Genomic DNA, 55,983 nt, shown 5'->3' with positions numbered 1-55,983 from the left:
GGGCTCATTGGCAAGCAAAAGGACCCTCGGATTGCTGAATCCTTGCAGCAGGTTGCTGATTTCCTAGTAGCGAAGGGGCTGGAGCTTGTTATTGATCAAGATACGGCCGCTCTCTTTCCCAGTCAGCATTGGCAAGCCGTGCCACGCCATGAGTTAGGCCAGCACTGTGATTTGGCCATTGTGGTAGGGGGTGACGGTACTTTACTCCATGCCGCGCGGAATCTGGCGGATTCGGGGATTCCCTTGCTGGGTATCAAGTTAGGCCGGCTTGGATTTCTTGCTGATGTGCTGCCGGAAACCCTGGATACGGATCTGGCCCAGGTCTTGGAAGGGAAATTCCGCGAAGAAGAACGGTTTTTGATCCAGGCGGAACTAGAGCGTGAGGGAAAATCTTATCTTATCGGTACGGCCCTAAATGATGTCACCATGCACATTCGAGAAGTGGTCCGCTTGATTGAGTTTGAGACTTATATCAACGGCCGCTTTCTCAATAGCCAGCGCTCTGATGGTCTGGTAGTCGCCACGCCGACCGGTTCTACCGCCTATGCCCTCTCTGCGGGGGGGCCTATACTGGATGTCAACCTCAACGCTATGGTGCTGGTTTCCATTTGCTCACATGCCCTGAGTAATCGACCCCTCGTGATTGATGCCGATAGTGTGGTTGAAATCGTGGTTAGTGAGCACAATACCACACCGGGCCAGGCTAGTTGCGATGGTCAACCAGGCATAGCGTTGGAAATGGGGGATAAGGTAAAGATATATAAGCGGCCCGGCAGGGTTCGGCTGATTCATCCTGCGGCCCATGACCACTATTCTATTTTGCGTGCCAAGCTGCATTGGGGGCGAAAGCTTGAGTGATTAGGGAGCTGTTTGTCCGGGATCTTGCCATTATCACGGAGTTGGTGCTGCCACTAGAATCCGGGATGACGGCCTTAACCGGGGAAACCGGTGCAGGCAAATCTATCCTGGTGGATGCACTGGGGCTGGTGCTAGGGGACCGAGGCGATGTGACGTTAATACGCCATGGTCAGGAGCGAGCCGAAGTCGGAGCCGTTTTTGAGATTAGGGCTCACGAACCTCTTTTTGCCTGGTTGCGGGCCCGGGATTTAGAGCAAGGAGAGGAATGTGTATTGCGGCGTATCTTAAACCGTGAGGGACGATCCCGAGCGTACATTAACGGCCGTCCCGTGCCTATCCAAGTTTTGCGAGAAGTGGGTAGGTACCTGGTTGAGATTTATGGTCAACACGCCCATCAATCCTTGCTCCATTCTGGGGGCCAGCGGGCACTCCTGGATGCCTACGGCGCGCACAACCTGCTTCTCAAAGAATGGGACAACGCTTACCAGCGTTGGCAGCAACTTAGTCAAGAGTTGGAGACCCTCACCCAGGCGGCCAGTGAACAGACTGCCCGCTTGGAATTGCTCCGCTACCAAGTTGAAGAGCTTGAGGTCTTTCGGCCCGAGCCCGGGGAATTAGAACAACTAGAGCAGGAACAACAGCAATTGGCCCATGGGACGGAGCTGGTTCAAGGGGTTGAGTCAGCATTGGATTTGCTTTACCAGAATGAGCAGGGGGCAATCTATGTCCTGCTCGGTCAGGTAGCTCGCCAATTGGCCCAGCTGCGTGTCATCGATCCTAATTTAAACGCCCCGCTAGAATTAGTGGAGAGCGCTGCTATTCAAGTAGAAGAGGCTGCCAGCGGGTTGCGCCATTACTTGGAGGCGGTGGAGATAGACCCAGAGCAGCTGAAGTGGGTCGAGGACCGTCTATCTGGCTTCTATGAATTGGCCCGCAAGCATCGAATGGAACCCGAGGAACTCCCCGCCTTGGCAGAACGCTTGGCTTCGGAATTGAGAGATTTGGAGACCCTGGATGTGCGCCTTGGCAAGCGACAGGAAGAGTTTGCCACCGCTTCCAAAGAATGCCGCACTTTAGCCGCTAACCTCAGCGAGGCCCGCCGCAAGGCGGCCACAAAGCTGGAGCAAGGGGTGACCGAGGCAATGCAGTCTTTGGCCATGCCAGGAGGATGCTTTAAGGTGGTCCTTTCTCCCTTAAAAGAGGGGGAGTTTTCTGCCCATGGTGCGGAGCAGGTCCAATTTCAGGTCAGCGCCAATCCTGGTCAACCTCCAGGCCCTTTAAGTAAAGTCGCGTCGGGGGGAGAACTATCCCGTATCGGGTTGGCTATTCAGGTTCTGACTTTCCAATATGGAGGGGTCTCGACTCTGGTGTTTGATGAGGTGGATGTGGGTATTGGAGGGGCGGTGGCAGAAACTGTAGGGGCGCGGCTGCGAGAATTGGGTGAGTATCGGCAAGTGCTTTGCGTTACTCATTTACCCCAAGTCGCTGCCCAGGCCCATGCTCAGATCCAAGTCAGTAAGTCTCACCATGAGAAAGTATCCGCTGTTGAACTCACCCTCCTTGACAAGGAAAAGCGAGTGGAGGAGATTGCTCGGATGTTGGGAGGGAAAAAGATCACCGAGAGGTCTCGCGCCCATGCCCGGGAAATGTTAGAAATGGCTCGGCGAAAAAGTAAGGGCAATTCTCCGCATCGCTTGTCTTAAGGAGGGTAATGAACTATATCTCCGAATAAGCCTAATTCTATTTTTGCTTCGGTACGGCCTCTCGATAGCGGGGAAGAATTTCTTTTTGGGGACAGACCTAATATATTGGCGGCCTTCTTGTAGTGAGTGCCTTTGTGCTGAGGGGGCCTGCAGATATGGGTTTCCCAGTAGGTAGTAAAGAAGACTTTCGTATGGAGATGAGCGCATGAACTGGGAATTGCTAGGAAATTTCTTTGCTGCTTTAATAGGTGTGCTCAACCCTATTGGCAAAATTGCGGTCTGGTCTGAATTGACTAGGGCGTTGCCTGGGTCGGTTCGTTTGCGGTTAGCTTTCTGGAACTGTATGATTGCCGGTGGATTACTGCTCTTTTTTCTATGGGCAGGAAAGTCCATTTTGAGTTTTTTCGGGATTCAACTTCCAGCTTTTCAACTAGGTGGAGGTATCCTCCTATTCATGACAGCGATCTCTCTCTTTCACGGAAAAGTGACGGAGGAGCTTCATACTAAGCAGGCAGAGGAACCCGAGCTATCTTCTTCTTCATCTAAGACACCCACTTTCTTTCAGCGTATGTTTTTTTGGATGGCTTCTTCCTTGAGAGGAAACAAGATCCATGCCGAAAAAAAAGAGAGGGTGAGACGATCCCCTGAACTCGAGGCACGGCGCCAGCTTCCGCGCATCGTAGTGCCGATGGCTGTTCCCCTGCTGGCGGGTCCTGGCACCTTGACGACAGTCCTTCTTTTTGGCCTCATGGCACAGGATAGGGATGAATCCTTGCAGCTTTCAGGAATGTTGCTATTGAGCCTTTTCTTTGTTTTGGGCCTGCTTAGCGCAGGTCCTTGGCTTGAAAGGTACATAGGGCAGCCTTTGCTAATCGCTTTCACGCGTATTTTCGCTTTGTTACTCGCAGGGATTGCCGCTCAGCTTATTCTTGAAGGTTTGGCTCCGATCCTGCAAGGGCAGGATTAGGGATGCCGGTGTGCTTGTTCTAATCGGAATGTTCGGACCACCACTAGGAAAGCGAAAAGGTCATAAAGGGTGTGTACCATCATGGGAGTAAGTAAGTTTCGTTGCTCACCGGCATCAAGAAGTAGGCCAAGATAGACACCCATCAAACCTGCTAGCAGAGCGTAGGTTCGGGTAATGAAATGGGCTAAAGCAAATATTAGGTTACTGCCTATTAAACCAAGAAAGGTTCCTCCAATGGATTCTATCCAGGATTGCAAAACCCCACGAAAAAATAATTCCTCACACACGCCCGCGAGCAGAGCGATTAATAGCAGATCGTAGTAGCGGCAGTTATCCAGATAAGGGCCTAAGGTCTCAATTAAAAGCCGCTTGATAGGCCCTAACGGTCCAATAGGAAAGCGGTAAGAGACCCAAAAGAGTAGCATCAAGGGCAATGTTCCTACTACAGTCCAGCCAAGCGCAGACCAGTTGAAGGTAAGATAAGCGAATGGCTTAATCCCCACAAACCATCCCAAGATTAGGCCGACTAATGCTAGCCCGCCCTCGAACACGAAGGCAAGGGTGAGAAAGGCGGTGCGACTGAGAAAAGGGTGAGGGAAAGGAGTCAATACTTTGGCAATAATTTAGCGGGATCTATAGGGATTTCAACCTTGCTTGATTTTGCTCCCTTTACCAAGCTCTGCCTGCTGGCAATCAGCGCAGATACCATAAATATAGAGGCAGTGATCCGTCATATCGAAGCCGGCTTTACGGGCTAGTTCTTCTTGACGTTTTTCAATGACTTCATCTACAAATTCTTCAATTTTGCCACAGCGGACGCATAATAGGTGGTCATGGTGCTCGCCACTATCCATTTCGAATACGGAATGGCCGGTGCCGCTTTGACCGCCCTCAAAGTGATGGCGAGAGACAAGGCCAGCGGCTTCGAACTGGGTGAGTACGCGGTAAACAGTGGCAAGTCCGATTTCCTCTCCCTGCTCGAGTAGGGCCTTATAGACATCCTCCGCGCTCATATGACGTTGAGAACTGTTTTCCAGGATCTCCAGTACCTTAAGGCGCGGCAGGGTTACCTTAAGGCCAGCTTTGCGTAGGTCTTGGCTTTCCAAGGTATTTACCCTCGTCAAAGAATGTTATTTAGCGCGACTATCAGGTATCATCACCCTCCGGTACTTGAACGAGGATAGCCGCTTGCGAATCTCACTTTAAATTATACGATAAATATCAATAATGCCTAAGCTTCTCATTTTTATCATTGGATGTGCAAGTGTTGCGCTGGTTGCGTGCAGTATTGAGCGCGTGCCTGGAGTTTATCGAATCGATATCCAGCAAGGCAATGTCATTACCCAAGAGATGTTGGGGAAACTAAATCCAGGGATGAGTAAACAGCAAGTGCGTTTTGTCTTGGGTAATCCGCTGCTGGTGGATACCTTCCGCCCTGACCAGTGGCACTATATTTATAGCTTTAAACCGGGCAATGGACGCCGGGAGCAGCGTACCATTACGGTGTGGTTCGAGGACGATGAGCTTTCCCATGTGAGCGGCAATGTTAAGGTCAGCTCGCAGCAGGAATCGCAGCGCGAAGAGGAATATCGCACGACCACGATCCTGGTGCCGACACGCCAGGAGGAAGGGGGCCTGCTAAGCGGTTTGATGAATGCGCTCGGTTTCGGCAATGTTTCTTCCGAGGAGACACCACCAGAATCGGACTTGCTAGAAAAAGGTGAAGATACCGCCTTGCCCTCTTCCAAAGGGGATGACAGTATCGAGGCCCCGGTTCCCTCCCGTAATTTTCCCTAGAGGGAGGGGGTATCCGCCGACTTCGTTTGCCGCGTTTGGGTGGCCCGCTCCCGGCGGGCTTGTTTAGGATCGGCTAATAAGGGGCGGTAGATTTCTACCCGATCACCGGAGCGGAGCGGGCCATCCCGCTTGGCCAGCTTGCCAAAGATACCCACTTTGTTTTGGTTGAGATCAATCTCGGGGAACTGTTCCAAAATACCCGAGGCCCGCATGGCGGTTTCCAAAGTGGCGTTTTCAGGCACTGAGACCTTAAGGATGACCTGCTTGTCAGGGCGGGCATAGGCCACCTCAACGGTGATCATTTTAGCGTCGGCCATAACACTCTTTAGCCTGCTCACAAAAAGCATCCACCAGTGTCGCCGTGATTTCACTAAATATGGGACCTAGGGCCATGCTAATAAGCCGACTCGAAAATTCAAACTCCATGGCGAGTGAAATCCGGCAGCCTTCTGATTCACCAATGGAATCAAAACGCCAAAAGCCTTCAAGGTGATGGAAAGGTCCCTTCACCAGGCGCATTTCAATGATTTTGTTTTTTTGCAACCGATTATGTGTGGTAAAGGATTTATGGATAGCACCCCGGGCCAGTTCGATAGTGGCGTAGACCTCATCCTGATCCCGGCTGTGGACTTGGGTGCTGCGACACCAGGGAAGAAACTTCGGGTAGGATTCGATGTCATCTACCAGAGAGAACATCTCAGCCGGGGTATAAGGGACTAAAGCGCTGCGATTTAATGTAGTCATGAGAACATACGGTTTAGCCAGTTAAGAGCACCAATAGCATGAAGAAATATAATAATTACCGCGAAGGGGGCAACAAAACGAACCAGAGTAAGCCATAGTCGATACCATAATCCATCACCCATATCAAATTCCTCAACACTGGAACTGCGCCATAGGACCCAGCCGGCAAATATGGCAATAAATAGGCCGCCCAAGGGCAACATGATATTAGAAGTCAGGTAATCGACCAAGCCAAAAAAGGTCATGCCGAAGAGGGTGGCGTCCGACCAATGATTGAAGGAAAGAAGGCTGCCCATGCCAAGCAACCAAATCATAGTGCCTATCCACGCGGAGGCTTTGACCCGGCTCATGCCGAGATTTTCCACCAGGTAGGCGACCGCGGGTTCAACCAATGAAATCGCGGAAGTCCAGGCAGCAAAGGCGAGCAAGAGAAAGAAAAGAGCCCCAAAGAAAGAGCCGCCCGGCATGTGCCCAAAGGCCAAGGGTAAGGTTTTGAACACTAACCCCACGCTTTGATCCGGGGCGAGACCATTGGCGAAGACCAGGGGAAAAATCGCCAATCCTGCCAGCATGGCGACTAAGGTATCGGCAAAAGAGATGGAAAGGGCGGCCCAGGCGATTGAAGTCTGACGGTTGAGATATGAACCGTACACCATGATAGCCCCCATGCCCAGGCTCAAGCTAAAAAAGGCCTGCCCCATGGCAGCCAATACTCCCTTGGCAGTGAGCTGATCGAAATTAGGTTCGAACATGAACTGAAGCCCTTGGTAAAAATGCTCTCCGGTGTTGATAGCATAACCCACGAGCACCAAAAGCAGGATGAAAAGCGCCGGCATTAAGAAGCGGACCGCTTGTTCAAGACCGCTTTTAACGCCTCGGGAAACCACTACGGTGGTCATGACCATAAAGAGGGTATGCCAAGCCAACAGCCGCTCTGGATCGCTCACCAGTTGATTGAATAGGCCCTCAACATTTTCTGCTGTGGCCTGCGCAAACATCCCAGCGCCGGTGCGAAAGATGTAAGCCAGGGTCCAACCAGCGATAACACTGTAGTAGGACATGATTAAAAACCCGGCAATGACGCCGAGCCAACCCAAATATTGCCAGCTTGGACTTTTATTTTCCTCTATGGCGATAGTACGCATGGTATTAATGGGGCTTTGGCGACCTCGGCGGCCCAACATAATCTCGCCCATCATGATGGGAACGCCCATCAGAACAATACAGATAATATAAATGAGCACAAAGGCCCCGCCGCCATTTTCACCGGCCACATAGGGAAATTTCCAGATATTGCCCAGGCCCACGGCAGAACCGGTCGCGGCAAGTAGAAAAATCCAGCGGGAAGACCACTGGCCGTGAATAGAGGTACGCTGGCTTGTCATCCTTTATCCTTTCGGAGAATTCATCGGAGGCCAGATTGTGGGCGAATTTTTCTTCAGGCTCAAGGTCACAGGGGCAAGGGTTCTCATGGTTAACCTGTTATACTGATAACATGGCTAAAAGCAAAAAGAAACAGTCGGGTACTCCAAGCAATACTATTGCCCTAAACCGCAAGGCCCGCCATGACTATTTCATTGAGGAGCGTTACGAGGCGGGTCTTGTCCTGGAAGGTTGGGAGGTCAAAAGCCTACGGGCGGGGCGGGTGCAGTTGAGCGAGAGTTACTGCCTTCTCAAAGGGGGGGAGGCGTGGCTGTTCGGCGCTCACATCACCCCTTTAAACACGGTCTCGACCCATATCCGCCCTGATCCCCTTAGAACCCGAAAGTTGCTCCTCCATAGCGAAGAACTGCGTAAACTCATTGGGGCGGTGGAACGCAAGGGCTACGCTTTGGTGCCTCTGGCTTTATATTGGAAGCGGGGGCGGGTGAAATTGGAGATTGCTTTGGCCAAGGGTAAGCATAAATACGACAAGCGTGCGGTTGAAAGGGAGAAAGAGTGGTCTCGACAAAAAGAGCGGCTGCTAAAGATTCGCTAAGATAAATTCTAAGCCCCTTGGCGGGGAACTTCTGTTTTGGTTACACTGTCTCATTAAGTAAATTTCGGAAGGACCGGTTTCTGACGCAAGATAGCAGAAAGTGGGTTCTAAAAAGAATTCCTAAGGGGGCGACTTGGCTTCGACGCGGGTAGCAAAACCTGAGGAGCATGCCGAGGTGCAGTGACCTCGCTAATCACGCTGCAAAATTATAGTTGCCAACGACGACAACTACGCACTCGCTGCTTAAAACCCAGTAGGGTGCCGTCTGACTGAAGCCGTGCTTGTGCGTTCAGATTTCAGGCGTCGACTCTCACAAGATCGCGGTGAAGCTCTCCCAGGGCGGACCCGTTAAAACCTCACTGGGATCGCCGTTTGTCTTCCCTGCCCGTCGGGTAGCAGGCGGTTAAATTAATGACCGGGCTAAGCATGTAGAACCAAAGGCGGAGTGCTTGCGGACGCGGGTTCAATTCCCGCCGCCTCCACCAATTCACCATCCAGCACCATCCAAGACAGTCCATAATCCCGTGTAAATACGGGATTTTTTCGTTTATAAAGGCCGTAGTGATCCAGGACTGTCCATTGACATCCGGGGGCAAGTGGGGGCAACATTCGGGGCAAGTGAGTTGCCCCACTAAGGAGTTGCCCCCATGCCGTTGACGGATACCGCCATTCGTAATGCTAAGCCTAGCGACAAGCCCAAAAAGCTATTTGACGGCGGGGGGCTCTATCTGGAAGTGGCCCCCAGTGGGGGCAAGTGGTGGCGATTGAAATACCGTTTTGGGGGCAAGGAGAAACGGCTGTCCCTGGGCGTGTATCCCGAGGTGTCTTTAAAGGAGGCCCGCGAACGGCGCGACGAGGCACGTAAGCTGCTGGCTAATGAGATCGACCCCAGCGAGCACCGTAAGGCGAAGAAGGCCGCGAGGGAAGACCGGGCGGCAAACAGCTTTGAGGTGGTGGCGCGGGAATGGTTGGCCAAACATGCTCCCCACTGGTCGGCAAGTCATGGCGACCGGATCATCCGCCGACTGGAACGCGATATCTTCCCCTGGATCGGTGGCCGGCCCGTGGCCGATATTGCCGCCCCTGAACTCCTCGAGGTCATCCGCCGAATTGAACAGCGGGGGGCCCTGGAAACCGCCCACCGGGCACTGAGTAGTTGTGGCCAGGTATTCCGCTACGCGGTGGCCACGGGACGCGCTGAACGGGATCCTTCTGGCGATCTGCGGGGTGCCTTACCCCCGGTCAAGAGCCAACATTTCGCCGCCGCCACCGAACCGAAAGAGATTGCCGAGATACTCCGGGCCATCGACGGCTATGAAGGCACCCTCACCGTGCGTTGTGCCCTGCGCCTCGCGCCGCTGGTCTTCGTTCGCCCCGGTGAACTGCGCAAGGCCGAATGGGCTGACATCGACCTGGAGGCCGCCGAGTGGCGCTATCTCGTGACCAAGACGAATATGCCCCATATCGTGCCCCTTTCCCACCAGGCAGTGGCCCTCCTACAGGAGCTGCATCCTCTGACCGGACGCGGGCGCTACGTCTTCCCCAGCGCACGGAGCACGGCCCGACCCATGAGTGACAATGCCATTCTGGCCGCGATGCGGCGCATGGGGATTGCCAAGGAAGAGATGACGGGCCACGGTTTCCGGGCCATGGCGCGAACCATTCTTGATGAAGTCTTGGGCTTTCGGCCCGACTTCATCGAACATCAGCTTGCCCATGCCGTACGGGACCCCAATGGCCGCGCCTACAACCGGACGGCACACCTGCCGGAGCGGCGGAAGATGATGCAGGCATGGGCGGATTACCTTGACAAGCTCAAGGCGGGGGCGGAAGTGGTCCCGATTCACCAAAGCGCCTGATATGGTCTAGTCACCAATACGGCTTGTGGAGAGGCGGTAAAAGAATAGATCCGTGTTCATCTATCCCTGACTCCCCCCTGCCGTCAGCCCGGCGAGCACTTCCCGGAAGCTGTTCAGGCCCGCTTCCAGGTTCTCGATAATCTCCTCCGCCAATTCCTCGGGCTCGGGGAGGTTGTCGAGATCGGTAAGGCTTTTATCCTTGAGCCAGAACACATCCAGGCTCGTCTTGTCTCGGGCGACCAGTGCCTCATAGCTGAATTTGCGCCAGCGTCCTTCCGGATTTTTCTCCGGATGCCAGGTCTCCTTGCGTTTATGCCGGTTCGTTGGATGGTAGCAGGCAATGAATTCAGCCAGGTCCTCGTACCGCATGGGCTTCTTTTTCAGGGTATGGTAGATATTGGTCCGGTAATCGTAGACCCACACGGCCTTAGTCCAGGGATTCGGCGAGGCTTCACGGTTATCGAAGAAGATGACATTCGCCTTCACACCAGGGCGATAAAAGATGCCCGTGGGCAGCCGAAGAATGGTGTGAAAATCGGTGTTCTTTAGCAGCTTGCGGCGGATGGTCTCGCCGGCTCCCCCCTCGAACAGCACGTTGTCCGGCACCACCACGGCCGCCTTGCCGGTAGTCTTGAGCAGGGTGCGGATGTGCTGGACGAAATTGAGCTGCTTATTGGAAGTAGTGGCCCAGAAATCCTGACGATTGTAGGTCAGATCGTCGCTTTCCTGTGCCCCCTCCTCGTTGGTAAAGCTCATGGCGCTCTTTTTGCCGAAGGGGGGATTGGCGAGCACATAATCGTAAGTTCGGTGACTCGGGGCCACCAGGGCATCGTTAGGGGAGACGGTGCTCTCACCGTCGATTTCCCCGATGTTGTGGAGGAACATGTTCATCAAGCAGAGGCGGCGGGTATTGGCGACGATCTCGTTGCCATGGAAGGTCTCATGCTTGAGAAAGGTCTTCTGGGTCTTGTCGAGTGAATAGTGTTTCGGATCGGTCAGGAAATCGTAGGCGGCGAGGAAAAACCCGCCCGTGCCGCAAGCCGGATCGGCGATAGTCTTGCCCGGCTCGGGACGCACGCACTCCACCATCGCCTTAATCAAGGCGCGGGGGGTGAAATATTGGCCCGCGCCGGATTTGGTGTCCTCGGCGTTTTTCTCTAGCAAGCCTTCATAGATATCGCCCTTGATATCGGCGCCCATCATCACCCATTGGGTGCTGTCCACCATGTCGATGAGACGATAGAGCTTGGCCGGGTCTTGGATCTTGTTCTGGGCCTTGGTGAAGATTTGACCGAGCATCCCTGGTCGGGTGCCTAGCGCCCGCAGCAACTCGATATAGTGACCTTCCAGCTCCGCTCCCCGCTTGGCTTTGAGGCTCTGCCAGCTATATTCCGACGGAATACCCACCTGGCGACGATAGGGCGGCTTGCTGTATTCGTCCGCCATCTTGAGGAAGATGAGGTAAGTAAGCTGTTCCAGATAATCCCCATAACCCACGCCGTCGTCGCGCAGGGTGGTGCAAAAGCTCCAGACCTTGGAGATGATGGGGGCGGTATTCATCGATCCGTTTCACCCGCGTTGATGAGCAGGGTTCGGACGCAGGCTTCGAGTGGTGGTAAGTGCTGGGTAATGACTGTCTTCACGGTAAGCGGGTCGATCTCACCCAGGTAGTGGTGTACCAGGATGTTGCGAAAACCGCTGATCTCCCGCCAAGGGATCTCGGGGCAACTTGCTTTCTTCTCTTCCGGCAACAGCTGGGTGGCCTCGGACAAGGTTTGCAGGTTGCGTAAGGCCGCATCGTAAAGTATCTCATCTTGGGTGAGTTCACCGCGTGCCTCGATGCGGCGGATTTTGGCAATGGCATCGAGGATAGGCTTGGCATAAGGTTGCCATGACTTGGTCATAGCTCCACGGCCTCCTTCAATATCTGGTCACGAAGATGCCTGTTGAGTTCATGCTCCGGGATCACTTCCACTCGCCGCTGGAGCAACGCTTCCAGTCGCTCCGTCAAGGGCAGGCGTTGCGCGAATAGGTCATAGCCCCGGGGAAACTCCACCAGAAAGTCCACATCGCTATCGGGCTGCTCCTCGCCCCTGGCGACGGAGCCAAAAACCCGAATGTGGCGGGCGCCATACTGATCCCCCAACGTGGCGATGACCTCTTTTTTAGCACGCAGCTCATCCAATAACATGGCGGTCCCTCATTACTTCATCACCCTTTCTTTTATACCAGTTTTGATCATGATTGCCTCGTCTGAGGTACTCTCCCCGATCCCAGTTTCCCTCCTGAGGCGTCGACTTGCCGTCGGCTTGCGGGCACGCCGAGTTGGGCTTGGCATTTTTTCCTTCTCGGTGCGAATACGTTCCAGCAGCCTGGAGGCGGGTTCATCTTTGGGGTTCTGGGGAACGAGCTGGCCAGAGAAGGCTTTTTGGAGGATGGATTGGCGAAGAGTTTTTGACCTAAGTACCTAAGCAAAAGTTATGTGGTATTCTTTTCCGAAGTTGGCGAGTCTATTTTCAAGAGCTTCTTTAAGAGTGGCATAGGACTGATAAACGGAAAAAGGAAGCCAGCGATATTTGATAAAGCGCCATAGGATTTCGATCAGGTTGAGTTCAGGGCAATAGGGAGGCAGGTAGTAGAGGAAAAGCCCGGCTTTTTCCCACTCGGGGAGACGGGCTTTGAAAGCCTGGCTGGTGTGCTGAGGGGCATTATCCAGCACCACCCAAGTGGGTCGGGTGAGGGTTTGGCAAAGGGCATCGAAAGCGGCAATGACCACCTCGGTATCCACGCTGCCTTCAAAGACAAAGGGGTGCAGAAGCCCTTGGGGATGGAGAAATCCCAGGACGTTGACCCGTCGACTTTTGGCCATAGGCACTTCGATCCATTCGCCGAGCGGCTGCCAAGCATAAGGCACACACGGGGTGAGAGAAAAACCGCTGGCATCGAAAAAATACAGGTCAATGTCTCCTTGGGCGCACTGGGTCCTCAGGACTTCAATCACTTGCTTCCCCTGCTCAAAAGCGTGCGGGTCTCTTTTGTCCTTTAAAGACCGGCGAATGCGTTTCCACCGCAGCCGTGTTTTTTTTCCCCAGCCGTCGGATAGTGTCCACACTGACTTGCTTTCCCGTCTGTTTAAAAATCTCTCCGGCAATCCGTTTCGGTGCACGGGCATGGACTTTAAATAGTTGTTGCACCCATCCTTGCTCTTGGGGGGGTCAACTTCTCCGGTCGTCCGCTACGCACTTGGTCTTGTAAACCGACAATTCCCCACTGCTCCCAACGGTTAAACCAGCGCACCACCGTCTCCCGGTCCACCGCATAGGCCTGCGCAATCTCATCGATTTTAAAACCCCGATGGCTTAACAATAGCCCGTGGGCGCGCATCCGCTGCCGGGCATGGTGATGGTTTTTCACAACCTCTTCCAGCGTCCTCGTTTCTACTTCAGATAACGCGATAGCCCTCAATGCTCTCTCCTCGCCCAATCACCATCGCAATGACTAAAATTATACCCCATAATTTATGCAGTGGTACTTATCCAATTCTGCGTCGATATCCTGCATCAAGCGATCTGTCATAGAGAGCTTTTCTTCAAGGACTCGCACAACCTCGACCTGCTCGGTCAGTGAGCAATAAGGAAACGGATAGCTTTGAAGCTTTTCTCCATTGATGTTCGACTGATTCACGCCATCAGTCTTGACTGTATTCCCATACTGCTTCGCCACGTAAGAATTGAGGAAAAAATTTAGATACTGGCTGTCTACGATCGAAGCAATATGGTTCACTCGAATAAGATATCCAGCAAATAAAGCAGAGCGTTCATCACGATAGATTGCTGTCTTACCTACAAGCTCTGGGCTGTTGGTTCGGTTAAACAAAACATCACCTGACTTAAGTGAATATTTTTCGATCTCAGCTTCATCTGAAGTAAAGACCAGATCTTGCCAGTCAATCATTCCATTCTGGATATTCCCCATTCGGATCACCGGTACTGAACCGGACTCTGATGATTTTGCAGCCGTCCCGTACTCAACGCCGCATGTCATCCATCCAAGTTTCTCCCACACCCAGCATGTAGGAATACTAGGTAAAACGGACTGAACCTCATCAGGCAATTTGGCCCATTGCTTTAGGGCACGTGGCTTCCCCAACTTCTTCCCCTTTTTCCCTCCATCCTCCCACGCCTTAACAGCAGCCTTCCATTCCTCCAGCTGCTGCTGGTAGCGGGCTTCCCGCTCCTGCTGGATACGGGCAAGGAGTTGCTCGGGCGACTCTAGCTTATCCTTGTTCTCTTCACGCCATTTCGCGGTGAGCTTGCCCTCAAAGGCGTGCTTGAGCACGGCCTGGCGATAGACTTTCAGTTGCTCGCGGGCGGTTTTGAGGCTTTCGATGCCCTTGTCCAGTTCGGAGAAGAGTTCTTCGAGCTTGGCGACGATGCGGCGTTGTTCGTTGAGTGGGGGAACTGGCAGAGAAATTCTTTTCAGTTTGCTGGCATTTACGTTTGGAACGGCTATGCCAAGTCTATTTTCCGAGATAGCATTCCAATAGAGTGGCCCGTCAAGAAAATACTTAAAGAACTTTCGATCAATAAATGGCTTAAATCTGATTAGGTATGATGCAAAGACTGATCTCTCGGGCTTTTGTATTAGGTAGCTAACACCGACTGATCCAGCCCGAGAGATAACTATGTCTCCGTCTTCCAGAAGATATTTCTCTGGATCGTCAGGATTGTCAGAACAAAAAGGCACAGTTTCCCAAGTTATCTTTCTTGACGTAATGTCGGTTGTTCGTAGAAGATGTAGATTTCCTTTGTTCGAAGCCTTTGTTGTATAGCCATATTGGGGTTGGCTACAAACATCACCAAGTGTTGAATTTACCCAGTTATCAGGGATGCCACTGTCGTTGCTACCCATCACGCCACCAACTCCCGATTCAACTCCTCAATCACCTCATCCATTCTCTCCCCAAATAACTGATACATCCGCCCCATGCCACCCTGGCCATCAAAGGGCGCCCTCTCTAGATCGTCCCGTTCGAAATGAAAAGAACTGATCACATGGTCCCGGATCATCCGTAGCCAGGCCATCTGCGCCTCGTTAAATTTCTCCCCCGCGCCGCTATGGTGGTGCATGATCCAGTGCTGGAAATTGCGACGTACGGTGGCGGCGTAGGTGGAGAGAGTGGGGTCCAGTTCACAGACCCGGCGAATGAGGGCCACCAGGGCAGTGAGTTCGCTAAGGGGGTTATCGCCCTTGTAGTCATCCAGGTGGGCGTAGGCTTGCCAGATCCGTAGCGGGGCAAGCTTGGGGCGATCTTGCTTCAGCCGCTCTGCTAGAGCTTGAATCATGGCGTAGGTCACCTCGGCACGGCGAGCGGGCTGGCTGAAATAAATCGCCAGGGCCTCAATGTCGTCACGGTGTTCATGGAGGTACTGCCCAAACTCCTGAACCAACGTCTTGGCATTCTCGGCGCTGTCGCCGGCCCATTCGGCCCGAAGCAGGGTATCCAGATTGTCATGGTCGATGGTCTGCTCCTTGTCCCGGCGGATCCCCTCAATGAGCTCAATCAACGGGCCGGTGAAGACCTGGGCGGCTTGTCCCACCAATTGGTCCCGGGCCTGTTCACGCTCGCTGTCTCCCGGCTCACCGGCACCGGTCATGTCCCGGGCCTTTTCCTCGATCCGGTCCGGGTCGATGGCCTGAACGAGAGCGCTGACGATGTCGGTGAGGGTCCTGCCACCGGCAGCTTCCCGGATGCGGGCCTTATCCTTGTCATCGAGCTGTTTGTCGAGACGAGCTAGCCGGCCGGCCAGGGAGGACACCGTATCCTCATCGCGGGCCCCCATCATCACCCCCATGGCCAACTCTTTGAGGGGCACCGAAGGTTGAGTAATAAGGGGCTGGCTGGCGGTTTTCAGTGATTTCGTGACCCCGATGGCATCCACGATGACATAGTGGGTCTTGGCGCTGGGGGCCGAAGGGGTCACTTTCCTGAGGCCATCGGCGTCCAGGGTACGGGTGCCGCGTCCTTTCATCTGCTCGAAGTAGTTGCGGCTTTTCACATCGCGCATGAACAGCAAGCATTCCAGAGGCCGGACATCGGTGCCGGTGGCGATCATATCCACCGTGACCGCAATTCGAGGAGAGTAGTCGTTACGGAATTCATTGAGCACGGACTTGGGGTTTTCGCGGGCATTGTAGGTCACCTTCTTGCAGAACGGGTTGCCCTCGCCGAACTCCTCCCGAACGATCTGGATGATGTCATCGGCGTGGCTGTCGGTCTTAGCAAAAATGAGGGTCTTGGGCACCTCTTTGCGGCCGGGGAAGATTTCGGGCAGCTTTTCCTTGAAAGTGCGAATCACCGTGCGGATTTGGTCCGGGTTGACGATGTCCCGGTCCAGCTGTTGGGCCGAATAAGCCTTGTCTTCGTCCTGGATCTCCCAGCGCCGCTTGCGGGTAAGGCGCTCGCGTTTCTCCACCTGCTGATGGGCCTTGAGGGTGCCTCCCTGCCGGGTCCGCTGGGTCTCAATCACATAGATCTCATTGCCCACATTGACCCCATCGGCCACGGCCTGTTCATGGCCATATTCACTCACCACGTTCTTATGGAAGAAGCCATAGGTGCGGTGATCCGGGGTGGCAGTGAGGCCAATCAGATAGGCGTCGAAATACTCGATGACCTGCCGCCATAGGTTGTAGATGGAGCGGTGGCACTCGTCGATGATAATAAAATCGAAGAATTCCGGCGGGATTTTCCGATTACAGCATTTCCCGTTTAGGTCGACACTTTAGTCTGGAGAATAAAGAAGCCCATCGCGCCTTTGCGTATGAGGTTAGTCCCGGATGCCCACATGCCCCAAATAGGCTTTGGCCTGCTCTGGCGTAAGGGTGTGGAGGGCCTGAGCGAGGGCCTCATATAAGGCTTTTTTGGTTCGCGCTTGGGCTTTTCGGAGCCGGTGTTTCACCTGGGACCAGGCCATTTCAATGGGGTTAAGATCAGGGGAGTAGGGAGGTAAATAAAGGAGTTCAGCACCGGTTTGCTCAATGAGTTCAGCGACCCCCTCGACGTGATGGGCGGCGGCATTATCCAAAATCACACACTGGCCTGGTTTGAGTTGGGGGCACAAGAAATGCTCTAAGAAATAGAGAAAGACGGCCCCGTTTAAAGTGCCCTCAAAGCACATGGCCGTGACCAGCCCCGGGGAGGAAAGCGCCCCGAGGGTGCTAATGCGTTGCCCCCGAGAAGTGGGTTTTTCCCCATAGGCCCGCTGACCTTTGGGAGCCCAACCGTATTCTAAAGTCAGGTTTAACACCGCCCCCATTTCATCGAGAAAAATCAGCTCTTCGGGGGCATACGCGCAGAGGCGTTCTTGATGGGCGGCCCGCTGTCGTTGGACCGGCTCGCTCTCGCGCGTGGGCTCATAGAACGTCTTTTTTTTCGCGTGAGGTTCAGCCGCTTCAACGCGCGGTCCATAGCACTTCGGCTCATCGATACCCCAAAGTGGCGCTCATAGCGTTCACACAGCTGCACCAGCGTTAACTCCGGCCGCGCCTTGAGCCACGCTCGGATTTGAGCCCCCCCGGCTTCATCGACCTTCGGCTCCACCCAGCCCCCCATCGGCTCCGGAGCAATGCGCTCACGTTCCTGGTAGCGCTTCCACCACCGCTTGAAGGTCCTCACCGAAACCAAAAACCGTTTCGCCACCGCCTCCTGGCTCAGTTCTCCCTGCTCATAGCAGGTGATCAGTTTTTGACGTAAATCATTCGAGTAAGGGGCGGGCATTTTCACTTCCTCCTAGCTCACTGGGTATTCAATAGATAAAAAGCTAACCTCTCCCCCTTGTCGTGTCAACTTAAACGCGCATAGCAATAGCGGGCTAGAGCGTCGGCGGGTCACGGTGCCCTTTGAGCGGGTGGTCGCCCATACCCTCACTGAGGAAGAAAAAGAGGAATGGGAAAAGCGCGGAGGTGAAGCGCAACTCCACGTTGAGATTCCGGGGCTCATTGGCTGGTTGTTGGATATGCCGATAGAGGAAATGGAGCACGCCATCGCCCACCCACCCTCAAGCGTGATAGGCGCGAATATTGAGGCCATGCGCGACAGTAACCCGGTCGCGGATTGGGTGATGGAAAACTGTATTCCGAGCCGAGGCGAATGGACTCGAGTGGGGATAAAGCAAGAGGTTAAAGACATGGGCGGTGTTCACTACCGTATGGAAGGGAGCTACCTCTACCCGAACTACCTTCAATGGTGTCGCCAGAATGGAAGGGAGCCTTTATCCATACGGCGATTTAGAGCAAAAGTCGAGGATATGCTCAAAAATTGCTTGAGGGTTGATGTAATAAGCCTTCGTAGAGAGGAAGGTATAGGCATCCAGGGAATAAGGTTAAGGAAGCCCGAAGAGCCGGTCTATGACTGGCTCAATTTTAGTCAGATGTAGGAGGGGATGTCGGTTTAGTCGCTAATACTGCATGATGTAAATTGCTGATTATAAATATCCTATGTGGGAAATGTAGGAAATGATGGATAGTCTGACTATTTTTATTTTCGCGCTATTCCTGAGAGTGAATGCGTGGCTTTCTCGACATGTAAAGCAGCATAGTATATTTTTGATGAAATGAAAGGCCTGGCCTCTTCCTGACGTGACCCCCTTTCCCGAAGTTGAAAAATAATCCTGTGTCGATAGTCGGATTATGCTAAGGTGTATTTTAAGTGTGTACATTAATGCAGAGGTCTATCATGCTGACTCGGGTTTTTAAAAACGGCAATTCCCTGGCGGTTCGTTTGCCGGCGGAGTTCGCTTTACCAGAAGGCGAAGTCGAAATCGTTCGCCATGGCAATGAATTAATTATCCGTCCCGTCGAAAAGAATTTACTCGGCGCGTGGGAAGCCTTGTGCAGTTTCTCGGACGATTTCATGAGCGAGGGCCGGGAACAACCACCGTTACAAGAGCGGGAGACTGTCTTTGACTGAGTTGCGCTATTTGTTGGACACAGATATCTGCATTTACATCATCAATCGACAGCCTGCCGAGGTGCGTGATCGGTTTGCGCATCTCGCGCCAGGCAGCGTCGGCATCTCGGTCGTTACTTACCACGAACTCTATTTTGGCGCTCTCCAAAGCCGTCATACTGAGAAAAACCTTCAAGCATTACAGCAACTTACCCAGCGAGTGCCGGCTTTGCCCTGGTCTACTGAAGCGGCGATACAAACGGCACGGCTGCGCTTGGCGCTCAAACGCCGCGGTCAACCCATCGGCTCCTGGGATATGCAAATTGCCGGCCATGCACTGGCGCTGAACCTTGAGTTGGTCACTAACAACATACGCGAATTCGGTCGTATCGAGCATTTACGGGTAGAAACCTGGGTGAAACCCAACGCAAAAACCTCTTAGGTTCTGTTGGTAGTTGCCATAATTTGTTGATGTTATTAGCGATGAAACTTACGTGTTGATCCGAAACCGCACCGAAGCCTGACCCGGTTCTGCTTTCAGAAAACCGCAATACCGAAGCCCGACCCGTTCCAACGACCATTGATAAACCGAAACCATGGTCTGTCCCCTATGGTCCACTGACCTTGACCCCTTTATCTCTTCATTTGATGAAATGAAAGGCCTGACCCCTTCTCGCATAATTCGCAAAAACCCCCTGAACCGGACCCTTCTGCGGATTATGCGAATTCTGCGTCTAGGAATAGAGATTCCGAGGAAGCAGAGTCCCAACTGCTGGAGGCCTTGGCCGAGGCTTGCCATGGATTGCCCCTCACCCCCAGGGAAGTACGGAAGGCCTTCACTCCGGAGGACCTTGAGGATTGGCTTAACGGCAGCCTCCCCCAGGACACGTTGGTGACCTTTTCCCAAGCGCTGGTGCAACGGCGGATGATGGATGAGGGAAAACGACCGCCCTCCTATACCGAGCCTGCCATCTGTCAGAATTGCGGGCCCATCTGGCTGTGGTTCTCTGGCGAGGTGCAGGGCTGCCCCTGGTGTTGGAATCGGATTGCCCATCGACCGATACCGCGCCCTCAGCCGGTTTGCTGTGGGGACTGTGCCCATTTTCAACGGATCGACCACCCGCACATGGGGCATTGCGTCCAAGGGGAACCGGAGGGCATCGCGGGCTTGTGGGATACCGACCGGCGCCATTGCGAGCGGTATCTGCCACGGCCGGAAACCACATGACCCTCGGTAAGGAATCAGCGGTGTGGTAATCCATTATGAAATTTATTGATGTTTTTTTGGCTTGTTAATGTTTTTCCTCGATCGCGGGTCGTCCGCAGAAGCTGCTCGATAGGGCGCAATGGGGTGAGTTGGAAAGAGGTCATTTTTGTTGCCATGAAGAAAGGACCGTAATCACTATCGGCTGGGTCGGGGAGAGGCGGGATGTAAACCCCTGGAGACCTTGAGTGCTCTAGAGCGATTTTCTTACCCTTAAAAACTGCACCATCACGGCAACAAAACGATAAGGCTACAACAATACGATTTAACCCAACTGGCCGCCAGCATAATAAAGCGGCTACCGGGCTTGAGCCATCGCCAGCTAGGGAAGCAGCGAGGGGTTAGCGAGACCACCTTACGGCGGGCTAAGCGGAACATGGATAATCCAGAACATTGGGCCCTATTCTCCCCGCCAGAGGCGAAAGGTAAGGCCAGGCATTGGCCATACGTGCCCCCAGACCCAAGAATAAGCACCCCACAGGGAGCCCTCATCTGGACCTTGCTCTTTGGATGGCAGACTGTGCTAGCACCGGGGATATAGCTATGAAGGGAACGGGCAACAAGTTTATGGCAGCTTTCAGCACCTCTGGAGCCTTTGACTTGGATAGCCTATGCCAGGATGCCGTCGAGAGAACCGCTATTTACAAAGAACTCATCGACTGATTTGGATCTTTGGAGGCAGTATTCAAGGACAAGCCCCCCGAGCCCGAGCAATGTCTATTCGGCAATGATAGGGAAGCCTCAGAAGAGGCCTGTCATGAGTTTATCTGGGGCGAGGATAGGCCCGCGGTATCAAGGTACTGGGTATTGTTAAGCGGCTACCGGAGCCCTATACCCTTGAGGACATGATGTGGGAGTTCGAGTCCTGGCATGCTTTGTGGCGGTTTAGGAAGGTTGCCCGCAAGCACGCGGGAGCCCCTGGAGCGTCATCCAGGCACGCGAGGAGTACTGCCGGACGCTGGTGTTTAGCTAAAGATTATAAGGATTAAGCCGAAGGACAAGACAGAGGCAACCTGGTGCTTTCGGTGGTTGGTGGCGGAACAAAGCTTAGATGGGATGGGGATGAGGTGCTGATTACCCATGTTGAATGGCTACTTGCGTCATAACTGCGACCAAACTTTGGGATACCATGAAAAAAAGTTAAATACTTAGATATTAGGCACACGGCAGTCTGATGCAGGAGATCCAGATTAAGTCATTGGTGGAACTACAGCGAGCGGTAACTCGTTTCGATGGAACACACCTTTTTCGCGGCCAAACTAGGCATTACCTTAACGCATATGGTCAATTGAACATTCCGAGTTCGTTCGACCGGCATGGATGCATGCCGCCCCTAATGTTCAAGTGGACACACTACTCTAAGGCACTGATCCGAGCGTTTACCGGGCTGGACTACCATTCCCTGTCAATGGGAATGTCCCAAGCAGTTCTCCAGCACTATGGATGGAGATCGTTCTTTATCGACCTCACCAAATCACCACATGTTGCTTGCTGGTTTGCGGCAAATGCGTATCAAGAAAATCGGTCCGTACAATTGTGCGAGGATTTCGAGGAGAACCCTGCTCAGCTGATCCACAGGGCGGCTTCTTTCTCGGTATCGAGCGAACCTGGGCATCTATATGTCGTAGACCCAAATTATCTAATACCATTCCTAATAATTAGGGCTCCAAAGTCGCCCACGAGCGCGTGCCCAATCGTTGGAGCGTACCGGGGAGAGCCGTGAACGCATTCCATGCCTCGCAACAGGCCTGCACAAGGTCCTCATTATCCTTAAAGCACCGGTTAGCGAGGTCACGCTGGCGAAGTGGTTGCCACAGCAACTCCACGGGGTTGAGTTCCGGCGAAGCGGGCGGAAGTTTTAGCAGCGAAAGGTTGTTCCTCCCCTCGGCCGCCCGCTCACCATGCCAGCCCGCCCCATCGACCACAACGACCGCATGACGACCTTCAGCTACCCGCTCCGAAATCGCCTGCAAGGGGAGGGCCATCGCCTCGGTGTTTGCCACCGGCAACACGAGCCCCACGGCTTCATCACGGGCCGGGCACATCGCGCCAAAGACATAGGTGTAAGCGGACTGCTGTTGACGGACCACCCGCGGGCGGGTGCCACGGGGCGCCCAAAGGCGGGTGAGCGTGCCTTGCTGGCCTACCCGCATCTCATCCTGAAACCCAATATCGACCTGGGTCCGTTCCACACCCTCGGGCAGCACCGCGGCTACCTGCTCAGCGAAGTTTTTTTAAACCTCTCTTGTGCCTGGGGATTTCGCTGGGGGTGCTTGGAGCGGGCGCTGATCCAGGACAACCCGGCCCGATGCAGTACCACATACACCCCGCTAAGCGAGTACTCCACTCCAAAGTGTTCAGCAAGTAAGGCCCGGATCTCCTCTCCCCTCAGCCGTCCGCCTGAGCGCTTCGCCTGCGCTTGGGCAAGAAGCGCCTTCAATTGGGGCTCCTGCTCGGCTTTCAACCGCCGTTTTGCTCCACCACCCGGCTGCTCGGCCATTCCTTCTACACCCCCGGCCCTAAAACGCCTGAGCCATTTTAGCACCGTCTTCTCATGGACCTTGAGCATCATCCCCACTTCCCGAGGGCTTCGCCCCTCCTGAAGATGCGCCAAGGCCAACCATCGTACCCGGACCCGACCGTCCAACTCCCCTCGAGCCAATTCAGCAAAATCGTGCGCATATAATCTCTCAGGCAACTCTATCAAAGCAGGCATCGTTCTAGGTCTCCAGTTCCTCCTCCCTTTGTCCTACCACAATACCTTGTCACCACCCTCCTTGGAACTACAAAATTTAGAATTGGTATAACACCACCTGCCCTTCTTTATTGCGTGCCAGCCTTTCATCAGCAATCGCGGGCCGGGTGGTATAGCGGCGCAGGCGTTCCAGTTTACTCCGCTGGTTCATGGTGCAACGTACCCCGGCATGCAGGCTGAAACCGTGTGCGTTGACACAGCATGCAGCAACAGACTGCGGCAGCGCACTTTGTGCAGGCGCAGTTCTTAACACGACTTGGAAAGTTAACGTCATGAAAGGCATGATCGGGGGAAAATAGCTCAAGGAAATGCTCAGAGATGTGGCTACCCTTAGTAAGTGTTCCCTGCTTCATTAAAGAGGGTCTAGGCCTTACCGGGATCTGTTTTGCCGGGAGGCGGGTTTTGAACATGTGAGCCGGTATGTGACCGGTGTGTTGCTCAGTGCAAACAAAACGCTGCAAGGGATTTACACTCAGCAGGTATGGCTGGAATCTCAAGGGGTGAGTCGGCGGGCGATGCACGCGGGGGTATTTGAGGCGGGCTGGGACAGTGAAGGGTTAATGCCCCGGCATCGAGCGGTGGTGTCGGGAGCCCATCGGGGACGGGGCTTGGAAGTGATGAGCCTGGATTGGACCTATGTCCATCATGAGCGGGGACCAAAGATTTATGCTACCAAGCGTGCGTATGACTATGTGGAAGGGCGGATGAGCCGCCACCAGACGCTGGTCACCGCAGTGGTGGCCAATGCCCAGCGGGTCGATGGTGTGGCGGTCGAGGTGCAGTTTCCCCCCTATCAGGCAGAAGAGTTAGGTTATTTGAACATGACGGCTCAAGAGGACTACCCCGATTTAGAGCAGGCACGGCAGCGATTTATCGACTTGCTCCATTATCAGAAAAACCGCTTGTCCTACCGCAAGCGCACGGAAATGGCCGTAGAGATTGTGCACCAACTCGAAGGCGAAGGGCATTTTCCGCAAGCCCACTACGCGTTTGATAACGGGGTGTTATCATTCCCATTAACCCAATTCATTGAACAGCAGGGGAAGCATTGGGTGTCTGAGCTAGAAAGCTCGCGGCTCATTCAATGGCAGGGGCAGTGGCGCCGGGTCGATGAGATCGCCGCCGAGTTGCGCCAGCACCATCCCGAAAGCTTTCGTCCCTGCAAGGTGACCTCCAGGATCAACCCCGTTTTTTACTCACTGACGCCCTGCACTGGGAAGGGGGACGGGTCATTCGGGTGTGGAGCTACCGCTGGCCGGTGGAAATCTTTCATGAGTTCTGCAAACAAGCTGTGGGACTGGAAGCGGCTCAGGTGCGCAAGGAGGAAGCGGTCAAACGCCACTTCCGCTTGAGTTGCGTAGCGCAGTCGCTGCTTCAGCGCACCCCGGCAGGAGGCAGAAAATCTGAACGATTCGCCTTTGTTGAAAACCAACAGCACACCCTCGGTCAGAAGCGCTATACCCTCACCCGCCAGGCCCTCGGCCAAATGTTGCACTTCGTGCGCAGGGACTCTTTACACAAGGGCAATCTCAGGAGCAGATTCTGGAGCGACTAATGCCTGCTTAACTCTATACCTATCCCCGCATTTTGAGGTTAACCTTCCAAGTCGTGTCTTAACATCAACACCTTCTGTCCTGCCCGGGGACCGAGCGCAATCCGATAGGTACAGGCCGCCGATTGCAGCGGAGCTAAAGCAACATCCGATTCCATGTCGGCAAGGTAGGTCATGCCCTCCTCCTCAATAAGCGCGCCATGTCGAGTTAATGCTTTCATGATGCGTTGGATGATCTGGCTGAGCAACCCCTGCAGTTGTTCAGTCGTCGGTGTGTGTACAGGGCAGAATTTCGGTACGCCGTTTTGCATGCGATAGACGCCATCGAGTACCAGGCAATGCAGATGGATATTGAGATTGGCGGCCGAACCAAAGCGCTGAATAAGCGTAATCGCACCAGTTTGTGCATCACGCCGTTTTAATCCGGCCTGTTTGATCAGAAAAGTAGAGATGGCGCGCGAAATGACCTGCAATACGGGTGAGATCAGATGCGGATGGGCGGCGAATAGATAGCGCAGTGGAATTGGCAGTGAAAGCACCCATTGGCGCACGGGTACATTGGGGATGACGTGATCGACCAGGTGAGCCGCCGTTTGCGCCATGCGCCGTCCACCACACGAAGGACGGAATCCGCGCCGTTTGCAAGAAAAAGCCACCAGCTTCTTATGGGTGCAGTCGGTACAGCGCAGGCGCAGGAAGCCATACGCTAAAATGCCACACTCAAGAAATGCATCAAATTCCTCTTTGACAAAATCGGGCAGCCCCGACCCGGTCTCTGTCTCAACTTGAGCAAAGAAGGTTTCCACGTTTTCTTGCACCAACTTGTACAAAACGGTTTCTTCCGGTCGGTGCCGCTCATAGTGAATATGGTTTATTGCAGCATGCTGGACTGGCCGGCGCAGATTCTTTTCGCAAGATGAGCCGAGAGATGAAACTGTTGACATGGCCTGGCGCTTAGTAATTGCAGCCACCGTACTTCTACCGTGACCCGAAAACGCAAAAGCCCATATTCGCTGAAAATGGGGCGCAGGGCATCGACTCTATCGGCATAGCGGCCGTCGATGGGAGAAAGGGCGGTGAGTGGAGAATAATCCATATTTAACAAGTATACTGCCCTTCCTCCCCCGACTAAAGCCGGAGGAGGGGGCTCTTACGCAAGTTTCTGGGGAAAAGAGATAAAGTACGCTAGGTTTGTGCCTCCTTTTCCCGGGACGCGGCAAGTTTGCTCTCCAGGGCTAGGGCCTCGACGTGAGTAAATTCCTCTGCGTCCTCGTATGCTAAGCGGGTTGTTCCCGTAAGCCTGATCAACGCCCCGGCAATGAGGCCGCCTCCAAGACCCAGAGCGACAGTGGCGGCAATGCCCATAAGTTGAGCCATGGCTATATTGGGTACGACCATGATGGCAATCAACCCGCCCGCTAGTCCTGGCATTCCGTGTAAATTATGGACGCCGCAGGTATCGACGGTTTCAAAGCGCGATTCCAACATCGGTTGAATGAATACATAGCCGATAACACTAATCGCCCCAGCCAGCAGACCAATTCCGAAAGCCCCTGCCGGTGCCACGATATTGCATGTCGAGCCGATGGCCACACCACCCGCGAGGGCGGCGTTTGCCATATCGACCATCGACGTTTTACCCTTGTGGAACAACGTGCTTAAAAAGTAAGTACTGAGAGTGGCCCCGCATAAGGAAAGAATGGTGTTGATCACCGTCTGCGGCATTTGTTCTAAAGGGACAATCGCGGTGGCGAAACTAGGCCAGAAAAGCCACAGCACCATAGAGCCGAGCATGGTAAAACGATCTGAGGTGGCATCCGAGTTGATCGGTTGGCTGCGCTGATGAGCTGTAGTCAGGGCAATGGAGACCCCCAAGCCAAAATAAGCGCCAAAGGCGTGAATGATGATTGAACCGGCGGTATCCACGAACCCTCGGGTGATCCCCAAAGCGCCATCGAGTACCAGCCATTCATTTAACAGATACACGGGAACGAGAAGCAGCGCCAATAAAGCGTATTGAAAGACTCGCAGACGGCCGAGTACGGCACCCATGGCAATTAGTCCCGCCGCTCCTGAAAATTCAGCAAACAGCAAAACTTCAATCGAATGGGCATCGAGTGGATGGCCAAAGATGCCATAAGCACGAAACAGGATGTAGAGGGGTAGGCTGACCGCCACCACCAAGTAGGTGCCGGTGGTGGCGCCGAAGCCGTATCTTCGGACGAACACCATAAGAAAACCGAAGCCTACCAGTAACATCGCCAAGATGTGGATCGCAAAATTATACTGGGCGACTTCCTGGAGTTCCCGGAGTCCTGGAGCAAATGCAGCCTCGCTTGCCCGCGCGCTAGAAAAAAACAGAGAAAAAGCGATTACCCCAAGCAGTGCAAAGCAAAAACGTTTTTTCATTGGTTTTTCTCCTTTTGAGTTATTTACCTAGCCCAACCGCCCAGGTTGAGATGCCTGTCGGTATTTATAGCCATTTCTCGGTTAGTGGCCTGCAGCCTGCGTGGATGGACCAGCCAAGGTGCGCTGCGAATACTTCCTCTGGACACTCAGCGGTGACCTCCTGTCGCCACCGGTGGCTTTGGTCCGATTTCCCTCAGGTCTTATAGGCCACTAGGTGAGGATGGCTGTAAAACAAAGGCGACCAGGTATGCGTTTTCTATTTTCCTTTAAGGATCAAAATGTTAAAGAGCAGGGAATTTCCTCCTGAGCGGTAAAGTGTGAACCTCAATGCCCTGCAATACAATAGGCGGTAGTGCTGCAGAATGAGTGAGAATAGGGTATGGTGATACTCTTTTTGGCAAAGGTGATTTATCATGAAATGTCAGGCGTGCGGTTCTGCTCATACTGTGAAGAATGGAAGTAATGCGGTAGGTACACCGAAATTCATGTGCCGGTCTTGTGGTAGGCAATTTGTTGAGCACCCGAAGAAGGGCCCCATACCTCAAGAGACGAAAGAATTGATTGATAAATTGTTGCTAGAGCGGATTTCACTGGCGGGTATTGCTCGTGTAACGGGTGTTTCAGAGCGTTGGTTGCAGGATTATGTAAATGATAAATACCCACACGTGCCCCGAGAGGTGGCTGTAAAAAAAGTCCAAAAGGTCGCTTAACCATCGAATGTGATGAGCTTTGGTCGTTTGTCGGAAAAAAGGGTAACAAACACTGGGTTTGGCTAGCGATAGAGACTGACAGTAAGGCAATCGTCGGCCTCTACATAGGGGATCGGAGTCGTGAGAGTGCGGAAGGTTTATGGAATTCTTTACCTGCCGTTTATCGGCAGTGTGCGGTCAGTTATACGGATTTTTGGGAAGCTTATGAAGCCATTTTTCCTGCAAAGCGTCATTTCCCAGTAGGTAAAGAAACGGGAAAAACCAGTCACATTGAACGGTTTAATTGCACCTTGAGACAACGCGTTTCTCGCCTGGTAAGAAAGGCACTTTCCTTCTCCAAAAAACTGGAAAATCATATCGGTGCCATTTGGTATTTTGTTCATTACTATAATGCCGTTATTCAGGTTGAAGCGGCATTATGATGGCTCACTCACATTTCTGGACTACCAAAAATTCCAACTCCTCCGACTTTGGCGGCATCTCCAGTCTATATCCAGCCTGCACCCGCCTACCCTCTCTTCTTGGTAGAGTGGCGAAAGCGGCGAAGAGGGAAAAACCTTCAAAATAACCCCAGAAGCCCTCCTCACAGGCCCCGAGAGGTTACTGCTGAGGATGAATCAGGTGTTCAAGCGGCCATTGCCGAGGCAAAAGCTGAGCGGGCCGCCATTATGGAATTCGAGGGGGGACTCCCCCTCTATGAGGTAGAACAACAGGCTCGGATGCAGGCCTACGACTACCTGTTGGACGAGGGTGAAGGGGGATGCGTGACGGTGGCTGGCTTATAATGACCTCGCACAAGCCAGACGAGCCATAGAGCAAACCTATGGCCGGGACCGGGTACTGGCTGTGGAGTTTCACAAGCCCAGGGGCCGCCAACCAGGAGAGAGACTCTCCATGCGGACTGAATCCACAGAGAGAGGTACCGAGGAGGGATCGCCTCCCCCGGGAGATCTACCTAGGCATGGTACCCAGGGGGAATAGGAAGATTCCCGCTTCTGGTTGTGCCCACCCGAGGTGAATTACTGCCACCCGATAGAAGAGGCAGGCACCGATACTGCTCCTCTAAGAGGATTCCTCACTTGTAGAGGTGCAACTATTTTACTTGATTGAGTTCGTATGTCCGGAATAGTCTAGCTATTTCAATCTTAATTCTCACTGTCAGTGGCAACCATCACCACTCTTTCAAAAAAGTATGGGTTTCTTTCCAATTTCGTTCAAATCCTTACGGACAAATACCTAAAGCAAAGAATCAATGCAGAAGAAAGGGACATTAACCGTCCCCCACTTCTTTTTTTGTTTAATCGGATAGGACAAAAAGCATTCTGCACCTCGTGCCCATCCCTACCTATTAACTGGTATTGAAATGATAGTGGTACCAAAACGTACCTGCTTTTTTCGCTTTCCAGCGGTAAGTAAAACCCTTGCCTGCTTTGATATTTTTATGTACAGACAAGAGCCTTTTTGCCGTTCCTGATAGGGCCTCATTGGGCCCATTATCCGTTTGATGGATACCATGCCACCGGATGGCATAGTTAAAAGGGCTGTTGTTTTTTATATGAACAATGACTTTATCGCCTTTACTAACCTGGATAAACGAGCTCTGAAACTGCCGCTCGGAAGAAGACTTGCTTACTTCAGTGATGGGAAGATCAAACTCCCACTCTTTCGCTAAAATTGGCTGGGAAAGCAGGAGCATTCCTAGCAAAAACAAGACAGACCTATCCAGGAATCGGCGTCTAGGCTGCAGGATATTATTTATAAAATTCATAGGATTACCTCTTCTTTATGTTTCGTCACAATTACTCAAACCCTATTTCATAAACATGGAAACTAGGTCAAAAACTCACCGATCTGAAGCCCCGTTTAGGTGGCTTAATGACTGGTGCAAATAAGTGTTTGATTGATGGCAAGCAAGAGATGCGCTTACAGCGCACGCAATCAGCTAGTCAATCACGGTGAGGCCTCTTCACACAGAGGGGTAAGCTTCAGATCACTATTTTGCATTTTTAGGCGTTAGCCCTGGGGATGCGGGCTAAGAAAATGCAGGTGGACTTTTTATTTTATTCTTTTACTCATTGGGATCCTATACAGGAATACCCTGGGTCCAGCCGCATTCGCATAGGCGGCACCTGGGAATAGGGGCGAATACGAAACGGGGACGTTCACGTGCGTGGGGAGGGGGCATTACAGATATCCGAAAGATCCCTCTCTAAGACAATTCTGTACACTTCTTAAAGAAGCTGTCCTCTATTTTTCCGGATCCAGGGGAATAGCCAGTTCCATTCCTGCTCTTAGCCGGTCAGGATCATTAATTATGTCCCGGTTGGCCTCATAAAATGATTCGCCTTGGAGTGTGATCGCCATAAGCGCGCTCTGCAATCCGGGACAGGGTATCGCCGGGCTGGATGGCCACGATCCATGGGGGCCATAAACAAGAAACTTTTCGGCCATCGTACAACACATATCTTAGCAGAGGGGCGAAAGGGGCGAATTAGGCGAAAACCCTTAGGGGGCGCGGGGCTTTCCGCAGGGCGAACATCGGGCGAACGGGGGCGAATTTTAGTGGCTTTCGTAGCGTCTCCTGCCGAATAGGGTACAGATAGGGCTGGTTTCGACCTCACCGACCGCGTTTTGGCCCTTCCCATCCTGCAGCCCGTCATCGAAGCGCTGAAAATCACCCCGGAAGAATGGCAAGCGCTCGCGTCATTAAAGTTACCTGGGAACGTGACGAAAGAAGGCTATATGCAGTTTTTGATTACCTTGAGAAATGTCGTGTCCACCGCACAACTTTCTACTTAAGCGTCCTCTCAACTCCTGAATTCAAGCGGATGATGAAACAAGCCTTTGGAAACGCTCACGTTTATAAATTCAGCGCTAAATACATTCAGCATTATCGCCATCGCCGGGCGGCCCTGCACCTTTTACAACTGTTCGGGCAAATTCGGCGTGCTGGAGCGCAAGGTGAGCATCGTTGTCAATCTACCGGCTCAGTACGGCAAGAATGCCCCCAAGCCGGGCATCGGTGCAGTCCTAAAAAAACCACAAAGGAAACATCGTCACCAAATACGCCTTATGCTTCTAAAGCTGTTGAAAAAGCGCTGCTCGTTCTTCGCTCTGCTTTTTGCGTCCGGTGATGTGAAGCGTTAGAGCTAGAGACGCATGGACTATCTGACACTATTTAGAATGCCGACGCCGATGAAAATCACCGGTCGGTCATCAAGCATTACCAATTCATTCGTTAATGCCATTATCCCGGTTGTCCAGCCTACAGCCGCGGAAGTGAAGGAAGCCCTTGATGTCCTTGGAATGGCACACGACACCTATGGATGTGCGTTCTGCGGAGACACAGCAACGGAATGGGATCACTTACGCCCACTTGTTAAAGGCAAAAAGCCCACTGGTTACATTTCAGAAATCCACAATTTGGTGCCCGCCTGCGGCAAATGCAACCAATCCAAGGGGAATAAAGAATGGGAATCTTGGATGCGAAGCTCAGCTAGGCTTTCGCCGAAAACGCGTGGGGTTGCCGATCTTGAGGAAAGGATCGAGAAGTTGCGGGCCTATGAACTCTGGGGCTCACCAACCCAATTGGACTTCGTGCAAATCGTTGGGTCGGATGTTTGGGCTGAACATTGGAAAAACTGGCAAGCGATCATAGAGCTTATGAAGGAAGCACAAGTTCTGGCTCAGAAAATCAACCGTACTGTCGCAAAGGCCCATTACAGGCGCTCTAATACGTCGATCCAGCCGACGTTCTCGGCTGAGCTCAGAGGTCATATTGCCAAAGGCAAATGTCATGGCAAAGAAATATAATTTAAGCAATTACAACCCAGAAGACCTGTTGCAATCTGGTCATCATCATTTGTGGTCTGCTTCACTACTATTTAGCTCCCACCCATTTCTTTTTGATTCTGCCGGCTATTTAGCACATATGGCGTTAGAGCTTGTATTGAAATCATGGTTACTTCACGAGAACTCTCAATTTGTAGCCATCCATTCGTTACCTAGTTTAATTAAAGAAATTCAAAAAACCGACACTGACTTCTCATTAAGCGAGAGAGAACAGCAAACTCTGGAGTATTTATCTAATTTCGTTGAGCTAAGGTATCCCAGCAAAAACTATCCAATTGAAATTGGTAGCGAAGATATTGAGCAAATTTATGAGTTAGCTGACAAAATTTGGCAACATCTTCCTGAAACTCTAGTTCGGTCATACGAAAACATTTCTGAAGGCAAAAAAGGCAATAGAATCTTAATGAAACGTCCCTCAGATATCCCGAGAGACCTCGAGTTAGAAACAGGAATTAAAGAATAATGAAAACGCAATATAATGCAATTCACCGGACGAGTTTTCCGCGGCGCCGCCCCGCTCTGCCGCTCCAAATTTGCCGGTGATTGTGAGCGTTATGTGGCATTGGCTCGCAGGAGCAAGACCTGAGCAAAGAAAAACCATGGACCCAAAATCAATTCTGACCCTGCCTAAGGAACATAGACGAACTTTTGTCGTTCTGTTGATCGTATTATTTCTGCTTGCTCTGGTTCTAGATTGGAAGCTTAGTAGTTTATCGCTCCTTGACGCGGCTCTTAGTTACGTTCGAGCAATCGCTGCGGCAATTCTTACGTCCTTGTTCCTGCTATGGGTTATTACGTCATTCATTCCGCGCTACAGAACTAGCGGCGGATTGACAGAAATTGAAGCTGGAAAGATCACTAGGGAATTTGACGAACTTTTACAATCCGCCAATAGATGGCGTTACAAGGGGAATTTCGGTCGGTACATGCGTGGCAAGGTTCTGCCAACCCTTGCGGGGCGACAGAATTGCTGAGGTATCCTGAGAAAAATGGACACTCCTGATCGGTTAAACTGAGCTGATTGAGGAGGAAGGAAATGGAACCTAAACAGAGCTATACCCCCGAGTTTCGGGCTGAGGCAGTGAAGTTAATTTTGGAGCAGGAGTTATCCTTGACAGAAGCGGCCCATCGGTGAGCGATTCCCAAGGGGACGTTGGCCACCTGGGTCAACAAAGCCAAAGGAGGAAAGGTGCCGAGGGGGCCAGGAGTTCGGAGTGTGGCGGAGTTAGAGGCGGAAATCCGGCGACTGCGTCAGGAATTGGCGGAGACTCAGCGGGAGCGGGAGAGAGTAAAAAAAGCGGCGGCGTACTTTGCCAAGGAGTCGCTGCAAGGTACGCGTTCATGAAGCGGTGGCGGCTCGAGTATCCAGTGCAAGTCATGGCGCGGGTTCTGGAGGTTTCCTGCAGTGGATTTTATGCATGGCTGAGCCGCCCGCCCGCTAAGCGAGCCTGTGAGGACGAGCGACTGAAGGTCGCTCTGCGCGCGGGCGATTGCAAAACCCGAGGGACCTATGGGGCGAAGCGCTGACAACGGGAGCTCAAGGCCGAAGGGTTCGAGGTCGGTCGTGACCGGATTGCTCGGCTGCGTCGAGCGATGGGGAGGGTCTGCAAACAAAAGCGCAAATTCAAGGCAACCACGCCGTCGAATCACGACTTGCCGGTGGCGGAAAATCGGTTGGATCAACCGTTCGAGGCCCAGGCGCCCAATGAAGTCTGGCATGCCGACATCACTTATATTCCCACCGGAGAAGGTGGGCTCTATTTAGCGGGGGTCAAGGATCAATTCACCTGCGAGATCGTCGGTTATGCCTTGGGAGAACGCATGCCCCAAGCGCTTGTGGGACAAGCCCTATGGCAGGCGATCGGCTACCAGCGCCCCAAACCCGGTCTGATTCACCACTCCGATCGCGGCAGCCAATACTGTGCTCAGGACTACCAGCGCCTATTGGAACAACACGGCCTCATCGCTTCTATGTCCCGGAGAGGAAACTGTGACGACAACGCACCAGTAGAAAGCTTCTGGGGCAGTTTAAAAAATGAGTGGGTCTATCACCACCGTTATGACACCCGGGCTGAGGCGCAGGCCTCCATTCGGGAGACCATTGAAATCTTTTATAATCGCCAACGGCGCCACTCGCGCCTTGGCTACCTGGCCCCAGCGGTGTTTGCTCAAAACTTCCGCAAACTACAGGGGGTTGTTTGAAAAAAAGAGTGTCCACTATTGCCAGGACACCTCAGTAAGCACAGCAGATTGTCTAGTTTGGCATAAGGATAAAGAGTCAGCTTTTGAATTATCAAAAAAATTGGTAATCCCCACCTTCCTTAAGAAAATTCATCAGGTAGTTGGGAAGGGAAGGGGAAAAACCCGCTGCTTCCAAAATCAGCCCAGAGAATTAGGAACACTCAGGATAGTCTCCTGTTCTAATAACCATTGATGATACTAACGTACTTCGTTAGTATCATTACCCATGATTAGGACGTTCGCCAATAAAGAAACGGCTGCTGTCTTCGCTAACCAGCGAGTACGCCGGTTACCGCCAGAGATACTGCAATCGGCGCGGCGCAAATTGGCGCAACTCAACCGAGTAAAAGACGTTAGCGAGCTGCGGATTCCAAGCGGCAATCGGCTGGAAAAACTCTCCGGCGACCGTGCAGGGGCTTGGAGTATTCGTATTAACGATCAATGGCGGATATGTTTTCGGTTTGAGAGTGGCGACGCCTATGAGGTCGAAATTGTGGATTATCATTGATGGAGAGAAGCGATGAGCATTCGTACTGAAGATCTCGCCACCATGGATTTCTCTGATGTGGCTACCGGCGAGAAGCTACCTCCTATCCATCCAGGTGAAATCCTTCTGGAAGAGTTTTTAAAGCCGATGGGCATTACTCAGTATCGATTAGCCAAGGAAATCGGCGTACCGCAGCGCCGTATTGGCGAAATCGTTGCCGGCAAACGTGCCATCACTGCAGACACGGGGCTGCGCTTGTCCCGGTTTTTCGGCCTGAACGATAGCTTTTGGGTAGGACTTCAAACCGATTATGATGTGGAAATGGCCCGTGACAAGCTCGCGGACACGTTGGTAGCCATCCAGCCGTGGAAAGAAAATCATCAGACCTTCTCATAGAGAAGGTACCCGCTGCTGTCTGGCTGGAACTACCCTATGCCGGCAACGCAAACCTCACCTCTCGGTATCAGTCCCTGCAGGTTCTTGGAAAAGAAGTCCCATTCCATGGCTCGGGCAAGGCCTGCGCCCGTGCGGCTAGCGACCAGTATTAAGAGAATTATTCGCTAAGTATCTATGTATGTATCCTGAGAGTAAATACCTCATTCCTCCAACTTAGCCTAAGCAATTAAATAGCGGAACGCGGAATTGAACTGATAACGCTACTTGGAAGGGGGTATTTTTGGGGGTATATGAAGAAATATTTAATTATTTATATTTATTTTTCATATCTATAAATAGTTATTGCGGTAGACGCCGCCTCCACCAATTCACCATCCAGCACCATCCAAGACCGTCCATAATCCCGTGTCAATACGGGATTTTTTCGTTTGTTCCTCGCCTCCGCCGCCAGCGGAAGCTCGTTGAGTTCGGCCCGTGCCCCGTCGAAAACGAATCAGGTAGTTGGGAAGGGAAGGGGAAAAACCCGCTGCTTCCAAAATCAGCCCAGAGAATTAGGAACACTCAGGATAGTCTCCTGTTCTAATAACCATTGATGATACTAACGTCCTTCGTTAGTCTCATTACCCATGATTCAATACTTCGGACAGTTTTGGGCGAGCTTGCTACCAATAATCAGAGACTTACCGAATTAAATGTAACTTAAGGAGAGTCCTAACTTGCATTTTATTCGTCTGGGAATGGCAACTCATTGATCATTCTGAGTAAAAACTGTCCGAACCCTTGATGATTAGGACGTTCGCCAATAAAGAAACGGCGGTTGTCTTCGCTAACCAGCGAGTACGCCGGTTAGCGCCAGAGATACCGCAATCGGCGCGGCGCAAATTGGCGCAACTCAACCGACATGTCATCGAGATAGAAGCGCCATTCCCGCATCGGTGCATCAGACATAGACCCGTTCCTTTTCGATATAGGGGCGCAGGGCCTTTTCAGTGACCAGATCCACTGGACAGCCCAGCAGGTCTTCCGGATAGAACTGTACCCCGAAATAGCGCTTTGAGGTAGCTGGGCCGTCGAAGGCGACCAGAATATCCACATCGCTGTCGGCCTCCGCCGTATCCCGCGCCGTCGAGCCGAACAAGGGCAGGTGGGTGACGCCAAAGCGGGCCTGCAGCTCCGGCTTGCTTTGGGCCAGCAATTCAAGGGCGCGTTGTCGTTTCATGGCAGCCTCTGTGTCCCACTATCAATTACGACTCTACTTGATAGTAGCTGTTCCTGCTGTCGCTTGTGCTTTGCATTATGAGAAGCGAGTTTATCGGGAGGAGTGAGGATCATGAGCCGATGGCTGGAGCTAGAGATTAAGGAGAGCGCCGAGAAATTAAAAGCACTACTTCTCAAGTATAAGACCGTGCATCAAATGGTACGTTACCGGCTCAAAGCCAAGCTCAAAGTGGCGCGTCCGAGTCACCTTACTATGGGGCTACAACTGCTTAAAACTGTCTAAAGTATTGTTTAACTATGCGCTGCCCTAAATCGAGGCAGTACAGCGGGTTAAATAGTTGGAGAGGGAAGGGGGCGTTGAAGGGCGCATAGCGCCCTCCACGCTTCCAAATCAGTACAGATAGATAATAAACTTCCCAGCCTTTTCTAGCTTTCAACAAAGCCTTCTTCCCTTTCCCAGAAACGCAAATTTCTACATGTTTTAACGAAACTACTAACGGATTCTTCATCTTTAAGCAGCAAACATCCCGGGTCAAGTTTCTGAGCAACACCGGTAGCTTCTAAAAGTGGTTCTGCCCCTTTGACAAAGCCGATAAATTTGCAATGGGCAAAGGCATCATTGACAAAGTCTTTTGCAGGGGGTAATTTAACGAGGTTTTTTGCACCCTCCTCAGAAGTCAAAATAACCACCGCATCATAGAGTACAGAGGGACCGCCATCAACTTTTTGGGCGGCGCTGATTTTGGTATTGCGATTGTCCGTCACGCCACCCACCTGAGGGGCAATAACTTCAATTAGAGCGCCTTCTGATTTTGCTATATTTTCCAAGGCAGAGTAGATATCTGCATCAGCACCGTCCGTCATTAGAATGCCGATTTTACGTCCTTTGAAGGTGTCCGGACCATTTTTAAGAATACTAAGCTTCTCCGATGCCTTTAAGTCCCTGCGGGTGGGTTTGGCAGCTTGGGCCGGCTGGGGAAGCGCCTCGAGACCTAGGCCCCGGGCGACTGCCTTGGCTAAATCATCATCAATATTAAGCAAGTGAGATACTATGCGTTCACGAATATCTTTTCGCTCCACCTTGCTGAGTTCAAATATGAGTGCGTTACTCATGTGTTTTTGCTCTATGGGTGTTTGGCTGATATAAAACTGCCGCGCTTGGCTGTAATGATCGGCAAAAGTTTCTGAGCGGATTCTTGCTTTCTGGCCGCTTAGGGGGGCGGCATAGCTGGTGAAGCCTTTAGCTGGGTTTTCTCTCGGCCCGCCTTTTTCTCCCCAACTATTGGGTTCGTAGTTGGCCCTACCCTTGGGGTTGTGCATCGCCATGTGACCATCTTGTTGGAAATGATGCATCGGGCATTTGGGGGCGTTGATGGGAATGTGAGTAAAATTGGGACTGCCTAAGCGTTTGAGTTGCGTGTCCAAGTAGGAAAAATTGCGCCCTTGAAGTAACGGATCATCTGAGTGATCAATACCGGGAACAATATTCTGTGTGCAAAACGCAACCTGTTCGGTTTCGGCAAAAAAATTATCCACTACCCGGTCTAACACCAACCGTCCCACAATCTTTACCGGAATTTCCTCTTCTGGAATAATTTTGGTGGCATCAAGCACATCAAAATCAAATTTTTCAGCAAATTCTTCATCAAAAACTTGCAGTCCCAATTCCCACTCCGGGTAGTCGCCCATAGTAATTGCGTCCCATAAGTCGCGGCGATGGAAATCTGGATCAGCACCATTAATCTTTAAAGCCTCATTCCACATGACCGACTGCAGGCCTTGCTTGGGTTTCCAATGAAATTTAACGAAGGTCGATTTGCCCTCGCTATTGATAAGCCGGAAGGTGTGAACGCCAAAGCCCTCCATAAAGCGGAAAGAACGCGGAATGGCCCGATCGGACATGATCCACATAATCATGTGCATGCTCTCGGGCGTGAGTGAGACAAAATCCCAAAAGTTGTCATGGGCGGTTTGTGCTTGAGGGAAACCGCGGTCAGGCTCTTGTTTGGCGGCATGGATTAAGTCCGGGAATTTAATGGCATCCTGAATGAAAAAGACTGGAATATTGTTGGCTACAAGATCCCAGTTACCCTCCTTAGTGTAGAATTTAACGGCAAAACCCCGTACATCACGGGGCAAATCTGCCGAACCTTTGTTGCCTGCGACGGTAGAAAAGCGCGCAAAAACAGGCGTTTTTTCTCCTGCTCTTTGGAAAATATCGGCGCGAGTTAAATCGTTTAGATTTTCATAAGTTTCAAAATAACCATGGGCGCCATAGCCTCGGGCATGGACTACCCGCTCCGGAATACGTTCATGATCAAAATGAAAGATTTTTTCACGCATGATATGGTCTTCGAGTAAAGTCGGACCACGAGTCCCCACGCGCAAAGAATTTTGGTCATCTGCAACAGGAAGCCCCTGTTGGGTAGTTAAGGTTTCACTGTCACTGCTGGTGTGTTGATGAAGTTCGCCGCCTTGGCCAATCGCGGCATCTTTTTTGGAAGAGTGGGTCATGATTGTTCCCTCATAAGCCGGAGGTTGAATGTTTGTACGGCGTACAACGCAGCAGGTCGCAGTTTTTCTTGATAGAAAAATAACGACTTAAAAGCATCATTGAAACTCAAACCTAATCTTTGTGGCTAAGGCCCGGATAAAATAAAGATAAGTTCTGGTTTTGTGAGAGATGTTGGATGAAATCAGATGATTATGGTTGAACTGCCATAGCTTTAATAGCTTTATTGGAGCCGTCTGATAGAGGAGTATAGTTGAGCAATAGGAAATATAAATATTCTTTTAAATTCTTGCTCGCTTGTCAGCATGTTTGACACGATATTCACTTTCTTCTACTTTTCTCTTGTAAGAGTAAAGAGTGTTTCCTTTTCCTATACTCCAAGGAGTAGCGTCATGGCTCCGACCCTAGACGATATCGAACCGCCTCGGCCGAACTTCCTGCGTCTGCTGCTGTCGGCGGCAACCACTGGCACCGTGGCCAACCTCGCTGTTACCGGCACTCTCGGACTGCTCGCGCGGCAGGAGGGCCAGGACCCGCTCCAGCCAGTCAATGCAACGAGTCACTGGCTCCATGGGCCGCAGGCGGGTTGGAGTGGGCGGGTTGATCTCAAGCACACTGGCGTTGGCTATGCGACCAACCATGCTGCGGCGGTGTTCTGGGCTCTGCCTTTCACCTGGTGGCTTGCCCGCCGCCCGCGCCGCAGTGGTACAGAGATTGCCGCTGGCGCCGCTACAACCGCCGCCATCGCCGCTGCCGTTGACTATGGCCTCATCCCCCGCCGCCTCACTCCAGGCTGGGAGCACGCAGTCTCACCCCGCTCGGTTGCTACTGCCTTCGGCGCCCTCGCCCTTGGTCTTGCCGCCGGCGCCCTCGTCGACCGCGCCCTCCGCAGGGACTGACGTCGGTCTCAATGCGGCTAGAGCGCCGCCGCCACTGGCCCGGAAAAGGGAACTGATCCCTTTTCTTAACTAGCAGTTTTCAGCCAATCAAACATCGTTTCTCTTGATCGTCTGGCAGCTGCTTCTATCTGTTAGATAAAGCCCCTAGAGTTTTACAGCAGGCAATGGGTCTGGAGCTGTTGGTGTTGGCCCCTATAGTTGGATAGGCAACGGTTGGGTGACTTGAATGCCTTGGGGGGAGACCTGGCAGGCGTAGGCGAGCATTTCCACTCCTTGTTCGGCTGCAGACCGAAGTTTGGCGCCATAGGTGGGATCGATGTCATCGGCGGGGGTAAAGTATTGGCAATCCTCCCGCTGTACGAGATAAAACATGACCGCGCGCTGGTTGGGAAGGCGAACGGTAGCGATTAGGTCATCCAAGTGTTTAGCGCCACGGGTGGTGACGGCATCGGGGAAGCAGGCCGCCGGTCCTTCTCTGAGGGTGACGCTTTTGACTTCCACATAGCAGCATCGCTGGGTAGCCGGGTCTTCCAAGAGGAGGTCGATCCGGGAATTTTGGCTATAGCGGATTTCCTGTCGGACTTTCCCATAGCCTAAGAGTTGGGCTATGGATCCTGCGGTAATGGCTTCTTTTGCCAAGGTATTGGCGCGGCCGGTATGTACCCCCACCAAACTGGTGTGAGCATTCACCAACTCCAAAGTGTAGGCTAGTTTGCGCCGGGGATTGGTCGACTGAGAAACATAGACGCCAAGCCCCGGTTCGACTAATCCCCGCATGGAGCCCGTATTGGGGCAGTGGGCGGTGATCTGTTCGCCGCTCTTAAGCTCCACTTCAGCGAAAAATCGCTGATAGCGCCGGCGCAATATACCGGGAAGTAACTTTTGGTCGAAATTCATGGGGCAAGGCTAAGGGGTGCCGCGAGTAGGGTCAAGGGGAAAATTAAAGCTTCAGCGATGAACTTGGACAGCTTCTATTAATAACTATTTTGAAGGAAATAAACAGGATCCGGTTCCCATCTCATGGGCGAGCCGTGATAACGCCGGTATAATCATTTAATAATTGTCTCCAGTAGAAAATGAATGGTTAGAGATTAAACGTGGCGAAATATAAAGAGACTCTCAATCTCCCCAAGACCGCTTTTCCCATGAAAGCCAACTTAGCCAAGCGCGAACCCGAGCTTCTTAAGCGCTGGCAAGAAATGGATCTTTACGGGAAGCTGCGGGAAGCAGCACGGGGCCGGCCCCGCTTCATCCTCCATGACGGTCCTCCCTATGCCAATGGCGCTATTCATATTGGCCATGCCGTCAACAAAATATTGAAAGATATTATAGTAAAATCAAAGACCTTGAGTGGATTTGAGGCCCCCTATGTGCCCGGTTGGGATTGCCATGGCCTGCCTATTGAATTGAACGTGGAGAAAAAGGTCGGTAAACCTGGACTGAAAATTGATGCGGCAGGTTTCCGCCAAGCCTGTCGGGATTATGCCCGGGAGCAGGTCAATACGCAGCGTCAGGATTTCGAGCGCCTGGGGGGGTTGGGTGATTGGCGCCATCCCTATCTCACTATGAATTACCGATTTGAGGCCGATATTATCCGCGCTTTAGGAAAGATCATTGAGAAAGGGCATCTCCATAAGGGCGTGAAACCGGTCCACTGGTGCGTGGATTGTGGCTCCGCCCTGGCAGAGGCGGAAGTCGAGTATCAAGAGAAAACTTCGCCGGCGATTGATGTCCGTTTCCCGGTGGCGGATGAGGCGGAGTTGCTTTCCCGCTGCGAAGTAGAAAATCCAGGCGCCGGGCCTATGAGTGTGGTGATTTGGACCACCACCCCTTGGACACTACCGGCCAATCAGGCCGTCGCCTTACATCCCGCTTTGAAATATGTTTTGGTGGAGTGCGATACCGGTCAGGGCCAGGAACGTTTGCTTCTGGCTGAAGGGTTATACCGGGAGGTATTGGCCCGTTATGGCGTAGAGTCCTCGGTAATTTTAGCCACTTGCCAGGGGGATGATCTGGAAGGGTTGAAATTGCAACATCCGTTTTATGAGCGGACGGTACCGGTTATTCTGGGGGAACATGTCAATTTGGAAGCCGGTACGGGGGCTGTTCATACGGCGCCCGGCCATGGTCAGGACGACTACGTAGTAGGCAGCCGTTACCGCTTGCCCATAGACAATCCAGTGGGAGGGGATGGCCGCTTTTTGCCCGAGACTCCCTTGTTTGCGGGTGAACCGGTACTTAAGGCTAACGATCATATCATTCAAGTGCTCAAGGAAGGAGGGGCCCTGCTCTGTGAGCAGCGTCTTCAGCATAGCTATCCCCATTGCTGGCGCCACAAAACCCCTATCATTTTTCGGGCAACGCCCCAGTGGTTCATCAGTATGGATCGGCAAGGTTTGCGTAGCGCGGCCCTTGAGGAAATCAAAAAAACCCGCTGGCTTCCTGGTTGGGGGCAGCAACGGATTGAGGGTATGGTGGAAAATCGGCCAGACTGGTGTATTTCCCGCCAGCGGGCTTGGGGAACTCCTATCCCTTTGTTTGTCCACTGCCAAAGCGGTGAGTTGCACCCCGAGACCCCCCGTCTTATAGAAGAAGTGGCTCGGCGGGTAGAAGAGAAGGGAGTGGATGCCTGGTTTGAGCTGGAGCCGAGCGAGCTGCTGGGCAGCAAGGCCTCGGAGTATGAGAAGGTCGGCGACACCCTGGATGTTTGGTTTGATTCCGGAGTGACTCATGCCTGCGTCCTGGCGGCAAGAGCGGAGCTAGGTCTGCCGGCGGATCTCTATCTGGAGGGCTCGGATCAGCACCGGGGCTGGTTCCAGTCGTCCCTGTTGACCGCGGTGGCGATGCGGGGTGCAGCGCCCTACCGGACGGTGTTGACCCACGGTTTTACCGTGGATGCCGAGGGCAGGAAGATGTCTAAGTCCCGGGGCAATGTGGTGGTTCCGCAGCAAGTAATGGGGAGTCTGGGCGCGGACATCCTCCGCCTGTGGGTGGCGGCTACCGACTATCGGGGCGAGATGAGCGTCTCGGATGAAATCTTAAAGCGCATTGCCGATTCTTATCGCCGCATGCGTAATACTGCCCGTTATCTATTGGCTAACTTGAATGGCTTTGATCCTGCCACCCATAGGGTGCCAGTGGAAAATATGCTGGCCCTGGACCGCTGGGCTATGGATCGAGCCTTCCTGCTCCAGGAGGAGATTCTCCAGGCTTACGAAGATTATAATTTCCATCTTATCTATCAACGGGTGCACAATTTCTGTGCCATGGATTTGGGGGCAATTTATCTCGATATCATCAAAGATCGCCAATATACGACCCCCGCGGACAGCCGTGCCCGACGCTCGGCCCAGACCGCCATGTACCATATTGCCGAAGCCCTGGTGCGCTGGATTGCTCCAGTGTTGAGTTTTACTGCTGATGAAATTTGGCATCATCTTCCAGGTGAGCGGGGCGAATCGGTGTTTCTGACTACCTGGTATCCAGGGTTGCCCCCCCTGGAAGAGGAGGCGCCCTTAGGTCGTACTTTTTGGGATGTGGTGTTGGCAGTGCGGGAAGCTATTGCCAAGGAGTTGGAACGGGTCCGGGTGGAAGGGCGGATTGGCTCTTCCCTGGATGCAGAGGTGGACCTTTATGCCGAGGAAGCCTTGTACCACACCCTTATGCAAGTTGTCGATGAACTTCGTTTTGTATTAATTACTTCCTATGCCCGTGTGCATCCGGCCCAAAAGCGCCCCTCTGATGCCCTAGAGACCGAAATGCCGGGCTTGTGGACAGTCGCGACCCCATCTAGTTATCCCAAGTGCGTGCGTTGCTGGCATCACCGGCAAGATGTGGGAAGCCACTCGGCCCATCCCGAGCTGTGTGGCCGTTGTGTGGAGAACATCGACGGTGAGGGGGAACAGCGGGCTTTCGCTTAGCGCCGCTTTCTCCTGAGGAAGCGGGGTAGATTTAACCGGAGGATCAGACAATGCGGTGGTCGGAGGTACTACAGGACAAGTCCCTGCGGGAGCTGCCCTATAAAATTGAATTGAATGAATACGGGAAAATTGTGATGACTCCGGCTTCCAATAGGCACGGCTATTTACAGAGTAAAATCAGTTATGTGCTCCGGCAAAATGTGCCAGAGGGGGAAGTGATTAGCGAGTGTGCTATTGATACGGAGAAAGGGGTTAAAGTGGCAGATGTGGCTTGGTGTTCGGATGAGTTTATGAGTGTTCATGGGTTTGAAACGCCTTATAGTGAGGCCCCTGAAGTGTGTGTGGAAATATTATCCCCCAGCAATAGTCATCAGGAGATGAAAGATAAAATGGCTCTCTACTTTCAACAAGGGGCGAAGGAAGTCTGGTTGGTCAGTGAAAAAGGAGAAGTCCGCTATTTCGATTCACAGGGTGAGCTCGATCGCTCATTTTTGGGTTTCCGAATAATCTTATAGGAATTTTTTTATAACGGGTAAGTTGATGCTGAAATGGTTGTGGCTTTCTACGCTGGTGATCCTGCTGGATCAAGGGACCAAGTATCTGGCGGAACATCAGTTGCAGCTCTATGAGCCGGTTCCGGTATTACCCTTTTTTAATTTTACTTTGGCTTACAATACCGGCGCAGCTTTTAGCTTCCTTGCCGATGCGGGTGGCTGGCAGCGCTGGTTCTTTGTGGGGCTGGCGCTCACCGTGAGCATAGCACTGATTTTTTGGCTGTACCGGTTAGGGGCGAGTGCTCTGTGGGAAGCGGTGGCGGTGGCGCTGATTCTTGGCGGAGCTTTGGGTAATGTGATTGACCGGCTCTGGCATGGTCATGTTATCGATTTTATCGATTTGTATTATCAAGGTTGGCACTGGCCCGCCTTTAATATTGCCGATTCTGCCATTACCGTGGGTGCAGCGGTTCTTATTTTACAAAGCGTATTTGGCAAGCCAGCCCACTGAGGTAAAGCAGGCTGGCCAATCTCGTGAGTGATGTGGGTGGATTAAGAGTTAGACCTTTTGATTTCTCTGTGCTTTTCATGCCTTTGTGGTGACCTCATGGATTAAGTGGGCTAAATCCTAGCCTTGTTTCCAATCAGTTTCGCCAGCATCAATTGCGCCATTATTGTTTTCATCCCATCTCCGGACGCCGGTGCTGGTCAGTTCCAGATAGCCATCGCCTGCCTGGGCGTTTTTGGGAGTTGCCCGTAAGGTGTAAGTCGTCGCATTAGTAGGATTTACAATAGTCAAGTCGTAGAACTTGTCCGCCCCATCGAGAGGTGCCTCGGTGGCGAAGATGGCGGGAGTCCCCGTATCGTTTCCTCCGGTAGCGGCCCCCTCATAGGTATTGTTTTCTGTGAAATGGCGCTCCATGGCGGCGGCAAAAGCGGTCAATGCTCCTTGGGCATCGCCACGTCGGCTTTTCTGAATGCTTTCCTGGTAGCTAGGAAAGGCAACACTGGCGAGGATAGCGACAATAGCCACTACAATCATAATTTCTATTAAAGTAAAACCTTTTTGTTTCCTTCGCGGCTCAATGGTCTTCTCTTGACTATCTGTTTTCATGTGGCTTCCCATGTCTTATAGAATTGCTAGCGCAGTTGGATCCAGGATATGCGGCCTGCATAGCCGGGGCCGGCATTTTCGCGGGTGGCCTCAATGTTGCCGGTCGAGCCGCTGGTATATTTGAATTCCACTCTCGGGTCCGTTGCTGGGCCAGTAATAATGCCTGGGGTGGGGATAATGCCCACTTTTGATTTCTTGCCGCTGGCTGGGACGTGGTTATCCTCGCTATCACCATCAGTGTCGCCCACGTTGATGTAATCGGCGTTATCAAAAATTCCGTCATTATTGAGATCAAAGGGAGTAAAGGCTAAGTGCCCACCGCTAATTGCGTTTAGCTCCATGAGCCAGCCGGTGCCCCCAAAGTCACAGAGCTTATCGGAAGGGATGAGGGTGGTGAAAATAATGCGCCCATTGCGCAGCACCGGATCGCTGACTTGTTTTTCACCATAATTGTTAGTGTTGTCGTTCTCGGTGTTTACTAAATCCAGATACCATCCCTGATGGGTCGACCAATCAATAGTATTTCCCGTGCTAACCCGGAACTCAAAGGTGGTATCACTGGAGCCATCGCCGTCAGTATCAAAAGCTTGGGCAATTTCCTTGACGATCTCTTGCTGGAGTAGACTAGATCGGGTAAATGAAATAAATTTTGTATTATCGTTAAATTTATCCCAAATCCCATAGAAAGTTTGAGTGGCTTGTCCGGTTTGGCTGTCGTCGTTGGTTTCAAGATATTTCCCGGTACCAAAGTACACCATAAAGGTATCGATTTCTTTGGGATGTCGGTCAACTTGAGGACGGGTAGTGATGGGTTGGTAACTGTTATCGGCCGCTTGAGCGGTGAAAAGCGGTTTGGGATTGTTGGAATTTCCATAGGCCACTTCCCACCCGCTTATGTTGGAACTTCTGACATCGAATTTCCACAAATTGCCAAAAAGATCGCCGCCATAAATGTAGTCAACGATAAAATCGCCGTTCGCATCAATTGGGGCTACCGTGGCCAAACCGTTGGGCCGGTTGCTGGCTATGGGATCGTCGGCTGAACCTGTCTGAGTATCGATTTTTTTAATCAGCGTACCGGTTTCCGCATCCACGATAAAAAGCACCGCATTGCCCGTGGTGCTCGCACTGCCGTCATTTTTAGTGTTGTTGTAGCCATTGCCAAAAACGACCGCCCACTTTCCATTGTGCATGCGGATGATGTTCGGCTCACTAAAGGTGTAGCCGAGGTCGGGATCATCGGTGTCGGTGAATTCCCAAAGCACCTTGGAAGCAATGGTACTCTCGCTTGTGGTGGTACTGGGGGGAGTAGTGATATCCAGAGCGAAGATCCCCTGACCACCTCCCCGAAGTCCTCCGGCAAGCAGGGTGTGCCAAGCGCTACCGAAGAAGGCGTCCACTACAGTAGGGGTCCCATCCACGTAGTAGCGGTGGTTGTAATTAGGATCACTTAAATGGCTGAGGTTCTTGATGACGGCATTCGGTACATAAGCAAAGCGTTCTTCACCGGTGGTGGCGTCGAAGGCGTGGAGCATACCATCATTGGCTCCCACATAGACCATCGCGTCCCGGGTCGTATTACTCTTGAAAGTGGAATACTCATTCCCAGACCCTTCCAAAGTGTCGGGGTAGCGGAAGGCAGGGGTTGTGTCTACGTACACAGGCGAGGAATGGACCATGTCGCCGAGCTTATGAACCCGTTCGCGAAAGCCGGAAAATTCAGTACCCCTAATGTAGTCAAGGCGGTCACTGCCTCTACCATCGGTAGTGCCAGTTGCGGGATCGGTATCTAAGGCCGAGGACTGGTCCACATCAAGCTCGGAGCTGCTAGAGGAGGTGGGGTCCGTGGGCCAGCGGAAGGGTATCCCGCTATCGGTAGAGGGTTTATAAGTGACGATTTTTCGATTGTTGCTTGAGAGCGTATCTAATAGCTCTGCGGCTTCCCAGCTTTTGGCGCCCAAGCTGCCATCACTGTTAATGGGGAAGTCCAGCAGCTGTCCGGTCCAAGTGCTGCTGTTGAAGCGGGCTTGGTAGAGATGGCTATCGGTGCTGATAGCCCCGCTATTGAGGGCAACCGAAGAGTTAGATGAAGTTTGCTCGATAATCTCATCAAAGGCCTTGCCCAATTGATCTTCCAACTTCAGGGCATTGGTGACCAAAAAGTAATTATCGGGGGTATTATCATTGTTAATATCCCATTCCGTCCCTTGGGGGATGCCGTCTTTGTTCCGGTCATTAAAACTGCCCCATTTGGCGGCATACCACAGGGGATCCTTTAGCAGGGTGGCGGCGCTGCTGACTCCTGGCGTAAAGGTGCGGTTCGTGGTTAGGGGGAGGGCGGCACCATCTTCCCAACCGCTACCGGGGGTAGCCCCAGGAGGGGTGTCCAGGAAATAATCGGGATCTTCAGTGGAATCGGTATCATTATCTCTCACCTCTAGATAGGCGCCGTCGGCGGTGGTGCCTGAAATCACATAACCTATGTGTTGAATGATACAGCTGGCGGCAAAGGTGGAATCCAGGGTGATATCCACGGTGCCATCGTTGACCTGGTAGGTATATTCCACAATAGCGTCCATGTCATGATCGGCGCCTTGTTCTACATCCTCGTAGTTGATGCGAAATTTACCAGAAGTGGGGGTGACCGTCTCAACATAAAAATCCACAATTTGATTGGTAGGCTGGAAATCTCCCTTGACGCTACTGATATCACTGACTGCACAATCGCTAGTTGTGCCCACGGATTTGGCGAAGGGGACCAGGGTCACGGTTTGGTTATTGACTGGGATCTCTATTTTCGGTAAGGGGGAGGCCAGAGCCATCCCGAAGGTGCTCATCTTTTGTTCCCCCTCCGCGGAATGGAGATCATTAGTATGGCCAAAGTAAGCCACGCTGGCGGCGTAGTAGCCCCCTAGCTTGGTGGGCTCTTCCGGGGATAAGCCACGGATATTCCCTAGGCTAGTGACACTTTTTGCCGAGGGGGCGCCATCAGCATCTGTGCCTGATTGGCCGATAAAGTGACTCCCAGCGACATCCGGCTCATGGCTGGAGATGGTATCGGCGAGGGTTTGGCTGTTGAGACCGGAAACATCCCCGCTGAAGCTGGAAAAATAGCTCCCTGGGAGTTGATCCGTGTCATAGGAAGGATTGATATCGCTGATGACAATTTGGAAAGGTTTTGAACAAGCCGGGAAATTGGTGTTCGCGTAAGGATCATCCCAGCTGGCGACGGGTAACCCTAAGTCCGCATCCGGGGTAGTGCTGGATGAGATGGCATAGTCGCTAGTGGGGGATGCTTTGCCGGCAAAATAGCGCAAGCCTTCATATATCATTTCGGCGGTGGGATTACCCCAATTGGGTTGTTCCCCTTCATTGATGGGGCGGGTGGTGATCCAGGCACTTGGCTGCCCCGGAGCATTTGGCCATCCCGGGCTGTAGGAATGGTCACCATAGTCAAATTGAATAATCCTGAGGTTATCGATGGTTTTGATGATTCCATTGGTGGAGGTGAAAACGCCGGTGCTGGAATCGATCTCATCGGTAATGCTCCCCATATTTTTTCGCAATACCCCGCCGGAAGTGTTTTTGGCGTAGGAGCCAGTGAGCAAGCCAAAATACATGCTGTCATTTTCGCCGTATTTTTGCAGTAACCCGGTGGGTTTATAAGATGAGGAGCCGTACTGTTGGCAATTTTCTTCTAGCAAGGAGGAGTCGCAGGCCAACACCCGGATGGGGTAATCGGTCGGCGTGCCTAAAGAGTCATCGGCAACGGGCCGCTGTTTGCTGACCCACTCCCAAATACGCTCTGTTCGGTTTTGCAGAATCCGCAGGACGGGGACGTTTCCGTCGGCAAGGCTGGTGACGGCAAACAGGTGCCGATTTCCCGAGGTAGGTAAGGTAAGCGGCGCATATTGGCTGAGGTCATAACCATCCACGGCAGTACTGGTATACTCTTTGCCCCAGCTATGGGCATCTTGGGGAATGAAAGCCCCAGCCAGAACGGTTTCTGAGGCCGTATCGACGTCCCGATGCCCCCCATAGAACACTTTCCGGAGGGCATCCATGCGAGAAGTGGTGAGATAGTTGAGAAAATCCCCGCTCCAAGCATTGGCGCAGGTCTTGTCACTGGTGGTGGCGCTGGGTTCAAAGCGGTTGTCGCTGCTGTCATAGAGATAGCATTTGTAGGAGTCGAAATAACCGTAGTAATCGACCAGCATTGGCTGGTAGCCAACCTCGATAGTGCCATCCCCGTTGAGATCAGAAGCATCGTTATAAGCCTCATAGTAAAGCTTGTGATCCTTTCCCATCACTAGCATGGTCAGTGGAGAGGCATTGTCAGTGAGAAATAGCGGTGAATTGCTGAGGTCAAGATCGGCTCCCTGGGCATTGCCAAAATAACCCAGGGCGGCGGTAGTGGCTATGGAATAAGCGGTGATTTTAAGCCGATACTTTTCCATCATTTTATAATCCTTAAAAGCGACGGGTATAGGTGGTCTGGATAATGGCTTGAGCGTTGTCTGTTCCCCCCGTTCCCCGGGCGGTAATTCGATAGGTATGCCTTCCCACTTCATCGCTCTGCCTGCCGATGACTAGGCTGTCTTTGATAAATGAGTGGTATTCGATCAGGTGTTTGGGAGCAGTCTTGACCTCGACCAGGGTGGCATTACGATAGCTACGCGTGTCAGCGCTGGTTTTCCACCAATTGATGTCGAGAAAGTCGCCCCCATTGAGGGCATTGAGTTGCCACACCAGATCACAAGGAGGGGTGCTGCAACTGCTTTGGGGAATAGGCTCGGTGATCTGTTGCCCTAACCAATCCTCGCTCGTCCGGAGGGCCGCTTCAGCAGCCTGGAAGGCCAGGTTTTGGTCGCGCATATTTCCGGCCATCTTTTCCTCCAGGGTGGTGGTTTGGATGGCGGTCACCCCAATTAGGGTCAGAACCAGCAGCATCAAGAGGCTGATGATGAGGGTGGCGCCCTGTTGTGATGGATAAGTTGGGTGGGTTGGATTCATAGCGCTCTATTTCTTAGATTGACGGTGGCAGTAAATACGCGGCGCAGCCGCCTGTCGTTGGGGGTAATGGTGGCCCCATTGAAGGTGTAGGATTGGGGAGTAGCGGCCAGATTGTCTTCTAAGGTTTGCAGCAGCAGGTTGATGCGTACATTAATGATATTATTCCAGGCAGTAACGTTATCCGCAGTCAGGTAAGCATTCGCCTCCCGGTTGCCGTCGGTGTCTTCCCCAAAAAGGATCTGCATATCCTCCACCCCTTCGATGAGTTCTTGGGAGGGGTCGGCGTCTTCTTTTCGGTACAGGGCTGGGGCGCCTTGGGAGTTGGTGCGAATATAATAGGTGGTGGTCGCCAGTCGTATCACTGAGCCGGAATTGTCGTATTCTTTCCCAAATTTTTTGGTGTCATTGCCAGGGGTGCCGACTCCGGTATTATGGGCGAGGCTGCCTGAAGTATCCGGGCTAGTGCTGGAGATCTGAAAGATGGCCGCATCGATACAATCGGAAACCATGACAATATCGAATTGGCTGAGACCATTGCCCGGATCAACTTGAATATCGGCAGAGCCAGGGTCTCCATGGGGGTTTCCAGGATGGTGAACCACTTGGGTGGATTCTCCAATAGCATGGCGAAGGGTGATCACATCCCGGCCACCAAGGGGGCTAGTGATGATAGGGTCAAGGACAGGAATCCAAGTGCTGGAGTCGGTGGCCTCGAAGCCTTGCAGCGCAGTGGAAAAATTCCAAGCATATTGGTCAGCATTATTAAGGGTATTAACAATCCGGCTGGATTTCCCCGCGCAACCAAAAAACCCGGCGCTGCGGATATCGCGGCTGATAAAGTTGATGGCAAAGCGCCCATTTTCCTGGAGTCGGGAGAGCGCTTCCTGAACCCGGTAGCCCTGTTTGCTGTTGACAAAGATCTGGATGGTCCCCGCTGTAAGTAGGAGGCCCGCCGTGATCCCAACTAAAAGTTCAACTATTGAGAGACCTTGTTGCTTGAGCTGTGAATGGAAATAATGCCGGGGATTCATAGCTCAGTACTCATGGAAAATTGCTTAGGATCACCGACTCCCCGGGTATCGTCCCATTGCACCGTAACGGTGACTACGCTGGGAGTAGCCGCTGCGGGTTGGCTAACCTGGCCGTCACCCGCAGGTAGTGCGGTAGTGAGATTTTGAATCCAATCATTGAGGTCGTAAGCTGCTAATTCGGTGGCTACGCAGTTCACTGCAGTGCAATCCTTGGGGGGAGTTGCAGGGGTGGCGTCGATGGCGAGGTTATAGCTGCCATTTAAGGCGGCGGTGCGATTAGCCCGCATCCGGTCGAAGATATCATAGGCCAGCAGGGTGGCTTGGCTGCGCAAATAGGCACTGTGATTATTGCGTAAACCAGTGGCTTGAAGCCCCGCGAGCCCTAGGAGTCCAATCGACAGGATCACTACTGAGATGAGGACTTCGAGTAAGGAGTAACCTTTTGCATGAGGTTGCAGGCGTATGGGTGCAGAGTAATGCTTCATGAGCAAGTCGCCTCGGTTGAGCGGACGCGGCCCGTGCTGTTGATGACGATTTGGCGGGCCTTGGGAGGATGGCAAAGGGTGACGGTGCCCATTTGAAGCGCGCCATCGGTGAGCTGCGTGGTCCCATTGGGGATGTAGGAAATGTAGTTAGCTACATGGGTATTTCCCGTGAGGTTATGGCTAGGACCTCCCTCCAGGGCTTCGTGGACACGCAGGATGGTTTCTCCGGTATCTAGGATGGCATCTTCGTTGGCATCGACAAATATGATCCAACCGCTATCCCAGCCAACGTCGTTTGAAGTATTACACCCTGGTGAAGAGCCCGTGCTGTTAGTGCTTTTGCATATAGTGATGCGTTGCCCTCGCTTGACTGCTTCGCTACGGGCGAGATTTAAAGTGGTGATGAATTCATTGGTTTGGGCCACCATTCGGTTGTTTCTGATGGTTCCCTGAAAGCTTGGAACCGCCATCGTGACTAGAATTGCAGCAATGGCCAAAGTGATGATTAACTCCACTAAGGTAAAACCTCTAAGGCCTTTCCCAAAAATGCATACGGTGTTATTCATAGTGGCTTAGATTGTGTTGTTAGCCAGTGATGAAAAAAAAGCATGTAAATATTTATGCCTAGAATATCGGCTCTTTTAGAGCGAGATGTGAGGCACTCTGCAAATTTGTTTTTGGCCTTGGAAAAAATTTGATCAATGCCTCCATTCACCCGGGTTTGGGGCTATTGCCCTCTGTTAGGAGTGCCCAAAACTTCCATTTATAGGTTTTGATCGGCAAAAATCGTCGTAACTTAAGCCGTAGTCCTATCGTTTCCCTAGGTATAATTCAGGTGAGGTGATTGCGTGCAGTCATTGGGATTGTAAAATGGATAAGGAAAGAAGGATGTATGATGTAGTGGTCGTGGGTGGCGGCCTTATCGGGATGTTGACAGCCCGTGAATTACATTTGAGTGGACTGAAAGTCACTTTGCTGGAGCGGGGTCAGGCGGGACAGGAGGCCTCCTGGGCGGGAGGGGGTATTCTCTCCCCCCTTTATCCTTGGCGCTATCCGGATGAAGTTACTGCCCTTGCTGCTTGGAGCCAACCCCGCTATGAGGCCCTTTGCCATTGTCTTTGGCAAGAAAGTGGGGCGGATCCTGAATGGACTCCTAGCGGCCTGTTAATGCTGGAAGTGGAGGAAAAATCTCAAGCGCGGGATTGGGCCGAGCGCTGGGAGGTGCCACTGGAAGTCCTGGACAAATTTGGCCTGAAGCAATGGGAGCAGGCCTTAGGGGAGGACGCGGGAACCACTGGTTTGTGGATGCCTGGGGTGGCTCAGGTGCGCAATCCCCGGCTGGTGCGGGCGTTACGGCAGAGTTTGGAGAATCTGGGGGTGGATATGCGAGAAGGGGTTGAAGCGACAGGCTTGCTGATTCGCAATCAGATTGTGACTGGGGTGGCTACCCAAAGGGGCTCGGTAACCGCAGAGCGGGTAGTGGTCACGGGAGGAGCCTGGAGTGGGCAAATATTGGCGGAAATTGGGGTTCACTTGGCGGTAGAACCGGTACGGGGACAAATGATTCTGTTTCGAGGACAACCAGGGCTGTTGTCAAGGATGGTAATGTGGCAGGGGCGTTACTTGATACCACGCCGGGATGGGCATATCCTCGCCGGGAGTACCGTAGAATACGTCGGTTTCGACAAGTCCACCACGGCAGAAGCGCTGGAGGAACTCCGCGATGCCGCCCATATCTTGGTCCCTGCGCTGAAATCGCTAGCTGTGGAACAGCAGTGGGCAGGACTGCGCCCCGGCTCACCTCAGGGTATTCCCTACATTGGGGAACATCTCACCCTTAAGGGGCTTTATGTCAATACCGGCCACTTCCGCAATGGCGTGGTGACCGGTCCGGCATCGGCGCGTTTATTGGCGGATATCCTCCTGGGGCGGGAGCCTATTCTGGACCCGGCGCCCTATACTTTCTCTTTACCCCCATCCTCGCCTTCCCCCTAAAAGGGGGAAGGCGTTAGGATTAATCAGGGGATGAGAAATTAAGAAGCCGCCCTGTCGGTGCTCGTGTCTAGTTTACTGTTGCTCAGGTGGCACGTATTCCTGGGGGGGTGCCGAACCTTCACCAAAGAAAAACTTTTCCATTTCTTGTTCCAAGAATTGCCGGGCCTTGGGATCGACGGGGGTCAGGCGGTATTCGTTGATCAGCATGGTTTGATGTTTCATCCACATCTGCCAAGCTTCTTTAGAAACCTGCTCGTAGATACGCTTGCCCAATTCCCCCGGATAAGGGGGAAAATCCAAACCTTCAGCTTTCTGGTCTAGTTTGACGCAATGTACAGTACGGCTCATGGTGATATTCCTTCTAATTGTTCACGCAGTCTCGCCAACATCCGTAGGATGGGAGCTGGGAGGCCGCGCTTAGACATTGTCCCCATTTTACACCAAACCTGGTCACTGGGCTCCATGACTTGGCATCCCTGGCCTTGAATGCGAGCTACGACGGGTTGGATATGGAGGGTAAAGTGAGTGAAATGATGGCGCACAGGAGGCCAAGTCATCATCTCTTCGATTGGCCAGCCGAGCTGTTCCTGGCACCAAAGGGCCACCTCTGTTTGGGGGGGACACTCAGGAAAGCTCCATAATCCCCCCCAGAGTCCGACGGGCGGGCGGCGTTCCAATAATACCTCTCCTTGATCATTGAGCAGCAGCAGCATGCGGGTGGTACGCAGGGGTAAGCGCTTGCGGGGGCGAGGACGAGGGTAGGCCTCCGGGTTCCCTTGGGCATAGGCTCGACAGGTTTCCTTGACTGGACAGGAAGGGCAACGGGGATGGCGCCGGGTGCAAACGGTAGCACCTAGATCCATGATGGCCTGAGTATAGTCTGCAACGCGCGTCTGGGGGAGAAGTTTCTCGGACTGTTGCCAGAGTTGTTTTTCTACCTTTGATTGCCCTGGCCACTCTGGGATGGCTTCCTGTCGGGCTAGTACTCGTTTGACGTTGCCATCCAAAATAGGGTGGCGTTGACCAAGGGCCAGGGTCAAAATAGCACCAGCAGTGGAGCGCCCGATCCCCGGCAACTCCATGAGTGCCTCCAGGGTTGTGGGCAATTCGCCGCCATGGGATTCCCAAACCAACTGGGCAGCTCGATGTAGGTTACGGGCCCGGGCATAGTAACCTAGCCCTGTCCATAGCCCTAAGATTTCATCCACAGAGGCTTGGGCAAGGGTCGGCATATCGGGAAAGTGTTTGATAAATCGCTGATAGTAGGGAATGACGGTGACTACCTGGGTTTGCTGTAGCATGATTTCCGAGATCCAGACCCGGTAAGGCGTAGGATTGTGTTTCCAAGGCAGATCTTGGCGTCCGTGGGTGTCAAACCAGGTGAGCAAGTGTTGACTGAAAGTCCTGCTCATGGAGCTGTCCAGCTTTCTAAATTTTGTACTATTTCGCGGGCCTTTTCCGGAAGGATACGTTTAAGGAGATAAGGACCGATGACCGGGGGAACCCAAAAAGTGGGGATTAACTCTGCTCTGAATTGGAGTTGGGTATCGCCCTTGTCAGGCGTGAGATCCCAGTGTATTTCTCCATGAGTGAAATCACTTTTCTCTGGCAGCATTACGGCCTGAATGGTGCGCTCATTCCAAGTAAAATCTTGAATACTCTGGAGGGTAAACCAGAACCATAGAATACCAAACTGGACTTGGACCCGTACTCGATGGCGGCCATCGGGAAAGCTGCATTGCAATTCACTCACCTGGATGCTTCGGTGCAGACGGTCCATGTGATTGAAATCTAGTAGCCGTGCCCGCACGGTCTCCAGGGGAGCTTGCAGTCGGACTTGGCCGCTGACCACATAACCAGAATGGTGGCGTAATACTTCCAGATTCTGGACCGCGGCCTCTGTTGTCCGGTTAAGCATGGTCGCCGAGAGTTTTGACCTAGAATAGCCCTTTTAATCTATTTTTAAGCTCTTCCTTTAATTGCTGCTCAGGAGTTAAAGGCGTTTCGCTCGGGGCTTCCCCTTCAGCAGGTGCTTCTTTGCCGGACTCAGTGCCCAAGAGCTTATCCAGTTCTTTCTCCAGCTTTTTCTCAATATCTTGTTTTTTCTCTTCCATAAGCTTTTCGGCTTGGGCCTTGAGAATGCTCTCCAGATCAACGCCATATTTGGGTTGGTCAAAGGGGCCGCTAACCTTGAGGGGAATGGTGATGCCCTTTAGTTCAGATAATCCTTTTCCCCCCTGACCCTTGGGGGTTTTGACAATCGCGATCCCTAATTGATAATCCAGCCGCTCCTGGATGAGGTTAACCATTCCCTGGCCTTGAACCCGGAGAAAAGGGGATTGAGCATTCAGATCATTATTTTTTAGCAGGCCATTGGTGGCTTTAATGGTTCCTTCCAAAACGGTAAAATCGGTTTGTTCCGGTTCCCTGCTGGGGGGGAGGGATTTGCCTTCCAAGGCAGCTTTGGCCTCCCGGATAAGACGGGCAATGTTTATGCCTTTGACGGCCCCGTCCCTAAAGGAAAACCCGGCGGTACCATTGAGAGTCCGCTGAATAGCCTCGGGAGTAGCGCCAGTAGCGGTTAGTTTGGCATTGAGATTGGCAGTGCCCACTATTTTGTCCTCACCCATCAAATCTTTGAGCAAGGGGCCGGCTTTAATCCCCTCAAGTTTTTCATCAATGGCCAATTTGGGGGGGGCGCTGCGGGCATCTAGGCGGACATTACCCGTGTAAGTGCCTTGATAGAGGTTAGCATATAAAGGATGAAGTTTTACTAACCC

60 protein-coding genes, 1 other RNA gene and 4 pseudogenes (2 of these 65 only partly in view) are annotated in these 55,983 nt (G+C 52.5%); 29 read left to right on the top strand and 36 right to left on the bottom strand.

What is annotated here, in order from left to right; genetic code table 11:
- The 3 genes from E3U44_RS18800 to E3U44_RS18790 form a co-directional block, all read left to right on the top strand.
- Positions 1-858, top strand: partial view of an NAD(+) kinase gene (locus E3U44_RS18800; protein ID WP_134359559.1) — the 3' portion only. The gene continues 24 nt to the left of window position 1, outside the view; 858 of the gene's 882 nt are visible here — the last part of the coding sequence; its start codon lies beyond the left edge, outside the window; it ends in the stop codon at positions 856-858.
- On the top strand, positions 855-2,561 hold the full coding sequence (gene recN / locus E3U44_RS18795) for a DNA repair protein RecN (RefSeq protein ID WP_134359558.1): 1,707 nt from the start codon (positions 855-857) through the stop codon (positions 2,559-2,561). Before E3U44_RS18800 ends, recN begins: the two co-directional genes overlap by 4 nt.
- Before the next feature lie 205 nt (positions 2,562-2,766).
- Positions 2,767-3,528, top strand: coding sequence for a MarC family protein (locus E3U44_RS18790; RefSeq protein ID WP_134359557.1), 762 nt, complete (start codon positions 2,767-2,769; stop codon positions 3,526-3,528).
- Here E3U44_RS18790 and E3U44_RS18785 read toward each other — a convergent pair.
- Positions 3,525-4,136: a CPBP family intramembrane glutamic endopeptidase gene (locus E3U44_RS18785; RefSeq protein ID WP_134359556.1), complete on the bottom strand. Its 612-nt coding sequence runs from the start codon at positions 4,134-4,136 to the stop codon at positions 3,525-3,527. The genes E3U44_RS18790 and E3U44_RS18785 overlap by 4 nt on opposite strands.
- Positions 4,137-4,172: 36 nt before the next feature.
- The gene (fur, locus tag E3U44_RS18780) at positions 4,173-4,634 is read right to left on the bottom strand and encodes a ferric iron uptake transcriptional regulator (protein ID WP_134359555.1); all 462 of its coding nucleotides are present in this window, start codon (positions 4,632-4,634) and stop codon (positions 4,173-4,175) included.
- A gap of 121 nt (positions 4,635-4,755) precedes the next feature.
- Between fur and E3U44_RS18775 the strand changes: the two genes are divergently transcribed.
- Positions 4,756-5,325 (top strand): outer membrane protein assembly factor BamE, encoded by a 570-nt coding sequence (locus E3U44_RS18775; RefSeq protein WP_134359554.1) that lies wholly within the window; start codon positions 4,756-4,758, stop codon positions 5,323-5,325.
- Here the strand turns inward: E3U44_RS18775 and E3U44_RS18770 are convergent.
- From E3U44_RS18770 to E3U44_RS18760, 3 genes are read right to left on the bottom strand one after another with little or no spacing between them, the layout of a single operon-like run.
- A complete protein-coding gene (locus E3U44_RS18770; RefSeq protein WP_420812628.1) occupies positions 5,322-5,627 on the bottom strand; it encodes an RnfH family protein in 306 nt (101 codons plus the stop codon). The genes E3U44_RS18775 and E3U44_RS18770 overlap by 4 nt on opposite strands.
- Before the next feature lies 1 nt (position 5,628).
- Positions 5,629-6,069, bottom strand: a complete 441-nt coding sequence (locus E3U44_RS18765) for a type II toxin-antitoxin system RatA family toxin (RefSeq protein WP_134359552.1) — start codon at positions 6,067-6,069, stop codon at positions 5,629-5,631.
- Positions 6,066-7,454, bottom strand: a complete 1,389-nt coding sequence (locus E3U44_RS18760) for a sodium-dependent transporter (protein ID WP_134359551.1) — start codon at positions 7,452-7,454, stop codon at positions 6,066-6,068. The genes E3U44_RS18765 and E3U44_RS18760 overlap by 4 nt, the downstream gene beginning before the upstream one ends.
- A 110-nt stretch (positions 7,455-7,564) precedes the next feature.
- On the opposite strand from E3U44_RS18760, the gene smpB reads away from it, so the two are divergent.
- The 3 genes from smpB to E3U44_RS18745 all read left to right on the top strand — a co-directional run bounded on the left by smpB (position 7,565) and on the right by E3U44_RS18745 (position 9,906).
- Entirely contained in the window at positions 7,565-8,047 is a 483-nt protein-coding gene (gene smpB, locus E3U44_RS18755; protein ID WP_134359550.1) for an SsrA-binding protein SmpB, read from the top strand.
- A 124-nt stretch (positions 8,048-8,171) separates the two neighbouring features.
- Positions 8,172-8,532: a transfer-messenger RNA gene (gene ssrA, locus E3U44_RS18750) on the top strand.
- A 162-nt stretch (positions 8,533-8,694) separates the two neighbouring features.
- The gene (locus E3U44_RS18745; protein ID WP_134359549.1) at positions 8,695-9,906 is read left to right on the top strand and encodes a tyrosine-type recombinase/integrase; all 1,212 of its coding nucleotides are present in this window, start codon (positions 8,695-8,697) and stop codon (positions 9,904-9,906) included.
- Positions 9,907-9,966: 60 nt separating this feature from the next.
- Here E3U44_RS18745 and E3U44_RS18740 read toward each other — a convergent pair whose 3' ends face one another.
- From E3U44_RS18740 to E3U44_RS18695, 10 genes and pseudogenes are all read right to left on the bottom strand, one after another.
- Positions 9,967-11,466: a type I restriction-modification system subunit M gene (locus E3U44_RS18740; protein ID WP_134359548.1), complete on the bottom strand. Its 1,500-nt coding sequence runs from the start codon at positions 11,464-11,466 to the stop codon at positions 9,967-9,969.
- The gene (locus tag E3U44_RS18735; protein ID WP_134359547.1) at positions 11,463-11,810 is read right to left on the bottom strand and encodes a HepT-like ribonuclease domain-containing protein; all 348 of its coding nucleotides are present in this window, start codon (positions 11,808-11,810) and stop codon (positions 11,463-11,465) included. The genes E3U44_RS18740 and E3U44_RS18735 overlap by 4 nt, the downstream gene beginning before the upstream one ends.
- Positions 11,807-12,097 (bottom strand): nucleotidyltransferase family protein, encoded by a 291-nt coding sequence (locus E3U44_RS18730; RefSeq protein WP_134359546.1) that lies wholly within the window; start codon positions 12,095-12,097, stop codon positions 11,807-11,809. The genes E3U44_RS18735 and E3U44_RS18730 overlap by 4 nt, the downstream gene beginning before the upstream one ends.
- Positions 12,098-12,373: 276 nt before the next feature.
- Positions 12,374-13,018, bottom strand: a complete 645-nt coding sequence (locus tag E3U44_RS18720) for an IS630 family transposase (RefSeq protein ID WP_166805132.1) — start codon at positions 13,016-13,018, stop codon at positions 12,374-12,376.
- Positions 13,019-13,083: 65 nt separating this feature from the next.
- A complete protein-coding gene (locus E3U44_RS18715) occupies positions 13,084-13,371 on the bottom strand; it encodes a helix-turn-helix domain-containing protein (RefSeq protein WP_134359544.1) in 288 nt (95 codons plus the stop codon).
- A gap of 39 nt (positions 13,372-13,410) precedes the next feature.
- Entirely contained in the window at positions 13,411-14,817 is a 1,407-nt protein-coding gene (locus E3U44_RS18710) for a restriction endonuclease subunit S (protein ID WP_134359924.1), read from the bottom strand.
- A complete protein-coding gene (locus E3U44_RS18705) occupies positions 14,817-16,502 on the bottom strand; it encodes a type I restriction-modification enzyme R subunit C-terminal domain-containing protein (RefSeq protein ID WP_240761663.1) in 1,686 nt (561 codons plus the stop codon). The genes E3U44_RS18710 and E3U44_RS18705 overlap by 1 nt, the downstream gene beginning before the upstream one ends.
- A 42-nt stretch (positions 16,503-16,544) precedes the next feature.
- Positions 16,545-16,655 (bottom strand): annotated as a pseudogene (locus tag E3U44_RS20480) (DEAD/DEAH box helicase family protein); the annotation flags it as partial.
- An 81-nt stretch (positions 16,656-16,736) separates the two neighbouring features.
- On the bottom strand, positions 16,737-17,396 hold the full coding sequence (locus tag E3U44_RS18700; RefSeq protein WP_134357485.1) for an IS630 family transposase: 660 nt from the start codon (positions 17,394-17,396) through the stop codon (positions 16,737-16,739).
- Positions 17,375-17,686: pseudogene (locus E3U44_RS18695) on the bottom strand (helix-turn-helix domain-containing protein); the annotation flags it as partial. The gene E3U44_RS18700 and the pseudogene E3U44_RS18695, both read right to left, overlap by 22 nt.
- A 115-nt stretch (positions 17,687-17,801) precedes the next feature.
- On the opposite strand from E3U44_RS18695, the gene E3U44_RS18690 reads away from it, so the two are divergent.
- The 6 genes from E3U44_RS18690 to E3U44_RS20760 all read left to right on the top strand — a co-directional run bounded on the left by E3U44_RS18690 (position 17,802) and on the right by E3U44_RS20760 (position 21,843).
- Entirely contained in the window at positions 17,802-18,344 is a 543-nt protein-coding gene (locus tag E3U44_RS18690; RefSeq protein WP_134359543.1) for a primase-like DNA-binding domain-containing protein, read from the top strand.
- A 284-nt stretch (positions 18,345-18,628) separates the two neighbouring features.
- Positions 18,629-18,877, top strand: coding sequence for an antitoxin (locus E3U44_RS18685; RefSeq protein ID WP_240761662.1), 249 nt, complete (start codon positions 18,629-18,631; stop codon positions 18,875-18,877).
- Positions 18,870-19,298 (top strand): type II toxin-antitoxin system tRNA(fMet)-specific endonuclease VapC, encoded by a 429-nt coding sequence (gene vapC, locus E3U44_RS18680; RefSeq protein WP_240761661.1) that lies wholly within the window; start codon positions 18,870-18,872, stop codon positions 19,296-19,298. The genes E3U44_RS18685 and vapC overlap by 8 nt, the downstream gene beginning before the upstream one ends.
- 339 nt (positions 19,299-19,637) lie before the next feature.
- Positions 19,638-20,084 carry a hypothetical protein gene (locus E3U44_RS18675; protein WP_134359542.1) on the top strand — a complete coding sequence of 149 codons (447 nt, stop codon included), beginning with the start codon at positions 19,638-19,640 and terminating at the stop codon, positions 20,082-20,084.
- A 343-nt stretch (positions 20,085-20,427) separates the two neighbouring features.
- The gene (locus tag E3U44_RS18670) at positions 20,428-20,661 is read left to right on the top strand and encodes a hypothetical protein (protein WP_134359541.1); all 234 of its coding nucleotides are present in this window, start codon (positions 20,428-20,430) and stop codon (positions 20,659-20,661) included.
- A gap of 633 nt (positions 20,662-21,294) precedes the next feature.
- Positions 21,295-21,843: an FRG domain-containing protein gene (locus tag E3U44_RS20760; protein WP_134359540.1), complete on the top strand. Its 549-nt coding sequence runs from the start codon at positions 21,295-21,297 to the stop codon at positions 21,841-21,843.
- On the opposite strand, the gene E3U44_RS20475 is transcribed toward E3U44_RS20760, so the two are convergent.
- The 3 genes from E3U44_RS20475 to E3U44_RS20465 all read right to left on the bottom strand — a co-directional run bounded on the left by E3U44_RS20475 (position 21,779) and on the right by E3U44_RS20465 (position 23,149).
- Entirely contained in the window at positions 21,779-22,327 is a 549-nt protein-coding gene (locus E3U44_RS20475) for an IS630 family transposase (RefSeq protein WP_134356954.1), read from the bottom strand. The genes E3U44_RS20760 and E3U44_RS20475 overlap by 65 nt on opposite strands.
- Before the next feature lie 5 nt (positions 22,328-22,332).
- A complete protein-coding gene (locus E3U44_RS20470) occupies positions 22,333-22,836 on the bottom strand; it encodes an IS630 family transposase (protein ID WP_134359539.1) in 504 nt (167 codons plus the stop codon).
- 76 nt (positions 22,837-22,912) lie between these two features.
- Positions 22,913-23,149 carry a transposase gene (locus tag E3U44_RS20465; RefSeq protein ID WP_276321994.1) on the bottom strand — a complete coding sequence of 79 codons (237 nt, stop codon included), beginning with the start codon at positions 23,147-23,149 and terminating at the stop codon, positions 22,913-22,915.
- 136 nt (positions 23,150-23,285) lie between these two features.
- Here E3U44_RS20465 and E3U44_RS19470 point away from each other — a divergent pair, with 136 nt between their 5' ends.
- A complete protein-coding gene (locus E3U44_RS19470) occupies positions 23,286-24,227 on the top strand; it encodes a hypothetical protein (RefSeq protein ID WP_206054849.1) in 942 nt (313 codons plus the stop codon).
- Complete coding sequence (locus tag E3U44_RS19740; protein ID WP_206054848.1) at positions 24,188-24,430, top strand: hypothetical protein; 243 nt, start codon at positions 24,188-24,190, stop codon at positions 24,428-24,430. Before E3U44_RS19470 ends, E3U44_RS19740 begins: the two co-directional genes overlap by 40 nt.
- Positions 24,431-24,468: 38 nt before the next feature.
- Here the strand turns inward: E3U44_RS19740 and E3U44_RS18640 are convergent, their stop codons facing one another.
- The 3 genes and pseudogenes from E3U44_RS18640 to E3U44_RS18630 all read right to left on the bottom strand — a co-directional run bounded on the left by E3U44_RS18640 (position 24,469) and on the right by E3U44_RS18630 (position 26,836).
- Positions 24,469-25,257 (bottom strand): transposase zinc-binding domain-containing protein, encoded by a 789-nt coding sequence (locus E3U44_RS18640; protein WP_166805130.1) that lies wholly within the window; start codon positions 25,255-25,257, stop codon positions 24,469-24,471.
- 113 nt (positions 25,258-25,370) lie between these two features.
- Positions 25,371-25,523 (bottom strand): annotated as a pseudogene (locus tag E3U44_RS18635) (adenylosuccinate lyase); the annotation flags it as partial.
- Positions 25,524-25,612: 89 nt separating this feature from the next.
- Positions 25,613-26,836, bottom strand: a complete 1,224-nt coding sequence (locus tag E3U44_RS18630) for an ammonium transporter family protein (protein WP_134359536.1) — start codon at positions 26,834-26,836, stop codon at positions 25,613-25,615.
- Positions 26,837-27,249: 413 nt separating this feature from the next.
- Here E3U44_RS18630 and E3U44_RS18625 point away from each other — a divergent pair.
- Positions 27,250-27,968, top strand: a protein-coding gene (locus E3U44_RS18625; RefSeq protein ID WP_420812599.1) for an IS1 family transposase whose coding sequence is annotated in 2 segments (ribosomal slippage) — positions 27,250-27,538 and positions 27,538-27,968 — 720 coding nt in all. Because the reading frame shifts where the segments join, the coding sequence is not laid out codon by codon here.
- Positions 27,969-28,016: 48 nt separating this feature from the next.
- Positions 28,017-28,331: a hypothetical protein gene (locus E3U44_RS18620; RefSeq protein ID WP_134359535.1), complete on the top strand. Its 315-nt coding sequence runs from the start codon at positions 28,017-28,019 to the stop codon at positions 28,329-28,331.
- Positions 28,332-28,894: 563 nt separating this feature from the next.
- On the opposite strand, the gene E3U44_RS18615 is transcribed toward E3U44_RS18620, so the two are convergent.
- Complete coding sequence (locus E3U44_RS18615) at positions 28,895-29,314, bottom strand: multicopper oxidase domain-containing protein (protein ID WP_134359534.1); 420 nt, start codon at positions 29,312-29,314, stop codon at positions 28,895-28,897.
- 479 nt (positions 29,315-29,793) lie between these two features.
- Positions 29,794-29,997 carry a hypothetical protein gene (locus E3U44_RS19465; protein ID WP_166805129.1) on the bottom strand — a complete coding sequence of 68 codons (204 nt, stop codon included), beginning with the start codon at positions 29,995-29,997 and terminating at the stop codon, positions 29,794-29,796.
- A 393-nt stretch (positions 29,998-30,390) separates the two neighbouring features.
- On the opposite strand from E3U44_RS19465, the gene E3U44_RS18610 reads away from it, so the two are divergent.
- The 6 genes and pseudogenes from E3U44_RS18610 (at position 30,391) to E3U44_RS18585 (ending at position 34,522) form a co-directional block, all read left to right on the top strand.
- The gene (locus E3U44_RS18610; protein ID WP_134359533.1) at positions 30,391-30,693 is read left to right on the top strand and encodes a hypothetical protein; all 303 of its coding nucleotides are present in this window, start codon (positions 30,391-30,393) and stop codon (positions 30,691-30,693) included.
- 12 nt (positions 30,694-30,705) lie between these two features.
- Positions 30,706-31,359, top strand: a complete 654-nt coding sequence (locus E3U44_RS18605; RefSeq protein WP_134359532.1) for an HNH endonuclease — start codon at positions 30,706-30,708, stop codon at positions 31,357-31,359.
- Positions 31,343-31,861, top strand: a complete 519-nt coding sequence (locus E3U44_RS18600; RefSeq protein WP_134359531.1) for a HEPN domain-containing protein — start codon at positions 31,343-31,345, stop codon at positions 31,859-31,861. The genes E3U44_RS18605 and E3U44_RS18600 overlap by 17 nt, the downstream gene beginning before the upstream one ends.
- Positions 31,862-32,434: 573 nt before the next feature.
- Positions 32,435-33,594, top strand: a pseudogene (locus tag E3U44_RS18595) (IS3 family transposase); the annotation flags it as partial.
- Positions 33,595-33,865: 271 nt separating this feature from the next.
- Positions 33,866-34,147: a type II toxin-antitoxin system RelE/ParE family toxin gene (locus E3U44_RS18590; RefSeq protein WP_134359530.1), complete on the top strand. Its 282-nt coding sequence runs from the start codon at positions 33,866-33,868 to the stop codon at positions 34,145-34,147.
- 12 nt (positions 34,148-34,159) lie between these two features.
- A complete protein-coding gene (locus E3U44_RS18585; RefSeq protein WP_134359529.1) occupies positions 34,160-34,522 on the top strand; it encodes a HigA family addiction module antitoxin in 363 nt (120 codons plus the stop codon).
- A gap of 940 nt (positions 34,523-35,462) precedes the next feature.
- On the opposite strand, the gene E3U44_RS18580 is transcribed toward E3U44_RS18585, so the two are convergent.
- Complete coding sequence (locus tag E3U44_RS18580; protein ID WP_134359528.1) at positions 35,463-35,741, bottom strand: nucleotidyltransferase family protein; 279 nt, start codon at positions 35,739-35,741, stop codon at positions 35,463-35,465.
- Between the two features lie 111 nt (positions 35,742-35,852).
- Between E3U44_RS18580 and E3U44_RS19460 the strand changes: the two genes are divergently transcribed.
- The gene (locus E3U44_RS19460) at positions 35,853-36,023 is read left to right on the top strand and encodes a hypothetical protein (protein ID WP_166805128.1); all 171 of its coding nucleotides are present in this window, start codon (positions 35,853-35,855) and stop codon (positions 36,021-36,023) included.
- A 143-nt stretch (positions 36,024-36,166) separates the two neighbouring features.
- Here E3U44_RS19460 and katE read toward each other — a convergent pair whose 3' ends face one another.
- A complete protein-coding gene (gene katE, locus E3U44_RS18575; RefSeq protein WP_134359527.1) occupies positions 36,167-38,254 on the bottom strand; it encodes a catalase in 2,088 nt (695 codons plus the stop codon).
- 303 nt (positions 38,255-38,557) lie between these two features.
- Between katE and E3U44_RS18570 the strand changes: the two genes are divergently transcribed.
- Entirely contained in the window at positions 38,558-39,151 is a 594-nt protein-coding gene (locus tag E3U44_RS18570; protein WP_206054847.1) for a hypothetical protein, read from the top strand.
- Between the two features lie 192 nt (positions 39,152-39,343).
- Here E3U44_RS18570 and sfsA read toward each other — a convergent pair whose 3' ends face one another.
- Positions 39,344-40,048 carry a DNA/RNA nuclease SfsA gene (gene sfsA / locus E3U44_RS18565; protein ID WP_134359526.1) on the bottom strand — a complete coding sequence of 235 codons (705 nt, stop codon included), beginning with the start codon at positions 40,046-40,048 and terminating at the stop codon, positions 39,344-39,346.
- Between the two features lie 200 nt (positions 40,049-40,248).
- Between sfsA and ileS the strand changes: the two genes are divergently transcribed.
- From ileS to lspA, 3 genes are read left to right on the top strand one after another with little or no spacing between them, the layout of a single operon-like run.
- Positions 40,249-43,071 (top strand): isoleucine--tRNA ligase, encoded by a 2,823-nt coding sequence (gene ileS, locus E3U44_RS18560; RefSeq protein WP_134359525.1) that lies wholly within the window; start codon positions 40,249-40,251, stop codon positions 43,069-43,071.
- A gap of 50 nt (positions 43,072-43,121) precedes the next feature.
- Positions 43,122-43,586 carry a Uma2 family endonuclease gene (locus E3U44_RS18555; protein ID WP_134359524.1) on the top strand — a complete coding sequence of 155 codons (465 nt, stop codon included), beginning with the start codon at positions 43,122-43,124 and terminating at the stop codon, positions 43,584-43,586.
- Positions 43,587-43,611: 25 nt separating this feature from the next.
- On the top strand, positions 43,612-44,076 hold the full coding sequence (gene lspA / locus E3U44_RS18550; RefSeq protein ID WP_134359523.1) for a signal peptidase II: 465 nt from the start codon (positions 43,612-43,614) through the stop codon (positions 44,074-44,076).
- A 117-nt stretch (positions 44,077-44,193) separates the two neighbouring features.
- On the opposite strand, the gene E3U44_RS18545 is transcribed toward lspA, so the two are convergent.
- The 6 genes from E3U44_RS18545 to E3U44_RS18520 are packed head-to-tail and all read right to left on the bottom strand — an operon-like array spanning position 44,194 to position 51,774.
- Positions 44,194-44,679, bottom strand: coding sequence for a type IV pilin protein (locus E3U44_RS18545; RefSeq protein WP_134359522.1), 486 nt, complete (start codon positions 44,677-44,679; stop codon positions 44,194-44,196).
- Positions 44,680-44,705: 26 nt separating this feature from the next.
- Positions 44,706-49,139 (bottom strand): pilus assembly protein, encoded by a 4,434-nt coding sequence (locus tag E3U44_RS18540; protein WP_134359521.1) that lies wholly within the window; start codon positions 49,137-49,139, stop codon positions 44,706-44,708.
- A 10-nt stretch (positions 49,140-49,149) separates the two neighbouring features.
- Complete coding sequence (locus E3U44_RS18535) at positions 49,150-49,692, bottom strand: pilus assembly PilX family protein (RefSeq protein ID WP_134359520.1); 543 nt, start codon at positions 49,690-49,692, stop codon at positions 49,150-49,152.
- Entirely contained in the window at positions 49,689-50,723 is a 1,035-nt protein-coding gene (locus E3U44_RS18530; RefSeq protein ID WP_134359519.1) for a PilW family protein, read from the bottom strand. Before E3U44_RS18530 ends, E3U44_RS18535 begins: the two co-directional genes overlap by 4 nt.
- On the bottom strand, positions 50,720-51,208 hold the full coding sequence (gene pilV, locus E3U44_RS18525) for a type IV pilus modification protein PilV (protein ID WP_134359518.1): 489 nt from the start codon (positions 51,206-51,208) through the stop codon (positions 50,720-50,722). The genes E3U44_RS18530 and pilV overlap by 4 nt, the downstream gene beginning before the upstream one ends.
- Positions 51,205-51,774: a GspH/FimT family pseudopilin gene (locus E3U44_RS18520; protein WP_134359517.1), complete on the bottom strand. Its 570-nt coding sequence runs from the start codon at positions 51,772-51,774 to the stop codon at positions 51,205-51,207. Before E3U44_RS18520 ends, pilV begins: the two co-directional genes overlap by 4 nt.
- Before the next feature lie 322 nt (positions 51,775-52,096).
- Between E3U44_RS18520 and thiO the strand changes: the two genes are divergently transcribed.
- The gene (gene thiO / locus E3U44_RS18515; RefSeq protein WP_134359516.1) at positions 52,097-53,203 is read left to right on the top strand and encodes a glycine oxidase ThiO; all 1,107 of its coding nucleotides are present in this window, start codon (positions 52,097-52,099) and stop codon (positions 53,201-53,203) included.
- 72 nt (positions 53,204-53,275) lie between these two features.
- On the opposite strand, the gene E3U44_RS18510 is transcribed toward thiO, so the two are convergent.
- The 4 genes in view from E3U44_RS18510 to E3U44_RS18495 are tightly spaced (at most 19 nt apart) and all read right to left on the bottom strand, a layout consistent with a single transcriptional unit that may run on beyond the window.
- Complete coding sequence (locus tag E3U44_RS18510) at positions 53,276-53,551, bottom strand: oxidative damage protection protein (protein WP_134359515.1); 276 nt, start codon at positions 53,549-53,551, stop codon at positions 53,276-53,278.
- Positions 53,548-54,615: an A/G-specific adenine glycosylase gene (mutY, locus tag E3U44_RS18505; protein ID WP_134359514.1), complete on the bottom strand. Its 1,068-nt coding sequence runs from the start codon at positions 54,613-54,615 to the stop codon at positions 53,548-53,550. The genes E3U44_RS18510 and mutY overlap by 4 nt, the downstream gene beginning before the upstream one ends.
- Entirely contained in the window at positions 54,612-55,121 is a 510-nt protein-coding gene (locus E3U44_RS18500; RefSeq protein ID WP_134359513.1) for an SRPBCC family protein, read from the bottom strand. Before E3U44_RS18500 ends, mutY begins: the two co-directional genes overlap by 4 nt.
- A 19-nt stretch (positions 55,122-55,140) precedes the next feature.
- Positions 55,141-55,983 carry the 3' end of an AsmA family protein gene (locus tag E3U44_RS18495; protein ID WP_134359512.1) on the bottom strand. It continues 1,578 nt past the right edge of the window, so the window shows 843 of its 2,421 coding nt (coding positions 1,579-2,421); the start codon falls outside the window, past its right edge; its stop codon occupies positions 55,141-55,143.

The sequence above is a fragment of the Nitrosococcus wardiae genome (genome assembly GCF_004421105.1).
GTDB classification, from domain to species: Bacteria; Pseudomonadota; Gammaproteobacteria; order Nitrosococcales; family Nitrosococcaceae; genus Nitrosococcus; species Nitrosococcus wardiae.
The sequence above is the reverse complement of the archived record's forward strand: the minus strand, read 5'-3'. Positions and strand labels throughout refer to the sequence as shown.

Coding starts and splice junctions, on each gene's coding strand:
- E3U44_RS18790 (WP_134359557.1), top strand. CDS start 2,767: ATGAACTGGGAATTGCTAGGAAATTTCTTTGCTGCTTTAATAGGTGTG.
- E3U44_RS18775 (WP_134359554.1), top strand. CDS start 4,756: ATGCCTAAGCTTCTCATTTTTATCATTGGATGTGCAAGTGTTGCGCTG.
- E3U44_RS18770 (WP_420812628.1), bottom strand. CDS start 5,627: ATGATCACCGTTGAGGTGGCCTATGCCCGCCCTGACAAGCAGGTCATC.
- E3U44_RS18765 (WP_134359552.1), bottom strand. CDS start 6,069: ATGACTACATTAAATCGCAGCGCTTTAGTCCCTTATACCCCGGCTGAG.
- E3U44_RS18760 (WP_134359551.1), bottom strand. CDS start 7,454: ATGACAAGCCAGCGTACCTCTATTCACGGCCAGTGGTCTTCCCGCTGG.
- smpB (WP_134359550.1), top strand. CDS start 7,565: ATGGCTAAAAGCAAAAAGAAACAGTCGGGTACTCCAAGCAATACTATT.
- E3U44_RS18745 (WP_134359549.1), top strand. CDS start 8,695: ATGCCGTTGACGGATACCGCCATTCGTAATGCTAAGCCTAGCGACAAG.
- E3U44_RS18740 (WP_134359548.1), bottom strand. CDS start 11,466: ATGAATACCGCCCCCATCATCTCCAAGGTCTGGAGCTTTTGCACCACC.
- E3U44_RS18735 (WP_134359547.1), bottom strand. CDS start 11,810: ATGACCAAGTCATGGCAACCTTATGCCAAGCCTATCCTCGATGCCATT.
- E3U44_RS18730 (WP_134359546.1), bottom strand. CDS start 12,097: ATGTTATTGGATGAGCTGCGTGCTAAAAAAGAGGTCATCGCCACGTTG.
- E3U44_RS18710 (WP_134359924.1), bottom strand. CDS start 14,817: ATGGGTAGCAACGACAGTGGCATCCCTGATAACTGGGTAAATTCAACA.
- E3U44_RS18685 (WP_240761662.1), top strand. CDS start 18,629: ATGCAGAGGTCTATCATGCTGACTCGGGTTTTTAAAAACGGCAATTCC.
- E3U44_RS20760 (WP_134359540.1), top strand. CDS start 21,295: ATGCAGGAGATCCAGATTAAGTCATTGGTGGAACTACAGCGAGCGGTA.
- E3U44_RS20470 (WP_134359539.1), bottom strand. CDS start 22,836: ATGCCTGCTTTGATAGAGTTGCCTGAGAGATTATATGCGCACGATTTT.
- E3U44_RS20465 (WP_276321994.1), bottom strand. CDS start 23,149: ATGACGTTAACTTTCCAAGTCGTGTTAAGAACTGCGCCTGCACAAAGT.
- E3U44_RS18630 (WP_134359536.1), bottom strand. CDS start 26,836: ATGAAAAAACGTTTTTGCTTTGCACTGCTTGGGGTAATCGCTTTTTCT.
- E3U44_RS18615 (WP_134359534.1), bottom strand. CDS start 29,314: ATGAATTTTATAAATAATATCCTGCAGCCTAGACGCCGATTCCTGGAT.
- E3U44_RS19465 (WP_166805129.1), bottom strand. CDS start 29,997: ATGGCCGAAAAGTTTCTTGTTTATGGCCCCCATGGATCGTGGCCATCC.
- E3U44_RS18605 (WP_134359532.1), top strand. CDS start 30,706: ATGGACTATCTGACACTATTTAGAATGCCGACGCCGATGAAAATCACC.
- E3U44_RS18600 (WP_134359531.1), top strand. CDS start 31,343: ATGGCAAAGAAATATAATTTAAGCAATTACAACCCAGAAGACCTGTTG.
- E3U44_RS18590 (WP_134359530.1), top strand. CDS start 33,866: ATGATTAGGACGTTCGCCAATAAAGAAACGGCTGCTGTCTTCGCTAAC.
- E3U44_RS18585 (WP_134359529.1), top strand. CDS start 34,160: ATGAGCATTCGTACTGAAGATCTCGCCACCATGGATTTCTCTGATGTG.
- E3U44_RS18580 (WP_134359528.1), bottom strand. CDS start 35,741: ATGAAACGACAACGCGCCCTTGAATTGCTGGCCCAAAGCAAGCCGGAG.
- E3U44_RS19460 (WP_166805128.1), top strand. CDS start 35,853: ATGAGCCGATGGCTGGAGCTAGAGATTAAGGAGAGCGCCGAGAAATTA.
- katE (WP_134359527.1), bottom strand. CDS start 38,254: ATGACCCACTCTTCCAAAAAAGATGCCGCGATTGGCCAAGGCGGCGAA.
- E3U44_RS18570 (WP_206054847.1), top strand. CDS start 38,558: ATGTTTGACACGATATTCACTTTCTTCTACTTTTCTCTTGTAAGAGTA.
- sfsA (WP_134359526.1), bottom strand. CDS start 40,048: ATGAATTTCGACCAAAAGTTACTTCCCGGTATATTGCGCCGGCGCTAT.
- E3U44_RS18555 (WP_134359524.1), top strand. CDS start 43,122: ATGCGGTGGTCGGAGGTACTACAGGACAAGTCCCTGCGGGAGCTGCCC.
- lspA (WP_134359523.1), top strand. CDS start 43,612: ATGCTGAAATGGTTGTGGCTTTCTACGCTGGTGATCCTGCTGGATCAA.
- E3U44_RS18545 (WP_134359522.1), bottom strand. CDS start 44,679: ATGAAAACAGATAGTCAAGAGAAGACCATTGAGCCGCGAAGGAAACAA.
- E3U44_RS18540 (WP_134359521.1), bottom strand. CDS start 49,139: ATGATGGAAAAGTATCGGCTTAAAATCACCGCTTATTCCATAGCCACT.
- E3U44_RS18535 (WP_134359520.1), bottom strand. CDS start 49,692: ATGAATCCAACCCACCCAACTTATCCATCACAACAGGGCGCCACCCTC.
- E3U44_RS18530 (WP_134359519.1), bottom strand. CDS start 50,723: ATGAATCCCCGGCATTATTTCCATTCACAGCTCAAGCAACAAGGTCTC.
- pilV (WP_134359518.1), bottom strand. CDS start 51,208: ATGAAGCATTACTCTGCACCCATACGCCTGCAACCTCATGCAAAAGGT.
- E3U44_RS18520 (WP_134359517.1), bottom strand. CDS start 51,774: ATGAATAACACCGTATGCATTTTTGGGAAAGGCCTTAGAGGTTTTACC.
- thiO (WP_134359516.1), top strand. CDS start 52,097: ATGTATGATGTAGTGGTCGTGGGTGGCGGCCTTATCGGGATGTTGACA.
- E3U44_RS18510 (WP_134359515.1), bottom strand. CDS start 53,551: ATGAGCCGTACTGTACATTGCGTCAAACTAGACCAGAAAGCTGAAGGT.
- mutY (WP_134359514.1), bottom strand. CDS start 54,615: ATGAGCAGGACTTTCAGTCAACACTTGCTCACCTGGTTTGACACCCAC.
- E3U44_RS18500 (WP_134359513.1), bottom strand. CDS start 55,121: ATGCTTAACCGGACAACAGAGGCCGCGGTCCAGAATCTGGAAGTATTA.